This window comes from Clostridium sp. C8, assembly GCF_001010885.1.
Classification (GTDB): domain Bacteria; phylum Bacillota; class Clostridia; order Clostridiales; family Clostridiaceae; genus Clostridium; species Clostridium sartagoforme.
On sequence record NZ_LBMX01000083.1, the window covers coordinates 1 to 44,829 of the forward strand.

Below are 44,829 nucleotides of genomic sequence, written 5' to 3' on the forward strand. Positions count from 1 at the left end.
GTCACTCCCGTTGCTCCTGTTACCCCGGTTGCTCCTGTTGTTCCTGTTGCTCCAGTACTACTTATATTATCTTTTACGATTACCATTGTAGCTTTTACTGGAACTATTGTAGAATAAAATGCTGTCCCATTACTCAAATTTATTAGTGACATTGTTACAGGTTCTGATATAACATCTATTATACCTATTCCTACAACCTCTCCTGTTTTAATTGGAGAATTACCTTCTAAAAGATCTCCCTGTGATGATGATAGTGCAAAAATTGCTCCATTAGTAGAACTTACTGATTGAGTTGCTACCCACCAATTAACAACATATCTTCCAACTTCATTAAATGTTATTGCACCTGTTGCACTATTGTAAGATATATTACCTGATGAATATACAACCGATTCAAATAATACATTTTCTCCATCTATCACACTTCCGGTAGATAATCTTTCTATTTGTAAAATAATATTACCCATCTTAACCTCCTCTGCATAATATTAGATATTTTATAAAGCTACCTCTGTAATTACTATATTTGCTTGTATTGGAGTATTTCCATACATAACAGTAGCGCCAGTATTATTAATTAATCTTACTGTTGATGGAATTGATGAAATAGTTATTAGTGCACTTCCATTTAACTGCCCAGTTACTATTGGAGATACACTTGGTATTACACCACCACCATTGACTTGTAAATCAAATCTAACAAAGGTAGATGGTTCTGCTCCATCTGTAGCAATCCACCAAGTCACATAGTAGTTTCCTGTAGCATTAATAGTAAATTCACCAGTAGCTGAATTATAGCTAATATTAGAGCTTTGATCATTAAAATTATTAAACAATACAGTTGCTCCATTTAAAATTGTGCTTGCACTTCTACCTAGAAGTTGTGCACTTATTCCTCTTAGCTGCATTGCAGCTCCGGTTGCACCTGTTGCTCCTTGTGGGCCTTGTAGCCCTTGTGGACCTTGTAGTCCCTGTACTCCCTGCGGTCCTTGTACTCCTTGTACTCCTTGTGGTCCCTGTGGCCCTTGTGCACCTGTTGCTCCCGTTGCTCCTGTTACTCCTTGTATTCCCTGTGGACCTTGTACCCCAGTTGCTCCTGTTAGCCCTTGAATTCCTTGTGGCCCTTGAATTCCTGTTGCTCCTGTTGCTCCTGTTGCTCCTGTTGGTCCTTGAATTCCTTGTGGACCTTGAATTCCTGTTGCTCCTGTTGGTCCTTGAATTCCTTGTGGGCCCTGTAAACCTTGCACCCCTTGAATTCCTTGTACTCCTTGAGGTCCTTGAATCCCTTGAATTCCTTGTACTCCTTGAGGTCCTTGAATCCCTTGAATTCCTTGTACTCCTTGAGGTCCTTGAATCCCTTGTACTCCTTGTGGTCCTTGTGGGCCTGTTGGTCCTGATATTGGTGTGTAGCTTATACTTAAATATGGCCAATTATTACTCCTACTTGATGCAAAATATACATTCCCTTGTGAACAACTTATTGCTATGGTCAAACCATAGTTTGGGAATATTCCATTAATCCATCCTACTACTAACTCTCTTATATTAATACTAATATAATTTTTAATATCACTATTTCTAATTGTTCTGTTTATTCCAGTATATACAACTCTAGGTGCTGTAGCAGCTGTAACTATATTCACATTATAGTCTTGTAAATTTCTATATATTTTTAAATTTATACTGTTACAATTTATAAAACATGCAGACGTAATAAATAGATTCAAATTACTATCAACGATATAAATTGGTTCGTTAAATTCGTTAAAATTAAATTTTATTAAAGTTCTAAATTCTCCTGATAAATTCATGCATTTATCGCGGTGGTATCCTACTGCTAAAAAAGGTAAAGCAGAAAAATTTCTGTTTTTTAATCCACTAAAAATAAAAGTATCATCTGAGGTATATATATTTCTATAAAGCAATTATAGCACCTCCTAATCATTTGCTTATTACATAATATTCATAAGTCATAATATGTTTACAAATTGTGATACTTTTTAATCTTTATAATTTTATACTTTCATAAATCTTCATTCTTAAACAAAAAATGTCTTATTGATGATAAAGTTTTATACATCAATAAGACATTTTTTATTAATTAATTGATAATTTTATTGCTCCTGTCGGACATTTTTTAGTACATATTTGGCAGTTTATACATTTAGCATAATCTACTTTAGCTAAGTTATTTACTACATGAACCGCATCCTTTGGACAGTTTCTTTCACACAGCTTACATCCTATGCAAGCCGCTGAACAATTTTCTTTAACATGTCTTCCTATCTCAATATTATTACATTCCACTCTTACTTTTTTTGAAATAGGAACTGATTCAATAAGTCCTTTTGGACAAATATTTATACAAGCTCCACAGTTCGTACATTTATCCACATTAACCTTAGCAATACCATTAACTATTTCTAAGGCATCAAATTCACAGACATTAACACAACTACCAAGTCCTAAGCAACCATATGAACAAGATTTAGAACCTCCTCCTATCATAAGAGAAGCTGTTAAACAATCAGTAACCCCTTCTAAATCGTATCTAACCTTGGCGGAGTCACAATTACCATTACACTTTACAAAAGCAGTCATTTTTTCAGTTAAATCTACCTTTATACCTAAAACCTCACCTATATCTTCTGCTGTTTTAACACCACCTACAGAGCACAAATTTGGTTTTGCGCCTTCCATTACAACGGCCTCTGCATAAGCATCACATCCGGCAAAACCACATCCCCCACAGTTTGCGCCTGGAAGACATTCTCTTAATTTTGGTATTTTAGGATCAACCTTTACTTCAAAGGCTTTTGATGCAAAACCTAATAATATTCCAAAAACTAATCCCAGAATTCCTAAGCTTAAAGTTGCATTTAAAATATTCATACTAAATCCTCCCTAGTGAATTAATCCTTGGAATCCTAAAAAGGCAATTGACATTAAAGCTGCTGTGAATAATGTAATTGGCAAGCCTTTTAGAACTACTGGTATATTTTCATTATTATCTACTCGCTCTCTTATAAATGCTAGCAATACTATAGATAACATATATCCTGACGCAGCTCCTACTCCATTAACTATTGATTCTATAAAACTATATCCTTCTTGTATATTTAATGTTGCTACTCCTAACACTGCACAGTTTGTTGTTATAAGTGGCAAGTATATCCCAAGTGCCTTATGAAGAGCTGGAGATAGTTTTTTCATAGCCATTTCAACAAACTGAACTAATGCAGCAATAACTAGTACATTGGCTATTGTCTTAAGATATTCAAGGTCTAAATTTACTAATATAATATTATATACAAGCCATGACATTATAGATGCTAATGCCATAACAAACATTACCGCAAGTCCCATACCTATAGCCGCATCTTTTTTCTTTGAAACCCCAAGGAATGAACATATTCCTAGGAATTTTGAAAGGACAAAGTTATTTACCAGCATTGCTGATATAAAAATTATAAACAATTCCATTAGTTGCACCCCTCTTAGCTTTTAGATTTATTTTTATCTACTATTTCTATTTTGCTTTCATCTCCACATGATCCTGTTCCACATCCTGAACAGCTTCCGCAACTATGCTCTAGAACTTTTACCTTTTCGCCTGTCTTATACGCTTTTCTAATATTATAAGCATTTAAAACTACCATAAGGCCACCTAATGTAAAAAATGCTCCAGGAGCTAATATCATTATTGATGCTGGCTTAAAGCTTTCAGGTAATATTTGCATTCCAAGTATTTGACCTGCTCCCAACATTTCCCTAAAAGTTCCAATTAACAATAATGCGATTGTAAAACCAAGTCCCATTCCAATGGCATCAAAAATAGAAGGTAATATTGAGTTTTTTGATGCATACGCCTCTGCTCTTCCTAATATTATACAATTAACAACTATTAAAGGTATAAAAATTCCAAGAGAAGCATATAGACTAGGTACATATCCTTGCATTAACATGTCAATTATTGTAACAAATGATGCTATAACTACTATATATGCTGGTATTCTAATTTTATCTGGTACTAATTTTCTTATTGCCGAAATCATCATATTTGAAAATATCAATACCACGGTTGATGCTAATCCCATACCTAATGCATTTTTTGCATTTGTTGTAACTGCAAGAGTTGGACACATAGCCAAAACTTGGACAAAAATCGGATTTTCTGTAATTATCCCATTTTTTAATCTTTCAATTAACTTATTCATTGCTTTCCTCCTAATTATTATTGATTTTCACTAGCTGATGTATCTGCATCTGTATTTTTTTGAGGAGCTGTTTCTTCACTACTAGCTGATGTGTTTGCATCTGTATTTTCTTGTGGCGCTATTTCTTCTCCCTTTATATTTTTTAAATAGAAGGTGATAGCTTCATTTACTGCTGTTACTGATGCTCTACTAGAAACTGTAGCTCCAGATATAGCCTCTACTTCATTATCTTTATTAGGAGTTATTTTAACTAATTCTAAGTAACCATTTGCAGGCTTATCCTTAAATCTTGAGGTAAATTTTTCTTCTGAAATTTTAGCTCCAAGTCCAGGTGTTTCACTATGTGAAAGTACCTTAATACCTGAAATCTTACCATCATTTGATATACCTATTACAAAATCCACGGGACCATGAAACCCCTTTGTAGTAACTTTAATAACATGTCCAACAACATTATTTTCATTTAAGGCTTCATATATTTCTTTTACATTGCCCTCAGTATCTAAGTTATTAATATCCTGAATGCTACTAGCTTGTGGTAATATGTAATTTAAATCTTCTTTACTTACTTTTGAATTTTCTATAATAGCTTCTTTAGTTAAATTGTTAGCAACTCCAAGTAATAATCCTGCAATCATTGTTATAATTAGAAGGATTCCTCCTAGCTTAAAATTTTCTTTCATAATTATACTTAAGCCTCCTTCTTAATTTTTATTTTTTTAGTTGTAAGATATTCTATAAGAGGAGTAAATAAATTAGTTATTATAATTGCATAATAAGGTCCTTCCGGATTGTATCCTTTTACAGAAATAATAGATGCACAAATACCGGCTATTAACCCAAATACATATTGTCCTATTTTGGTCATTGGAGTTGTTCCATAATCTGTAGTCATAAATATAGCCGCTACAAAAAATGCTCCAGGAAGTAATATATCTTTTTCAAAGTAATTATACATAAGCATTGCTGACATTATGAATACTATAGGTCCTCTTAAGCTTATTCTGCCTCTTAATACTAAATAAAGTCCACCAATACATAAAGCTAATATTGAAACTTCTCCTATGCTCCCATTTGCTTGTCCAACAATCTTACTTATTAGTGATACCGATTCTTGAGAAACTTCTGATGCTGCAGATGTTGCATCAGCTACTGGCTTAGCCATTACTCCTGCCCAAGATGCAATTAAAAATGCCTTTGATGATGCTGCTGGATTCATAAAGTTCTGGCCAAGTCCTCCAAAAAACTGTTTAACAACTATTGTTGCAAATATCGATGCTATAATTGGTATCCATAATGGAACGTACGTTGGCATAATAAAGGATATAATCATACCTAAAACTATGGGGCTTAAATCTGTAATAAATCGTCTTTTCCTTACAAATTTATTCCAGAGTCCTTCTGATATAATACTAGTTATAATGGTTGCAGCTATTATTTTTAAAGCATCTATTTTATAAAAATAGATTCCTGCACATATTGCTGGGATTAAAGCAATAATAAAGTCAATCATTATTTTATTAATTTTGTTACCATTTTTAATATGTGGTGCTGGTGATATTTTCAATTTTCTGTTTTCCACACTTTTCACTCCTATTCAGATTTTCTATTGCTATTTAAATGTTTTTGCAGTTTTTATACTTTGCGCAATCTCTATTTTAGATGGACATACAAAACTACATAAACCACATTCAATACACTTTTCTCCTCCAAACTTTATAAACTCATCTTTTTCTTTCATTTTATAAAGTTCTACTAGTTTTATAGGATTTAACCCTTCTGGACATGCTCTTAGACATTTTCCACACCTTATACAACTATAAGCTTCCTCTGATGGTGAATCTTTTTCTGTTAGAAATAATATTCCATTTGAATTCTCATTTATAGGTAAATCTAAATCATATATAGGCGTTCCATTTATACTTCCCCCATCAATGACTTTTTTAAGCAAACTATAATTCCCTTTTAAGTTTTCAAATACTTCTCTATATGTAGTCCCATTTTTTATAGAAATAACTTTTCCACCATCTACAGCATTACCATGAATAGTTGTTAGTATTTCTACTTCCTTTTTATTCAAAGCCTGTCCAAGTGTTACGATTTCCATTAAATCGTAAATAGCAACGTCATTTTTTGATTCTCCATATGCCTTAGATATTAATTTATTTTTATATAAATCAGTTACAGAGGAGACTCTTATAACATCGCCATATGTTTTTAACTCTTCTTGGATATATTTATCTTTTCCATCTACTACAAACTTAATTTCTGATTTTAGCTTAATTTTTTCTATTCCTTTTTTTAAATCTTCTTTTCTCTCTTTAATTATTACACCATATCCATTTAAATTAGGTTGAAAACTAAAAGCTTTTATTATTACTTTCTTACTACTTTTCTCAAAAATTGAAAATACTTTTTTTTCACTTTCTTCTAAACTCAAATTTTCTTTATCAATTGATAATTTTAATATTTTAGTATCTGGTATCGTAAATAATTTATTGTAAATATTTACATTATTAAAAAGATTACTTAACACTACACAAACCTCCAATTTTGTCAAGGTATTATATACCATATTATCCGTATATTTTAACAGTTACGATTTTATATTACCATAAATACAGCTATCTCACAACTTTTGTAATTTATTTAACAAAGGTTTTAATGAAAATTTTAAAACTTCTATATAATATACTAAAAACTCTTGATAAATTTATTAAGTTAACTATTAAATATACCTATTGATAGTTACTTTTTTAACATAAAAATAAGAAAGTAAACTACTATAGCTTACTTTCTAAATATTCATTATATTCTTGTAGACTTCTTACTGCTTCTAATTCTTTATCTTCAATCATATATTCAAAAAACATATCATTAAGTTCTATGCTATTTACTAAATCCTTAAAAGATTTATTTAGTTCTCCTATATTAGCATAAAAACAACTTCTATTATAATATAAAAAACTTGAATCTTTATTATTTTCTATTCCTTTTGTAATTATTTCTATAGCTTTATTAAACTCATTATTTTCTCTATATAATATAGATAAGTTTAGATAACTATACGGATAATATGGGTTTTCATCTATAGATTTTTCATAATATCTTTTGGATTCTTCTTGATTTATGTTTTTAAGTAATACTCCCATATTAAATAAAATTCTAAAGTTATTTGAATCTATGTCTAAAGCTTTAGTCATATAATTTAATGCCTTTTGATATTCTCCAAGTTCCTCATAAATACACCCTAAATTAGCATTTGCCCATAAATCATCTGGAACAAGCTCTAATGTTTTATTGTAATAGTTTATAGCATTTTGCTTATCACTTATTTCATCATAAGCATTGGCTAAATAGAAATATGCTCTATTGTATTTATTATCTAACTCAATAGCCTTTTTATAATAATCTATAGCATCTTCTAGGAATCCGTCTTCATCATATAAAACACCTAAACCATAATATGCTCTTGCATCATTTTTCTCTAATTTTATAACCTCATTATATTTTTCTTCTGAAAGCTCCTTGTATCCTAATTTATCAAATAAAATAGCCATATCTAAAATAAGTTCTATATCTCTTTTACCTTCTAAAAAACTATACGCTTTTTTATAAAACTTTAAAGCTTTTACATATTCTTTTTTTGTTACAAAATCTCTGCCTATATTTATATAGTTTTCGAAAAGATATCTATTATCTTTCATTTTAAACCTCATTTATTAAACAAAATTTTTTATACCATTTATTATTACATTAAAGAAAAATACTTCTATAATTATTATAAAGATTATAACAATTATTATACTCATATTAAAAAATATGGACGCAGAAGCTAAAAAAATGTATATAGATCCTTCTAAAGTTACAATTTCTCCAAACCACTTCGAAAACACCTTTATATTATTTATTTTATCCATTCCAAAATCACTATTTAATACTGAGAAACTTTCAACAATAAATTTCAGTAATATTAAATCCTTTTTTATCGCTACAGTTATTCCAAGTATGAACTCCAAAGCTCCCCACAATAATATCAAATATTTAAAAATCATATTATAAACTCCCCTTTTTTATTTACCACAACATTTTTTATACTTTTTATTACTTCCACAAGGGCATATATCATTTCTTCCTATACTATTTTCCTTTTTGATTGTTTTCTTCTTATTTTCTATTTCTCTTTCAGAATGTCCTTTTAATGTCCACCTTTTAACATTCATTGCTAACTTTTTTAACTCTTCTTTAAGTATCTCTTTTTCTTCTTCACTTTCTATTTCATATGCTTCTAAGAAAATTTCAATTGCTTCAAACAATGGTGCTTCATTTTTTATAGCTATAGAAAAACTTTCTATCTCTTCTTTTAATATCTTTTTATCTATTACAAAAAGCTCATTCAATACCTTTTCTAATTTATTTCCTTCTTTATTTTCTTCTATATAATCTGGCTTAGATGCTTTAAACAATGTTTTTTTATCAAAGCTCATGAAATTCACATCTGAATTCTTATTTCTTTCTTCAATTATAAACATAGGATCTTCAACATCTATATGATAAATTATATCTTCTTCAACTTGATAATCAAAGCCTAATTCTTCTCCATCTAAAAGTAATTTTTTAATTTTATCAATACTAATATCATATTTATATACATCTATTATAAATTTACATAAGTCTTGTATAGTTAATACTCCATAAAAATATATAATTCCTGCTGAAATTTCTATAACTTCTGAATTTATTTTTGAATTTAATTTTAGCTTATTATTAAATTTATTTTTTATTATATCACATAACTCTTTAGGGATTACAGCATACAGTTTTCCTTCACTTACTGATGTGAACATTATTCCTCTATTTCTAAAATAATTAGCATTTATAATTTCCGATGAGAAAAATTGTTTTTTACCAGATAATTTTATAACTTCTTCTAAATACACATATGCGTCTAAGTCTAATAAGTCTAGGGCATAATCAATATTTTCTACAATTACACTAACTATCTTCTCAACTAATTGCGACTTTTTTAATGAAGTAATTCCTTTAATTGAATAATTATTTGCAATTTTTATAAGTTCGTCTTTTGTCATTTTATCTAAATGATATTCTAAAGAGTCATTATTATCTATATCCTTCCATATCTTTTCTTCTTTCTTTATATCTTTCTTTATTATGTCTTCTTGCTTTTTAGTTATATCTTTGTCCATTTGTTCCACCTCTTTATTTCATTTAAAAACATATACAATTATATATGTTTTTATTATTTGTGTACATAATATTTTAGATTAATAAAAAATAGCATATGTAAGTTTTCTTATTCCGGCGTTCTACTTCAAGTCAACTTAAACTTACATATTACCTTTTGTCAACTAAAGAAAAAATTACAAATAATTTTTAATGATAAACTTTTTATAATTTCCAACGAATAAAAATAGATGATATGAATTCTATTATTAAATAATCCATACCATCTTATTATATAAATACTATTTAGTTAAATTCTCTATTTCAAATTTATCATTTCTTACTTTTATCTCGCATTGACCTCCATTAGATAATTTTCCAAATAATAGTTCATCCACTAACAATGGCTTTATTTCAGAGTTTATTACTCTTAATATTTCTCTTGCTCCAAATTCTCTTGATAGACCTTTTTCACTTATAAATTCTACACACTCTTTACTGAATTTTAAATTTACATTTTTACTCTCAAGCTTTTCTTTAAATTTATTTAATTCCTTTTTAGTTATTTCTATAGCTATATCTTTATTTATTTGGTTAAATATAACTACTTTATCTAATCTATTCCTGAATTCTGGAGTAAATACTCTTTTTACTTCATCGCTTACCGCTTCCATCTTTATTGTATTTCTTCCAAAACCAACAAGATTTTTACCAATATCTCTTGCTCCCGCATTTGAAGTCATTATTATTATAGCATTCTTAAAATCAGCTTTTCTTCCTTTATTATCTGTAAGGGTTGCATAATCCATAACTTGAAGCAATACCCCTAATATATCCGGATGAGCCTTTTCTATTTCATCTAAAAGCAATATAGAGTTAGGTTTCCTTCTTATTGTATCTGTAAGAAGGCCCCCTTCTTCATATCCTACATACCCTGGTGGAGAACCTATAAGTTTTGAAGCTGCATGCTTTTCTCCATATTCACTCATATCAAATCTTACTAGCTCTATTCCTAAAGTTCTAGATAACACTTTAGCTATTTCTGTTTTTCCTACACCTGTTGGGCCAACAAAAAGCATTGATGCCACTGGCTTGTTATCGTCATTAAGTCCTGCTCTAGACATTTTTATACATCTTGTCACTTCCTTTATAGCTAAATCTTGACCAAAAATATTGCTCTTAAGCTCATCTTCTAATATTTTAAGTGATTCTATCTCAGTATTTTCAACTGTCTTTTTAGGAATATGGCATATTTTTGATATTATTTCCTCAATTATATTTTCGCTTACTACTCCATCTTTATAAATTTCTCTACTTATATTAATATAAGCTCCTGCTTCATCTATAATGTCAATTGCTTTATCTGGTAAAAATCTATCATTAATATATTTTGAGCTTAATTCTACTGCTGCTTTAATAGCTTCCTTAGTATATTTAACATCATGATATTCCTCAAAATTTTCTTTAATTCCTTCTAATATTTTTATTGTTTCTTCTATGCTTGTTTCTTTAACCTCTACAACTTGAAATCTTCTTATAAGTGCTTTATCTTTCTCAAAATATTTCTTGTAATCATCAAATGTAGTTGCTCCTATAAACCTTATCTTTCCTTCTAATAAATATCCTTTTATTAAATTTCCTCCATCTAATGAACTACCATTTAATGCACCTGCTCCAACTATATTATGAATTTCATCTATATATACAATTGGATTTTCATAAGTCTTTATTTCGTCTAGTATTTGTTTTATTCTTTCTTCAAAATCTCCTCTATATTTGGTTCCTGCAAGTATTGAGCCAATATCTAAAGAAAAGATTTGTGAATTTCTAAGCTTTTCAGGAACATTTCCTTCTTTTATTAGCTTTGCAAGCCCTAAAGTTATTGCAGTTTTTCCAACTCCTGGTTCACCTATATGAACAGGATTATTCTTAGTTCTTCTACAAAGAATTTGGATTGTTCTATCTAGTATATCTTGTCTGCCTATTAATGGATCATTTTCCCCAATAGTTATAGCTTCAGTTAAATTTGTGCAATAACTATTTAAAATACTCTTATTGGGTTTATTTTCTAATTTATTTGTAGTTTTTATTATTCTAATAGCATCTTTAGATACATTTTCTTCTTCATTTTTATTATGAGAAAGTTCAAATAATAACTCCTGCTTACTAATTCCTTGTTTTTCCAAGAAGTATATGGCATAACTATCTTTTAACGCATAAGTTGCTGCTATTACATGTTCTAATGTCACAACACTTTTTTCGCTAAATGCCGCTTGCTGAGTCGCAACTATTAGTATATTTCTTATTCCAAAACTTTCTTCCGGATCTCCATCCTCTTGTTTTTCTACATACTCATTTATATAATTCATTAAATCATTTTCTAACTCTTCAACATTTCCATTTAATTTATTAATTATTTCTTTAAAATTTTCTTCTTCTAAGGCACTTAATAATAAATGTTCTGGTGTTACATATTCATCTTTATTTTCTTTTGCTTTATTATATGCTCTAAGCAATATATTTCTGACTATCTTACTAATATCCATTTCATTCCTCCTCTACAGTAAGTTTAAATGGAAATCCTTCTCCCTTTGCAATAGCCATAGCCTTACTAGCTTTTGATATAGCTATATCATAAGGATATATACCTGCTATACCCTTGCCATTTTTATGAACCTCCATCATTATTTTATTAGCTTCTTCTATATTTTTATTAAAAATATCATTTAAAATAGCAACAACAAATTCCATAGTTGTAAAATCATCATTATGCATGAAAACTATAAACTTTTTAGGTCTTTTTATGTTGATATGTATTTTTTCTATTATGTTAGCATTAGTTTCCAATAATTATTCCTCCATGACATAAATTCATTAATAAAATACTGATAAGTTTTAAAATTTAATTATATATAAATTGCTTAAATACTATTAAGTTCTGGAATAATTAAATTAATTATAAAGTACTTATTGCAACTTATATACTATTATATATAAATTATATTATTTGTAACCATAAAATATCAATAATAATAACTTAATAGCTTTTTGTAAAATTATATTTTTAATAAAATATTATATATATTTTTAATTATTATTTCAACTTTTCTATTTTAAGATACCTTTATTAAATACAGAATATTTATTGCAACTTATATATTTAAAATCATATATTATAATGAGGTGATGAATATTGGAAGAACAAAAAACTTTAAATTTAGGAAATACGACATCTCACGTTAAAGAACCTACAGATCTTACCTTACAAGAAACAAATGAAATGCTTAAACAATTGCCTAAAATTTTAAATCAAATGAAAAATATTATCTTAAGTAATAATCATAATTTGGCTTCCTTACAAATTGAAGTTCAGATTATGAAATCTGAGCAAATGAAATTTAAAAATGATATTACTCAGGTATTAAACATTATATCTGAAAAATTTACAACAATTGATAAACTTCAAGAAGATTTATCCATATTAGATCAAGTATTAGGTAAGAAAATTACTGAGCTTGAAGATGAAATAGTATTGACACAGCAAATGGCTACAAAAAGTTTAAATGAAGTTCTTAAATTTAAGGAGCATTGGAAAATCTAATAGGACTGTAGTTTATGGTACAGTCCTATTAGATTTTATAAGTAATAAATAATTCTTACTTTAATAAAAGGATAAATGAAATTACATTTACCCTTAAATTTATATATTATTAGTTTAATCCTGTAAGCAAATATATAAATAATAAAATACTTATTATTGCACAAATATTAGTTATTGCTTTAGATTTTCTTTTTTTAACATCTTCATCATTTTTATTTTCTGTTGAATAACTAAATAAATGTGTAAATTTATAAAGGAAATTTTTCATACTATCAACTCCTAAAATTTGTGCAAAAAGGACAGTTTTTACACTATCCTTTTTACTTTTCATTTTATTTTATTATTATTTATAGGGCGTTATTATAATTTATAATGAGCTTGCTTGTTCACAAGCAATTTCAGCTTGTTCTGTTTCTAAATTTTTCTTATCTGCATAAGCCACGAATGGTAAGTAAATTAATACTGAAACTGCGATATTTATTAATGCTACTGCACCTGCTTGCCATTGGCCAGTTGCTAAAATAGCTGATATAACTGGAGGACAAGTCCATGGAACTACTGCTGATGCTGGTGCAACAAAATTCATTGCACTTAATGTATATGCAATTATTGCTGATACCATTGGAGCTAATATAAATGGTATAATATATATTGGATTTAACACTATTGGTAATCCAAATATAACTGGTTCATTGATATTAAAGAATGCTGGTCCAGTTGCAATATTTCTAATTGATTTATTTATAGCACTCTTTGATTTAAATATCATCGCTATCATTAAAGCTGCTGTTATTCCTGAACCTCCAAGATTAACATAAGAATCTAAGAATTGGCTGTTTATTATATTAATCCCTTGAGTGTTTCCTGCTGCTATAGCTGCCATATTTTCAGCTGTTAATGCAAGGAATATTGCATTTATAACTGGAGCTAATATATTTGATCCATGTAATCCAAAGAACCATAATACTTGTTGTATAAAAATTAGTAATAATAATACTGGTAAAGAATTTGCAAGACCCATTAATGGTTTTTGTATTAATGTGTAAACATGCATATAAACTTCTTTGTATCCTAAAGCTTCTAATATAGCAAATACTACTCCTACTAAAGTTAAAGTAATCATTGTTGGTAATAAAGCTGAAAATGATCTTGATACTGCTGGTGGTACTCCATCAGGCAATTTAATAACTAATTTCTTATTTTGAGCTAATTTAGCAAAAATTGTACCTGTAATTAAAGTAACTATTAAAATAGTAATTAATCCTGAAGGTCCAAGCCACTTTGTAAATAAACCTGGTTCCCATCCAAGTGTTCCTGCATCAAATCCTCCCCAAGTAACTGGAGCTTTGTAATCAAACATATTTGTTAAAATTAAGCTTGATGCTAAAGTAACTAATCCTGTTGCAAAACCATCGACATCATAGGATTTACCTAATGCATATCCTATTGATATTGCAGCGAATAACCCCATTAAGAACATTGATCCACCATAAACATTTAATGCAATTACATCTAACCAATGTAAAGGCATACCTGCTGCAAATAAATCTTTAACTGATTGAATTGGAAAATTGTGAATTAAAAGACCAAAAGAACCAATAATCATAAGTGGCATTATTGTAGCAAAACCATCACGTATAGCTACTAAGTGTCTTTGAGCACCTATTTTAGATGCTATTGGAACAATATAACGTTCCATCCAGTTCATGAATTTTTCCATTTAAAATCCCCCTTAAATTTTGATTTATATTTACTGATTTCCTCTTAAATATTTTTTTACTGATAATTTCATTGTAAAGAGTAATCAGTTAATAGACATTTTAAAATCCTTTACATAAAAGCTTTTTATATTTATGTCTTTTCTTACTTATATATAAAGCAATTTGCATGCCAACTTTTTTAAATTTGTCTTTTTCTCTAAACCATTGATATATCTAGCTTTGAGCCTATTATCTTTTACACACTTATTTTTTAACCTCTGTGTAATTGTATTACACAAATTTGTATTAAATTTTATTTGTGTAATAATATGTTAATAATTTTATGTTTTTTTTATTTTAATTTCAGTATTTACAAAAAAAATTCTGGCATAAGCCAGAATTTTTTAAACACTAGATTAAATACTATCTATTCTTTTAGTTTAAATGAGAATTTACTCCATGGCTTTATATAATCTAATAAGAATAATTCATCTTTACTTATCCTTGCAACAACATTTGTTTTTCCTATATTCTTCATATCCTTTAAAGCTATTTGTAACTCTCCTGCGTATCTAGTGTATAAATCCGTATCGATTAAAATGTCCCCTCTTTTTATATCTACCAAATTGTATGGTGGGAAGCTTTCTCCTTTATACTTAACTCTACTCTGAGTGCTTCTTGCCATATATTCTGAAGAATCACCCCTATTAAAATGGAATTCTTCTAAAACTATTTTTCTATCTAAATCCCTTATATCTTCTATCAATTCAACCGTAAACTCTAACATATTCTTATTTAATTCACTTAATGCTTTAAGTTCTTCTTCACATGCAAATGCATTTGCTATTATTACATCATCAATTAAACCTGTTGCAAATAAGTGCTTAGCTTGAACTTCTATTGGCAAATCTCTATGCATCTCTAATGTGCATAACCCTTCTGAAACTGGCCAAGGTCCATACTTTGCTGAAGGTGAATTAACAAAAGCCGCCGTTCTTATCCCTAATTCTTTAAACTGTTTACTTGAATTTATAAAATTATCATATGATAAACCTGTATATATATGTGGATAAAAATTATGACATCCATATAGATTATTTAAATTTGCCTTATATGAAAGTATATTATCTACATATTTCGTTCCATTACTTATATTCAATTCTATTTTTAGTCCGTATTCATTAAAAGTCATAACCGATTCTTCGTACCCACTAAACCCCATATCAAGTCTTATACCTGATAATCCAATTTCCTTAAATACTTTTAAATCAAATATTGATGCTTTAAGCTTATTAAATACATTTGGATCTATATCTGCTATAACTTCCATATCATATTCATTAGCCACACTTAATATTTCCTTAAATTCTTCTAATACAATATCAAGATCTTTATCACTTGCAGATATTAAACATGTAAAAATTCTTTTAAAATTATATTTTGCAGCAAGTCTTATATAATCCTTTATTTCATTAACAGAAGAATTATTAGGATATACAGAAATTCCTAGCTTATTCATTTTTACACTCCACCTTACTTAACTTTTCATGAAGATCTATAATTTCTTCTGCTAAATCCTTCACTACTATAGAAGTCATTAAATGATCTTGTGCATGTACTAATAATAATGATACTTCGCTCCTATCTCCTGCCGCTTCCTTCTGAATTAAGCTAGTTTGTGTAGCATGGGCATCACCTAAAGTTTCCTTTGACTTTTCTAGTAATTCTCTTGCTTCATCAATTTGTCCAATTTTAGCTAATTGCATAGCTTCCATTGCATAGCTTCTAGCCTCACCACTAAAGATTATTAGATTCATTATAATTTTTTCCATTGGCTCCACCCCTTTTACGTTTATTACTACTTGCTACTCATTAAAAGAGCTTGTTTTAAAACCTTCTCACCATTCATTGTTCCATAATCTACTGTATTGATTACCTCTACCGGAACCCCTAGCGGTTCAAATTTTGCTTTCATCTTACTTAATAAAAATCTAACTTGAGGTCCTAGTAATAATACATCTATTTCATTTTCGTGCTTTTTTAGTTCTGCCTCTCCAACAGCATTTATTGTACAATCAATACCTTTAGCTTTAGCTGCTGTTTGCATCTTACTAACTAATAAGGATGTTGACATTCCAGCTGAACAAACAAGTAATATTCTCTTCATTTAAATTACCTCCCTATATATAATTCCTTACACTATTTTATAAAGCAATTTTAATGCCAAATTTAATTTTATAAAATTATCATTTATTAACATAGTCAAAGGCCCTTATTTAGTCATTTTCAGTTATAAAACAATAAACTTTCAGTGTGTAAATGTTTATTACACACTTTATAAAAAGTGTCTATGAGTTTTTTGATTTTACACAGATGTTTTGTTGTTAATTACCATCTTTACTATGTGAGCCAATTCATTTTCTCCAATATTGATTTTATAATTTTCCTCTAAAATTTTTAAACATTGTTTAATAAGTATAAACTCTTTATTATTTGAATGTCTAAATTCATTTAACATAACAAAAGGAGTTTCTTTACCACCTTTCATTAATTTTTCTATTAAGAAACATGTGTGAATCATTATTCCTATTTTTACTTCATGTATCAATTTAATATTTAAATGTTCTTCTATATTAAGTAATACTTTTCTTATATTTCTTACAAGTTTATAAGAATCTATATTATCTATTTGTTTTTCCATACTTTCAATTATTTTATAATATTCTTCTTCTTGAGATATAAGTTTTTCTAAATCATCTATCCCATCCCCAGATAATATTTCTGCTGCTGATATAAAAGGTATATTTGGTACATAAGTATTCATTACTCCAACTATTGCAAGTATATTATATTTTTCACCTAAAGACTCTATATTACTATAAAAATCATCTTTATCTAGTATATTAAGTGCATGAATTTTAATATTTAATTTATTATTCATATTATTTTCTATTATTTCTTTTAATCTTTGAGCAGAACCATCCCCAGTAAAGCAAGAAGTAATCACAATATTTTCTTTTCTATCAATTTTTGATGCCGCACCTTGAACCCCATATCTTTTTATCTCTAAACAAGATTCATATATTTCTTTTAATCCTCGTCCGTTCAAAGCCTTTCTTCCAGCTTCTATAACTAGTAAAGTTGTAACCATATCAATAGCTTTTACATTGATATCAGTTTCTTCCTTTATCATATCTGCAAAATTAGTTAAAGATCCCATATCTACTAAAAGAAAAACTCCTTTACCTACATGTATTTCTTTTATTTTTTTCATTGCAATTCTATACATATCTTCTGCTTTCATACTCAAAGGCATGTCTAATGCTTCAACATATTCTTCTCCAATTAAAGAATTAGCTACTTCTACCATTGATGATGCTGTAGAATGACCATGCATTATAACTAATACAGATACTTTTTCATCCTTGATTGTATCTTTTTCATAAGGATTAGTTGCTAAAAACATAGTTATATAACCAATTTCATCTAAAGGAACTTCAATTCCAAAGCGCTTATCTATAACACTTGCAACTTCCATGGATACAATAAACTCTTTAGCATACTCACCTCTTATAAAATTTAATTTAGGATGGAATATTTTTATCCCTTGTCTTATTCTCTCTAAACTCCCTTGAATATGAAGAGCTAATCCAAAATAAACCTTTTCATCATATTCTCTATTCAACTTATTAGATGCAAATAAAAGAATCTCCTCTACTAAATCCACAATTTCCAAATCTACTATCTTTGATATTTCTTCTCGTCTAAACTTTTCAGGTAAATCTCTTATATATTTTCTAAAATATTTTTCTATATCTATATTTAAGATTTCATCAATTTCCTTTTCTTCTATTCCATCATTTTTTAGTTCTTCTATCTTTTGTTCAATTCTATCATAAAACATGGTACCTTCCTTAAATTCTTCTAAAGTCTCTCCATCTTCAATTAGTATAATTTTATTCTTATATGAAAATTTAAGAACATCTCCCATATTATTTAAAATTTCTTCTACTTCTTCTCTATATTCTTGTAACTTCATAAGTCCCATTTTTACTCTTTGATGTAAATCTTCTTGCTCAACTAATATATAGTCTTTACTCTTTGCTTTATACTTTAAAAATGCCCTTGCGCAAGAAAGTTGAATATCACTTTTTAATTGACCTATATTATTCGGACAATCATATAGTAAAAACGATATCAAAGCATTCTTATTAAAATAAATACTTTTAGATACTCTTTTTGATTCATTCTCTATAAATTCTCTAAGTAAATAATACCTTTCCTTTATATTTTTCTCTTTTAAAGATGGTAATGTTATAACCATTGGTATCCTTCTTGTAAATGTCTTAAGCAAAAAAGATTGTGGATCTTCAGTTGTAGCTGCTATAATTTGCGCCTCTACATGAACTAACTTTTCAGTATCTCCTAAAACCCTAAAATGGCCTTTATCTATATATGTAAATAGCATCTCTTGCCCCTGCGGTGATAATCTATGAATTTCATCTAAAAATAATATCCCACCATTGGCTTTTTTTAATAATCCATCTCTATCTGTGTCAGCCCCTGTATATGCTCCTTTTTTTACACCAAATATCTGAGCCATAACTAACTGAGGATTATCAGCATAATCGGCACAATTAAATCTTACAAAAGGAGCTTCATTATTTATTACTTTAGATTCCATTGCAAAATTATACATAGCTTCAGCAAACATTGATTTTCCTACTCCGGTTTCTCCTAAAATTAAAGTATGTAACCCATTAGGAGGATATAATATCGCTGCTTTAGCTTGTTGAATTGGCATTTGTAAGCTTAACTTCGAACCTACTAAAGTATCCAAGGTATTTCTTTTAAGTTCTCTATTTCTTTTCTTGGGTTCAGTACTTCCTTTTTCCTCTTTATCAACAGCACAACTATATTTAACTGGATGTCCTTCAATTTTGTTAATAACACCGCTTTTATAAAGCTGATTTAAATATCTGCTTACATTAGCTCTATCTAAGTTCATAAAAGTGCTAAGTTCAGTTGCTGTTATACTATTACTCATTTTTACTTCTAATTCCTTTAAAGCATTATAAACTTCGTTTATTTTACTCATATTTTTTCATCATGCCTCCTAATGTAAACTTTTATATAAGTTACAATAAAATCCTACACTTAACTAAGTTATTCTTAAAATTTACAGAATTTAATTAAATATAGTACTTCATCAATTTATATAAAAAGATAAATAGTGCATATGTTTTCAACTTAACTCTTCCACTTAAATAAGCTTATTAATTATTAACTTTATAAATCAATAATGATGTTAAATATTAGTTGAAACATATATATGCTTTTAATTTTAACATATATTTAATTATTTTACATTATTAATAATATTAATAAAAAAGTTTACCTTCATATGAATTTAAGGTAAACTTTTTAATTATTTATATTATTATTCTTGTTTAATTATATATAGAAATGGTAACAGCAGTTTAATTAATTTTTTTATAAACTAAATATTAGATTTAAATTTTCTAAGTCTTAATGCATTTAATAATACTGATACTGAACTTAAGCTCATAGCTCCAGCAGCTATCATTGGATTTAATAGTGGGCCTCCAAAAATATGAAGAACTCCCATTGCTACTGGTATCCCTAATACGTTGTATGCAAATGCCCAGAAAAGATTTTGTTTTATATTATTTATAGTAGCTTTACTCAATTGTATTGCTTTTATAACATCTAATAAATCACTTTTCATTAATACAATATCTGCTGATTCTATGGCTACATCCGTTCCTGAACCTATTGCTATTCCTACATCTGCTTGAACCAATGCTGGAGCATCATTAATTCCATCTCCAACCATAGCAACCTTTTTATTTTCACTTTGTAATTTTTTAACCTCGTTTGATTTATCCTCTGGTAAAACTTCTGCTAATACAATATCAATGCCAACTTCTTTAGCTATTGCTTTTGCTGTTTTTTCATTATCACCAGTTATCATTGCTACTTTTATTCCCATATTATGAATAGCTTTTATAGCTTTTTTACTATTTTCTTTTACTGTATCTGCAACTGCTATAATTCCTTTTATTTCATTATCTATAGCCAGGAACATAGGTGTTTTTCCTTCTTCTGCTAACTCATTAGATTTAGCTTGCAACTCTCCTAACTCTATACCTCTTTCAAACATTAACTTTTTATTTCCTAATGCGATGCTACTGCCCTCAATTCTTACCTCTATTCCATGTCCAGGTATTGCTTTAAAATCTTCTATGTTTTTTAAGTTAATATTTTTTTCTTCTGCGGCTTTTACTATAGCCTCACCTAGTGGATGCTCTGATCCCTTTTCTGCACTAGCAGCTAATGTTAAAATTTCTACTTCACTTATTCCTTGAGTTATTATATTAGTTACTTTTGGCTTTCCTTCTGTTATAGTTCCTGTTTTATCAAAAACTATAGTTTGAATTTTATATGCAGTTTCTAGCGCTTCTCCACCTTTTATCAGAACTCCATTTTCCGCTCCTTTCCCGGTTCCTACCATGATGGCTGTAGGCGTTGCTAATCCCAATGCACATGGGCATGCTATAACTAAAACTGCTATAAAAATGGTTAATGAAAATATTGCTGATTCGCCTGATATATACCAAGCTAAAGCCGCTATAATTGATAATGCTATTACAGTTGGTACGAAATATGCTGATATTACATCTGCAAGCTTTGCAATTGGTGCCTTTGTTCCTTGGGCATCTTCAACGAGCTTTATTATTTGAGCAAGTGCTGTATCATCTCCAACTTTAGTAGCTCTATATTTTATAAATCCTGTTTTATTAATACTTGCTCCTATTACCTTACTTCCTATACTTTTTTCAACTGGAATGCTTTCTCCTGTAAGCATAGATTCATCTATTGATGTATTACCTTCAACAACTTCTCCATCTACAGGTAACTTTTCTCCAGGCTTTACAATTACTATATCTGAAACTTTCACTTCTTCAATAGGAATGGTAAGTTCATTTCCATCTCTAATAATATTAGCAGTTTTAGGTGCTAATCCCATAAGTTTTTTTATAGCTTCTGAAGTCTTTCCTTTTGATACTGCTTCTAAATATTTTCCTAAAGTTATTAATGCAAGTATTACCGCTGCTGATTCAAAATATAAATGCATTGCATAGTCATGATCTCCCATATTTATTTTATATATAGCAAATATTCCATAAACCACTGCTGCTGATGTTCCTATAGCTATTAAAGAATCCATATTAGGACTTAATTTAAATAAATTTTTAAAACCTATCATATAAAACTTATATCCTACTATTATCACAGGTACAGTTAATACAAGTTGTATTATTGCAAAATTCAAGGGATTCATCATAGGATCAATAATTTCCGGTAAACGCATTCCTGCCATATGTCCCATTGTTATTATTAGTAATGGAACTGTAAATATAATAGATAAAATAAATCTATACCAAAGCTTCTTATGCTCGGGAATCTTTTTTTCCAGACCATCTTTCTTTTCTTCCACTATTAATTTATATCCTGCTTTTTCTACTATATTTTTTAAATCATTAACAGATATTTTATTTTCATCAAAAGTTATATTTAGTTTTTCTGTAGCAAAATTTACTGATGAATTTACAACTCCATCAGCCTTTTTAGTGACTCTTTCAACTCTATTTGCACAAGCTGAACATGTCATTCCTTCAACTTTAAAGCTATAATTCTTAGTGTTCTTTTCTACTCCGTATCCTGCTTTTTCAATAGCCTTTTCAATATCAGAACTATTTACTTTATCATTATCATATTGAACACTCAATGTTTCTGTAGCAAAATTAACATTTGCTTTATCTACACCTTCAAGTTTATTTATTACTCTTTCAACTCTACTGGCACAAGCAGTACATGTCATACCTGATATTTTAACTTTTTCTACTTTCATTTTTACCCTCCTTCACCACCCCCCAGGGGTGTGGTATAATTTTATTATACTATTTATCTTTATAATGTCAATAACAATTCTCATTAATTAATATAATATTATTTTTACCAATAACCAAAAAAAAATTAATTTAGAAAACTTAAATAAGAGTTTCTAAATTAATTTTTTTTATAACTTATATATTCTTAAAGTTAATTTTTTTACCTTTAACACTTTAACTTCCTGCACTTTCATATACACTAATACCCTTTAACCATATTTTATATGATACTATTATTGATAACAAACTTACAACAAACGGCAAAAAAATCCCAGTTAAGATACTTCCCTTTCCAATAAAATATGAACCTGGATAATATCCAGTAAATGCAAAGGGGATAATAAATGTCAAAATAAACTTTATAGCACTTGGATAAATACTTACAGGATATTTTGCAAAAGTACTTATTTGATATGCCATAAACATATATGATTGTGAAAATTTCACCCAAAAGGCTATTGATGCTGTTGCAAGTTTTATTGATGTATATATTAAAGTTGCACAAATAATTACAAAAATAAATTCTAATATTTGTATTGATGTATAAGAAGTATTTAAATTTATTGATGATGTTATTAACAAAATAAAACCTATTATAACCTCTCCAAATCCATCTGGCTGAAAGCTTTCGGATATAACCTGAAATAATGGATTTATTGGTCTTAATAAATATTTATCAAATTCACCTTTAACTATGGTTTTCCAACTAAATATCCATAAATAATCAGTAAATATATGATCTATTCCCCTAGGAATTTGAGCAAACCCATAAATAAATAAAATTTCATAAAAGCTCCATCCATCTAATGTAGGTATAACATTGAAAATTAATTTTATAAATATAACTCCAGCTAATTGAACCAAAATAAATCCAATCAGTCCTAATACAAAATCAATTCTATATTCCATTAATGTTTTTATATATTGTTTAAGAAATTTTGAGTATAACTTTATATATTTAGCCATTTTATCCTCCTAATATACTTAATTCTTTTATTAAAGATTTCCACATTTGTCTACTAATAATTATAAGTATTATTATCCACAAAATTTGAATAGATATTGCTTTAATAATTTCAATATTAGTTAGTTTTCCCAGATATATCATACTTGGTGTATATATCATAGAACTAAAAGGCAGGAAATTGAAAATTCCTTGTATCCAACTTGGAAAGAATACCATTGGTATTAAAGCCCCAGATAATAACTGAGATATAGCATTCATAATTTGAGTTAATCCCCACATATTTGTTATTTTAAAAGATAATAACCCAAACATATAACTATAATAAAAATTAATAATAAACCCAGCCAAAATACTAATAATATATAAAATTGTATTTGCCACAGAAAATTTACCACTATAATTAATTTGTAATATAGTTATTAATATAAATCCTATAAAAAATACAACTATAAAGCTATACATTAAGTTTCCTAGGGATTCAAAAAACATTCTCTTTTCGTAATTTATTGGCCTAATTAGATTTATAGCTACAGAGCCGTCCTTCACTTCTCTACTTATTGAATATCCTATATCGGAATTTATAATTACAGATGTTATAAATGATATAAGAACATACACTATCATCTCATTTAAGCTAAACCCTTTAATAATCATGCTATCAGAACTTCTATATATAGCCTTCCATAAATAAAATGTTACAAATAATAGCATAAGTTCTCCTAAGAAAAAGATTATAGCATTTGCCCTATATGAAAGATTTTTTTGAAATGTATTTTTTGTAAAGGTTAAATATGATTTTATGTCAAAAATAGACTTCAATATTTACACCTCTTTTCTATATATCTTTTTTATAATATCTTCAATACTTGTCTCAAGTATTGAAAAATCTAAAACATTGAATTTAGATATTATTTTAGATATTATTTCTGCTTGGTTAGTAAAGTTTCTATTAAATCTAACAATAATCTTATTATCTAAAGCATTTATTTCCAAGTTTTCTTTACTAATTTTCATTTCATCATTAATATCAAAGTTTTCATATCCATTTAAACTTTTAACTAAAATCTCTATAGTTGTTATATATCCGTAGTTATCTTTAATATCTTTTAAGCTACCATCGTATATCTTAGTTCCATTGTCTATTATAATTATTCTATTACATAATTCTTCTATATCATTTAAATCATGAGTTGTTAGAATAACTGTAGTTCCATATTTCTTATTAATTTCTTTTATTGCGCTTCTAACTTTTTCTTTTACCACTACATCTAATCCTATTGTTGGCTCATCTAAATATACAATTTTAGGATTATGTAACAATGCAGCTGCTAAATCAGCCCTCATTCTTTGACCAAGCGATAATGTTCTTACTGGACTTAAGATAAATTCACTTATTTCTAAAACTTCATTTAAGAACCCCATTCTTTCTTTATAATCGTTATCATTAACGTCATAAATGTCTTTCAATAAAGAGAATGTTTCAGATAGTGGTAAGTCCCACCATAATTGCGTCCTTTGTCCAAATACAACTCCTATATACTTAGCATTTTTTTCTCTATCTTCATATGGAATTAATCCGTTTATTAAAACCTTCCCAGATGATGGAGTTAAAATCCCTGTCATCATTTTAATGGTAGTAGACTTGCCTGCACCATTTGCCCCTATATATCCTACTATTTCTCCATCTTCTATTTCAAAACTAATATCATCAACAGCTTTTTTAATAACATACTCCCTAGAAAAAAATGATTTTATAGCCCCCTTAAATCCCGGATACTTTTTACTACTTTTAAATTCCTTACTTAAATTTTCAACTTTTATCATATACTCACCTATCTTCATTATTAAAGGAAATATTTTCAACTTATTCTACTCTCTTCATACTATCCAGTCAATAAATACATTTATATATACATTTTTTTGTATTTTAGTACAATTTATATATTACCTATGTGTTTTATTATCTAAAATTATCAAATTTATTCTTCTCATAAAATAATAAAGCCACCTATAAATAGGTGGCTAAAATATTACTATTTTACTGAATCTAAAACGTCTTGTACAGCTTTTACATAAGTTCCAACTTTAATTGATACTCCTGATACTGCATCTGTATTTCCATCATCATTAGTTAATTTAACTTTTGAAAGGTCAAAGTTATTTTTAACTATAAACTCTTCTAATAATGCCATTTGTTCATGCCAATGTTTAGCTTCTCCTTCTTTCATTACATACTTACCTTCTTCAGAAGCCTTTTTCTTCATTGAACCGTCTTCTTGCTTAACATCAACATTAACTGCTACTGGTTTTCCATGGTTAAATACAACTTTTGTAACTACCATGTCTTTTTTTGCTCCACTTGGATCATATGGAGTTTCTGCTATTTTAGCTCCTGTAAATCCACTTTCTAATTCTTTACCTTCTTTAACTGCATCTAAAACTTCTTTAACTGTATTTACGTATGCTCCAACCTTAATTGATACTCCTGATACTGCATCTGTATTTCCTTCTGCATTAGTTAATTTAACCTTAGATACATCAACCTTATTTTCATTTAAGAAGGCTTCTAACAACTCCATTTGCTCTCCCCAGTTCTTAGCTTCTCCTTCTTTCATTACGTAATTACCTTTTTTAGCTTCTTCTTTTTTCATTGTTCCATTTTCTTGACGTACATCAATTGAAACCTTTACTGCTTCTCCATCCTTAAACTCAACTTCTGTAACTATAACATCACCTTTTTTACCTGTTGAATCATATAATGCCTCATAAGTTTTTGTTCCTGTGAATTTCTCACTTTGTTGGTTTGAAGTTGAACCGTTATTATTTGAATTTGAAGTTTCCTTACTTCCACAACCAACTAATAACGCCATTGATAATAAACATACAGCTATAATTTTTTTTGATTTCATAAAATTATCCCCCTTAAATGAAATTTACAAGATAATTTTATACTGACTTTGTAATTTTTTCAACAATATTGTTAAATTGTTGTCTTTATTAAATATAATAATTTCATTTATTTGTATATTATAAATTAATACTTTATTACTAATATATGTATTTTTTTGATTATTTTTTGCATATGCAATCGTTTTATTGATATATTACTATATTTCATTAATTTTAATCTTATATTTTATAATATATATTTCATATTATAAAATTAAGTGTAAACGTATTTCGAATTTAATTTTTTGTTGTTTTTTTAACAGTATACCTTTATTTTAGATAAATTGCGTATAAATAAATTAGAATTCTAGCAATTATTACAATTTATTTTCATAAAATTCTTCTATATTATTACGAATTGCATATATTGTAGCTTGAACTCTATCATCAACCTCTATTTTTTTAAATATACTTGTAATATAATTTTTTACTGTTTTTTCGGATAGAAACAATTTATCTGCTATTTCTTTATTCTTTAACCCCTTAGAAATTTCATATAATATACTCAATTCTCTATTGGTTAATGATTCTAAGTTTTCTGTTTCCTTGTTCTTTATCATATTATTATTACTCTTTTTTATATCTAAAAATATAGCTTTTATTAAGGAATTATCTATATATTTTTCTCCTATATACACACTTCTTATTGCTCTTACAATTTCAGTTCCTGCTGATTCCTTTAAAATATATGCGTCAGCCCCTATATCTATAGCTTCCATTATAGTTTTTCTATCATTTTCTACAGTAAGCATTACTACTTTTATATTTAAATATATTTTTTTTAATATCTTCAATGTATCTAATCCATTTTTTATTGGCATATTTATATCTAATAAAACTACATCAGGAATGTTTTCTTTTAAGGAATTCAACATTTCTTCCCCATTTTTAAATTGTCCAACTATTAAAAGATCCTCTTCAAAGCTTATTATTCTATTTAACCCTTCTCTTATTAAATCATGATCATCCACTACCATAACACTAATTTTATTATCAATCATTACTTTTTACCTTTCTACTTATTGGAAGTTTTATTTTATATATTGTTCCTTGTCCCTCAGAAGATTTCAATTCTATTTTACCTCTTAATTGTTTCACTCTCTCAAATATACCTATTAAACCATAGCGATTTCCTTTTTGTTTTGTACTCAGTAAGGTTTCTTTAACATCAAAACCTCTTCCATCATCTTGAATATAAATAAATATATACTCTTTTGTATAATTAATTCTTATTTCGGCATTCTTAGAATTAGAGTGTTTCTTAATATTATGCAATATTTCCTGAATAATTCTGTACACAGCAATTTGTATTATATTTTCTACTTTAAATTCAGATTCCTCAATAAAAAGATTTATTTTTATATCATTTTCTGATGAAATAATATTTTTCATTTCTTTTATAGAATTATTTAATCCATGCTCTTCAAGTGATAATGGTCTTAAATCGTATATTATTCCTCTGACTTCTTTTAAAGCCGTTCTTACATTTGATTTTAAGTCATCTAATTCCCTTATTCCTTTTTCTAAATCTTTTCTTAGAACTACTTTACAAAAATCTATTCTCATCATGGCATTTGCAATATATTGTGCTGGGCCATCATGTATCTCTCTTGCAATTCTTTTTCTTTCTAATTCCTGATTTTCTAATATTTTTATTCCAGTTATCATTTCATTTTTTTCATCTTCATCATTTATACTATCTAATACTTTTCCATCTAAATATCCTAAGGCAATATTTATCTGATTAACAGCACTTTGAGCTTCTTCTATACTTAAATTATAAACTTTTAAAGTTCTTTCTAGAGAATCCCTTTTAGATATAAGATCCTTTTCTTCATTTTGCTTAGTTATATATTTTACTCGTATATCTAAGGCTTCTTCGTATATCTGTTTAAACATATCTGAGTTTGTTTGATGTGTTTTTTTAGACTCTTCTACTAATTTATTCCTCATCAACTTGTCTATTTTTTCTAAATAATCTACATCCTCAATAACTTTTTCTAGTCTTTTTTTTATATCAATAAGTTCTCTTTTTTTCACATCCACTTCATCTCTCATGCGATCTGCAATATGGAATATCTTGCCCTTACCTGAGTTTATTTCTTCTATAACTTCATCTACTATTTCCCTTACAGTATAATTACAATACTTATCTTTTATCATAATACCTCCAGCTATATTTATTGGTTAAAACATCAAATATAACATTAAAATACCATAAAATTATTGATTAGTAAAATGTTTGAATAAAAGTTTAAACTCTATAAAAATATATTTAAAATATAAAACAAAAAAAATTAATAATTAAAAATAATATTATTTTTAATTATTAATTCTACTGTCTTAGCTATAGCAAATATTATATAGCCCATTTTCTATTTTCGGTAAAGGATACATTCATCCACTTTTTCAAATCAAAATGATTAGTGTTTTTATCTATTATTTCTCTTACCTTATCCATATCTTCTATTGATTTTATCTTTGAATCTTTTGATACAATAAAATCTATTTCTATTCTAAGTTCTCTCCCTACCTTAGCTACTCTTGCTATAGAATCTTCTAATTCATATTCTTTTTGTATCTCTTTTACTAAAGCATTTATATCATAATTAATTTGTTCATCAGCTGTAGAATTGCTTATTTCTCTAAAAGCATCAATTATGGAGGTTATAGGCATCCTTAAAAATATTGCAGAACTTAAAATAACCATTCCTGGATCTACATAACTTGATAATGTTGCTAGTCCAATACTCTTTAGAAGTATTGATAATAAAAATCCTACTAAAACTCCTACACTTAACATAGCATCCATAAACCACTGACTACTTTCAACTTTAACTATTTCAGAATTAAGATTTTTTGATGATTTTCTCATATATAAATATACTAAAGTACATCCAATAGATGAAATTAATGCATATCCTAATGCAAAACCTGCTTCTACATCATTACCTCCATTTAAAATTTCTTTTATAGAAGATATCATGTTTATAGAACAAGTTATTAGTAATACTAACGACTTAATTATTACTAATAGCGGTTCTAGTGTTGCCTTTCCAAAAGGGTAATTATTAAAATCATTTTTATTTATAAAATTAGTAGTAATAATTGCAAATAATGCTAATCCTAGACTTACTAATGAGTATAATCCATCAAAAGTTATCATTTCTGAATGTATAGCTCATCCCCATGCAATACCTAAGATAGCGAAGAACAATCCACCTATTGCTGAAAACTTAAGAATTTTGTTTTCCGCTTTCATAATATCACTCCTTCGACCTGAAATTCTTATGATATCATTTTACTCTTTTAAGGAGCTTTGTTCTATTCATATAGATGTTCTATATATTCTATTAATATGACTATTTATAATTTAATGATTTTAATGAGAAAGCATAAAAGTACATTATATATCTTGTATTTATACCTTAAAAGATATTATTTTATTCTAAATTTGTTTATTTCCATATTTTTTTCATTTGTACTTGCATTTAATTCTTCACCAACTTCAGCAACTCCTTGAGCCATAGAACTAAGTTCCTCTGAAAAACTTTTAATTTCTTCTGAAGAATGAGATATCTCTTCTAATAATACTATTGATTTTTCTATAGAATCTATTATCATATTTTTTTCTGATGATACCATATCCATTTTATTATTAACATCAGTCATTTTAGGAATTATCTCAATTATTTGATCTACTATCTCTTTAAATGATAGTATTGATTTATCTATAACACCATATTGGTTAGATAACTTTTCATTCATAATTTCCGATGTATTTTTCACATCATTTCCTTCTTTTATTACAGTAGTTAAAAGATTATCTATGTTAAGGGAAGAGTTTTTAACTTCTTCTGCTAGTTTTCTTATTTCATTAGCTACTACTGCAAACCCTCTTCCTGCTTCACCTACTCTAGCAGCTTCAATAGATGCATTTAATGCTAAAAGATTAGTTTGATCTGCTATAGAATCAATAAAAATAGCTATATCTTTTATCTTTTCTAATGAGTAATATAATTCTCCTAACTCATTATTCATATAAGATGAATAATTTTGTATATCGGTCTTTGAATCTTTAAGCATTACTAAATCTTCTTTATTAGTACTTAGTTGCCTATTTACATTATTTAAAAGATGATTTGTTTCATTAATCAATGACTTTACCTCTTGAATTGATATTTCAAATCCATTAAGTAAATTACTAATTTCCTTTGCTCCTTCATTTTGAATATATATATTCGAATCGACTTCTTGAATTGTTGCTGTTACTTCTTGTGATGATGCTGCCATTTCTTTACTTGATTGAGAAAGTTTTTCTATATCTGTTAATTCTTTGTTTGATAAATATAGAATTTTATCTATCATTGCTGAAATTTTCAATTGTAAATCATTAATATAGTTTCCGATTAACTTAATTTCATCATTACTTTTAACTTCTACAACTTTTGTTAAATCCCCATCAGAAATTGTAATAAGTCCATTTATAACTGTCCTTACATTTTTATTAATATTTGTTGATAAAATAAATGATACTATTCCATAAACAATAATTAAAATAATTGATAATACTCCAAGCTGAACTAGTATAACATCTCTAGCACTTATAATATTAGTGATATCTTCTGATATTTCCAATAAAGCAGTAATTTTGCCATTCATGTCTTTAATCGGATAATACGCTTTTATTAAGGTTTTATCTTTATCCTTAAACTGTGTAGATATTATTTCACCATTAAAAGAGTCTTTTATTGCAGTAGTTGACTCTACTTTTTTGCTGAAGTTTAATAAGTTATTTGCTGTATCTACTATTATTTCTACTTTTTCTTCATTTCCTTTTGTTAATATTGATGCATATATAATATTTTCATTACTTCTTGCATTTGATAAATCACTCTTTAATTTTTTATAATCATAACTTCCAGTTGCCCTGTCCTTTATCACTGTATCTATATCAGCTGTTGATATACTTCCTTTTATATTTTTCCCCTTAGATAGTACATCTTTTTCTATAGAGTTTAATAAGTTTCTAAATATAAGTACATTTATACTTAATAATATAAGCATAGCAATAATAGTAACACTGACTGTTATGCTAAATATTTTTTTCCCAATTGTATTCATTTTTTTACTTTTCTTTATTTTTTTCTCTTTTATCTTTGTGTTTTCTTTTGCTATCTTATGTTTTTTTCTTTTTTTATTTATCCTTATCTTTTTCATTTTACGCTGCCCCCTATTTGTAAATATTTATTACCAGTATGTTATAATTTTAATCATTTAGCAACTTTTTGTAAATATTTATACTTGTATAAATGATTAAAAAATAATTTAGTTATGTTAATAATATTCTTTTTTAATCGCCATATAAAAATTAAATTCCTTGCATTTAATTTTTTATTCGTATCTTATAATCAAATCTTTAATTTTTTTTCTTTTATACATAAAATAAAATATGTATATTTTTAGTAATTTTTCCCATAAATTCTTGAATTTATTGACTATACGAGTTAAACTATATATGTACAATAAAGATACAAATTAATTTATAGAAAGTTGGTATTTATGAGCAATAATAATCTTAATACTGAAACACCAAAGGAAGTGGTACAATCTACCCCAAAAAGTATAATTTCATTTTTAAAATCTTGGAAAACTATACTTATAGTATTTTTAATACTAATTTCAATCTTAGGTTATTGGTTAATTAAAAATACTAATTTAATTAATAGTTATTCTAATAAGGTTTATCCAGGCGCTTATATACTAAATAAAGATTTAGGTGGATTAAATAATGATGATTTACACAAAGCACTAGTATCTTTAATTGAAAATATAAGTGATAAAAAAGTAGCTGTAGAAGCTAATAACCAAAACTTTGAAATTGCCTACAAGGATTTAGATGCCACCATTAACTATGAGGACCTTGAAAATGAAATTTTAAGTTTCGGCAAAAATGAAGGTTTCTTCCAAAAAATTAATTTATTAAAGAAACCGAAAAATAGGGAATATAATTTTGAAGTTCTTTTTAATGATGAGAAATTAACTTCATTTGTATCTAGTATATCTAATACTATAGATGTTTCCCCTACAAATGCCTCTATAGACATTTCTGGTGGGGCTATAAATATATCAAGTGACTCTACAGGCCTTAAATTAGATTCAGATGATTTATTGGAAAATATTAGGTCTAATATTAAAGATATGAATGCCCCAAACATTTTAAATGTGATTGGGAAAGTTGATGTTGTAAATGCTAGCATTACAGCTAGTGCATTAAATAATGTTACTAGTAGAATTTCTTCTTTTTCTACTAGCTATAAAGCTGGTCCTAGTGGTACAAACCTTCAAATCGCTGCAAGAAATATAGATAATTCAATAGTAATGCCTGGAGAAACTTTTTCTACTGAAAAGGCAATAGGCCCAACAACTATTGAAAATGGATTTGTATCTGCTAATACTTACGTCAATGGAGAAGTTGTTCCTGGTGTTGGTGGAGGAGTTTGTCAGGTTGCCTCTACTCTTTATAACACAATATTAAGAGCTGGAATTATACCTACTGAAAGACTTAATCATATGATGAAGGTTTCTTATGTTCCTATAGGACTTGATGCTACTTTAGCTGATAATCTTATTGATTTAAAGTTTGTAAATAACTTTGATGTTCCTATTGTAGTTAATAGTTATGCTGGGAATGGGAATTTAACCATTGAATTTTGGGCAAATGAAGCTGTAAAAGGCGGCATAACATATGAACCTGTTTCTGTTCCGTTAAGTTCATTAAGTGCCGATACTTATTTGTATGGATATAACTCTAATGGTGAATTAGTTGTTAATGAATATCTAAATAGGAGTACTTATCAACCACTTCCAAACTAAAAAGCTGAGTTTCCTCAGCTTTTTTTAGTGTTATTATTACTAATTAACAATATATATCTGCTAAATTTAAAATTACTTTCCCGAATTAATTCCTGCTAAATATCCTGTTGAAAATGCCATTTGAAGATTATATCCTCCAGTTTCAGCATCTATATCAATAACTTCACCTGCAAAAAATAATTTTTTTATTTTTTTAGATTCCATTGTAGATGAATTTATTTCTTTTACACTAACTCCGCCACTTGTTACCATAGCTGCTTTAATTGTAATTGTGTCTTCTACTGTTAATTTCATTTCTTTAATATATTCTATTAACTTAGCTTCATCTTCCTTTTTCAATTCTGAAATTTTAATTTCATTTAAGTTTAAAATATTTAATAGTTCTTTTATAAAATTTTGTGGTAAATACCCTTTTAAATTATTTACTAGACCTTTATTTGCATTAGTTCTTATTATTTTAGATAACTCATCTTTAGATATCTGCGGTAAAAAATCTAATTTTATCTCTACTTCTTTTTCCTTTAAAATTTTACTTATATATGACGAAATTTTCAAAACCCCAGGTCCAGATATTCCAAAATGTGTAAATATAATATCTCCTTGACGTTGTATTTTTTTCTTTTTAATAGTTGTGCTTACTATTACCTCTTTCATTGATATTCCTTGCATATTTTTAATAAATCCTTCTTTAATAACAAGAGGAATCAATGCTGGATATAAAGGATTTATAGTATGCCCATACTTTTGTATTATATCATACATACTTCCATCTGATCCTGTTGTAGGATAACTTTTTCCTCCTGTTGTAACTATAACACTATCAGCATATATCTCTCTGTTATCTTCAGTTACTATTCCCTTAATACATTCATTATCAACAATTAAATCATTTACCTTTGTATTATATAATATTTCAACTCCATTTTTTATCAAATTATTTTTAAATATATCTATCACTTCATCTGCTTTATCACTTTTGGTAAATACCTTTTCATCATATTCAATTTTGTATTCTAATCCGTTATTAGAAAGATACTCAAGTAAATTAATATTTGAAAAAGTATAAAATGCACTATATAAAAACTTTTTATTTGTTACTATTTTTTCAAAGAATTCTTCTATATCTCTATTATTAGTTATATTACATCGCCCTCCACCAGTAAGCTTTAACTTTTTCCCTATCTCATTATTTCTCTCAATTAAAGTAACTTTATTACTTTTAGACGCTGATAACGCTGCCATTATCCCAGCTGGTCCAGCTCCTATAACTATAACTTTTGCCATAATCAATCTCCTATAATTTTATTTAATATTTAAAATATATTATATACTAAATATTAAATAAAATCACTTAGCTATAACTTGTTCTCTTATTTAAAAAGTTTTATTATTTTAACTTTATAATAATAAAGAGAACTATCATAAACTAAGTGATTTTAATATTGTAAAACATATTACGTTAATTTATTCTTAGGAATATTAAAGGCTGTGTTCCATAATATGACGTCTATAATCAATAACACTAATCCATATATATATATTCCTATATTAAAGAAATTTGATAAAATATGAAGCATTAATGCTACTAATATAAATACTATAGATAATATAGCAATTCCAACGCTTGAACCATTATTAGTTCCTTCAAATTTCTCTGAAAATGGATATGACTTACTGCTGATTAAAAAATTTAATATTGTTATCAATATAATTGATAACAATACTATTATAAGATGTTTTATAACTCCTTCTGAATATATAATTATAAATAATATTGATATAAGTATATATGGTGGTATTACAAGTTTAAAAAACATACCTTTTATAACACCTTTGTATATTGATGATATATTTTTAATTGGAGCTACCTCATAAATCCATGCGCCGCTATACTTTTCAGAGTATTTAAGCATTACTACTATATTAGGAATTATCAAAGTGAAAGCATAAATTGAAAGATATAAGCTTGAATTAACTAAATTATTTCTTATACTACTAATACTTCCTCCTCTAAATCCAACTAACATAAATATAAATGGTAAAATTATTCCCAAGGCAATATTAGGGTACACCTTAAGCTTAAATTCTCTCTCTGAATTAATTATTTGCACTGAAAACTTAAAGAAAGCCCTTTCTATTTTATCTTTACAAACTAATTTGCTAATCTTAAGTATAAGCTTATTTTTTTCTTTTGACTTTTCGTTATTATTATTTAATTTTTGTAAATACTTTTCAAATGTAGGTGTTAATTTCAAATATACAATTAAAGAAATTATAGGGATTATCAGGGATAGAATACTCATTATTATTTTATATACCGTTATTCCTTCTCCATCTATAATAGATAATGGTGCTGCAAACCACATAGGCGGCACCAGTATATGCCAAGATTTATAAGTATAAACAATCTTATCTAAATCAATAAATTGAAATATTCTGGGTAAAATTTGATATATTATAACCATAAATATACTAAGTATAGTTTGTACATAATTTATCATATCTTTTAACTTTTCTCCATCAAAGAATTTAAGCACTAAAAGATATAGTAATGCTGTTATCATAATCATAAATATATCTATAAGTATTATTTCTATTAAAAATATTAAGAAGAATGCTATTCCATATTTAAATGATAATAAAAAGGAAAATCCTACTAATGATAATGTTAAATAAATTATATAAATACAAACATGCGTAATTTTAGCTGCATTTATAGTTTTACTATCTATACCCTTGGTATAGATAATGCTTTTGTCCTTCACATCCAATATAACATAAGAAAAATCTGATATAAATACAGTTAATATCATAAACATTATTGCTGCAAAATATATAGACATCTGATACATCATATTAATCCTAAATATAAGTGTTAATCCAAAAAATATTCCTATAAATGCATATAATATTAATGATTTATAAAATTCATTTGATTCGCCTTTTTTCTTTTTTCTTTCATTATTAAAAACTGTTGCTTTTCGTCTTCCATCCATAGTTAATTTAGTATTAATAATTAGTCTTAATATATCATAATCTACTCCTGATTTTTCATAAAAGAATCGTAACTTATCCAATATTTTTAAAACCTTAAAATCCTTCATAATCTTATACCTCTTTAATTACAGATATAAAATTTTCAGCAAGTTCTTTATATTGGTTAAATCCTGTAATTTCATTAAAAATATTTTCAAGAGAACTGCCTTTATGACTATTCTTTAATTCCTCGAAATTTCCATCTGCAACAATCTCTCCATTATTTATTAAAATTATTCTATCACTTATTTTTTCAACTACTTCCATTATATGAGATGAATAAAATATTGTTTTTCCTTCCTTTGCAAGGTGAGATAGAATTTCTTTTATAATAATTACACTATTTGCATCAAGTCCACTTAAAGGCTCATCTAAAAATAACATTTCTGGATCATGTATTAGACTTGAAATAAGTATAAGTTTTTGTTTCATCCCTTTCGAATATGATGAAATTCTTTGTTCATAAACCTCCTCAATTCCCATTATATTCATTAACTTTCTTGCCTTACTATCTGCTTTTTCATAATCTATTCCATATAATTGAGCTATAAATGTAAGGTATTCTTTTCCTGTTAAACTATCATATATTTCTGGAACCTCAGGAACGTATCCTATTTTTCTTTTATAATTATCATCTATTTTTGAAATATCTTCACCAAAAATTTTAATTTCTCCAGTATATCCTGTAAGTAATCCCATAATTAACTTTACAGTAGTACTTTTTCCTGCACCATTTGGCCCTATATATCCTATTATGCTACCTTTATTTATTTTAAGATTTATTTCTTTTAAAACATCTTTTTCTCCAAAACTCTTTTTTAAATTTATTAATTCTAATACTATATCATCATACATAAAATCATCCCCCTTAGATAATTTTACAATATATTTAATCTTTTGTAAATTTTTTCTAAAGGTTGGCTTTTATTTTTGATTATTATATTTTCTATAATTTAATATAAAACTTCTCTTCATATTCAATAAATCTTCCATATCATTTAAAAATTGTAAAAGTTGTGCTCTATTTTCAAACTCTTCTCTTGTTTTAGGTAGAGACATCTTTTTAAAGTCATTTTTTAATATTTCTAATTCATCAAGCAATTCTTCACAATCATTTGCCTCTTCTATTTGATTGGCTACTTTTTGTGTAAAACTAGATATCATATATGTTTGTTCAAATGACATATAAAACTTTTCAAAGTGAGTTCTAAGCTTTTTTATGATATCAAATTGGTTTTTTCTCATATTCATATAATCAGTATAATAAGATTCACTTTTAAAAAAGCTATTATTCACTATTTTATAAGCTCTTTCACAACTTTCATTTATCCTTTTTTCCAAAGCATTCATTATTATTTCTTCATCGATATCCACCGTATAAGTAACAAGGGATTTCGCCATCTTAGATAAAATAACTTTATAACTATCTTCTATATATTCCTTATCTACATTAAATTTATGTTGAAGAGAAGGCATAAATAAATTAGCTATAGATGCTATACCAATTCCAATTATCATTAGTAAAGTTTCATTTATTATCCAATATAGGTTTATTGGATTTGCAATAAGCAAATGTGTGGATAATACAACTGCCGGTACCATTCCTTCTGATATATTTAATTTTGATGTTAATGGTATAAAAATTAGAAGGAATATTGCAAAAGTAATAGCATTTTGCCCAATAATCTTATATATTAAAAAAGATAATATAATAGCTAAAATACAAGCAGCCACTCTATTTTTACCTACTATTAATGCTTTTCTTCTAGTATCTTGAATACTCAAAATCGCTATAACTGCTGCTACTGTTGAAAACTGTAAATTTAACATATTCGCAAATATTAAAGTTACTGCTGCTGATATAGACATCTTCACTGCCAGATTATTTATATATTTCATTTTTACCTCCTACCTACATTTACTTAAAACTTCTTTTTGCATAACCACATCTTTTACATAAGTCTTCTACAGCACGTCTTCTTGAAAATCCATTATATATTTTTTGGGCTCTTTCTGAATTAATTATATCTTCTAAGTTATCTTTTAATATATTTCCTAAAGGTATATTTCCTTCACTATCTAAACAACAAGGAACTACAGTTCCATCAACTAATATACCAATTTGGTCTCTTAATCCATAGCAAAATACTTCTTCACTTATTAAAGATAAATTTGCATCTGGCCACATAAATTTTTCTGCCATATTTAAATACACTTTATCTTTTAATTTTAAATTTCTTTTTTCTTTTAATGCTGAAAATAAGTCGAAATTTAGATTAAGCTTATCTTCAATTAATCTTACTATCTGTAAGTTTAAATCATTATTTGCTTTTAGTTCTTCTGTATCTATATTCCAAAGCCTAAGTGAGCATATAGTATCACTTTCTACTGTAGATACATTAATAAAATCCAATATATCATTAATATATTTATAAAATTCTCCATTATTATTGGCTTCAAAACTATGTAATGAAAAATTTACTTGTCTTACTGCATTTGATGATATTAATATATCCTTAACTTTTCTTATTAATGTTCCATTTGTTGTTATATTTATATTTAAATTTTCTTCTTTTGCAATATTAAGAAATATTTCTAAATTATTATTTAGAAATGGCTCACCCATTAAATGAAAATAAATATGATTAGTATATCCCTTTATTTTATCTACTATTATTTTAAAATCTTCTATACTCATAAATCCTAATTTTCTACTTGTTTTTGGACAAAAATTGCAACTTAAATTACAAATGTTAGTTGTTTCTATATATATTTTCTTGAATCTTGTCATTTACTTTCCCCTTTTCTATATACTATAAAAATAATTTATCATATTATTGTCTTCTTTCCAAACATATTTAAATTTTATGACGAACTTAAATTGTAACATAATTAAATGATTTCCTATATATTTATAATAGGTATATAAATATGAAGGATGTGAAATTATTTTGGACCCATATAAAATTTTAGGAGTTACGCCTACTTCCTCCACTGAAGAAATTAAAAGAGCTTATAAGAACATATTAGATGAGTACAGTTCTAATAATTCAGATTTTGATTCTCGTCCCCTTGCTGAAGAAGTGCTTTTTGAAGCTAATATGGCCTATGATGTATTAGTTAATGGAGCTATATATCAAGAGATTCGTACACTTATAGATAATAATAATATTCCTATTGCTGAAAGCAAATTAAATGTTTTGGATCTAAAAAATTCTGCTGAATGGAATTATTTAAAGGGGTTTGTATATTTTAAAAAAGGATGGTTTGATATGGGGGTTCAGCACATAGTAACTGCAAATGAACTTGACCCTAGTAATGATGAATATGCTAAAACTTTAAATACATTAAAAACTCGTTCTCATGAGATAATAAATTATTATAAGCAAAATAATCCTCAAGGTGCTCCTCAAAATAATATGAATGCCTGTAGTGGTGGCAATATGGGTGGCGCTGGAGGCGGAATGTGCTAATATTATAAAAAACGGGATGATAATTTGAATTATTTACCATCCCTTGTTTTTATAAACTATTTTAAGACTATTCTTGATAAATATTAAATTTATCAAGAAGCTCATTCATATTAGCTGTCTTATTAGCTAAATTATTAGAACTCGAAGCTACTAATTTAGTATGCTTTTTAAGATCTTCAGAAGATGCTGATATTTCTTCTGCTGATGCTGCTATTTCTTCTGATAACGCTGAAACTTCTTGGACAGTTTCTAAAAGAATAGCTTTATCCTCTTCTATCTTAGTAAAAGAATTATTAATATCTTTTATTTTAGGACTAATACTCTTAACAGAATTAGATATATTATTAAAAGATGTAATTGTTGATTCAACAACATTTTTTTGGTTATCTAATCCCTTTCCCATCTCTTCTGTTTCAGCTGATATTATTTTTACACTATTAAATATATTATTTAATATATTATAGATATTATTTGATGCTTCCTTAGATGTTTCTGCTAATGATTTCACCTCTTCCGCCACAACTGCAAACCCTTTTCCTGCTTCTCCAACTCTTGCTGCTTCGATTGCTGCATTTAATGCTAAAAGATTGGTCTGGTCTGCTATTTCATCTATTAATACAGATATATTTCTAACTGTCTCTATGTCATTATTCATATTTTTTATACTTTCAATAAATGCTGTAAATTTCTTATCAAAAGAATTAATAGACTCAATTAAGTTTTTCATATCTGTGTTACTTTTTTCTGAATCTTTATCTATTCCTTTAGAAACAATTTTTATATTTTTAATATTACCTTCTGTTTCCTTAATACTCTCTCCAAGTTTATTAACAATGCTAACTATATGTAACAATTCGTTAGACTGCTTATTTGTTCCATTTGCCACCTCATTTATTGATAAATATATGTTTTCTGCTGATTGACTAAGCTCCTCTGAAACATAAGCTAAGGTAGCAGAATCTTCTAAAGTATCATTAGATAAATTTATTACACCACCTATCATATTATTTACTTCAGTTTTAGTATTTTCAATAGCTTTACATATATCTCCTATTTCATCATTTCTATTTAAATGCTTTTCATGAAAACTCATTTTCAAATTACCCTTTGAAAAATCATTCATGCTAGTTGTTATCAACTTAAGTATTTTGCTAATAGCTTTTGTAACTAGTAATATTATTATAATACTTACTATAAGTATTAACACTGAAGATATTGTCAAGGAAAAAGCTAATCCTTTTAATTCTTTTAATAAATCCTTATTTCCAACTGTTATACCTATTTCCGCTAATGATCTATTGACAAAATAATATACTGTTAACGATATCATAGTTAGTTGTAAAATGACTATTCCTATAAAATACATAACTAGTTTGCTAGTAAATTTTTTTACTCCCATAACCTCATCCCCTTATTTAATTAAATTTCTATATAGCGATTTAATTATACCATATTATGTTAATCTTTTTTACTACTTTAATTAAAATTATAGTATATTTATTTAATTATACTAATATTATTAATCATATAATATTATGGGTAAGTAAAATAATAATAAAATTCTTCTGTTTTTTCAAAATCATAGCTTAAACTAAAAAGTCACCATAGTCTAAATATGGTGACTTACCTATAAGGTTAATATCATTTTTATTTTACTCTAATTGAGTTATTAGCCTTCTCATTACATCCTTTAGCTTTCCTTCTCCAATCTCTTCGTGAGTTATAGCAATTACAAGTTTTATATCATTATCTGATATATCCCATTTATATGCCTTTATATCCATTATTGATTCATCTGGCAGGATATCTTCCATATCAGTAGCTAATTCTTCTGATAAACTTATATATTCATCAAAAAGTTCATCCCCACTTAAATTGTCTATACTATAATCATCTTCTATAATTCCATTTAAAATATCTATACCTATGCTTAGATTAAATGCTAGCATATCTTCTCTTTTAGTTCCCTTACTCATGTCTTTAATAACTTTAAATTCTGTGTTATTTTCAATTTCATTTTTTACTTCTTCTGTATCAACTACTTTTCTTCCAAATGCAATATACATAATTACACCTCCATAGTATTAAATCTTTGCATGTTTTCGAAAATTATTCATGCTTATTTTTTTGTCTTAAATCTTTAAGTAACTCTTTAAATCTTTTAAGCTCAGCCATATATTTTTTATGCTCTAATTGAGGAAAGGCTTCAATAAATCTTCTCTGTTTATTTAACTTAAACTCCTTCTTAATATCCTTGAAAATATTCATATTTCTAAGGATATTATTTAAGTTAATTATGCCTTTAACTGATATAATTATATCCATTAATAAGATAACAATACATAAAATTGCTATGATTACTATAGTAATCATATTTAATCTATTTATAATATTTTTTACAATTGGATGTATTAATTTAATTAACATAACTGATAATGTTGCAAATAGTGTTGAATTAAATAAACAAACTCTTCCTTTTATATTAAATTTTCTATTAGAATAATTCCAGAGCCTTGTATGAAAAACATATTCTAACAATATATCTGCAATAAATTCAATGATTGAAGCAATTACACCTCCAAGAATAAATATTAAAATTGCTGAATTAACATTGGTCCAATTCATTATATATAATACAAATAATGCCCCAAAACCATAAACTGGACAAACTGGCCCTTTTAAAAAACCTCGATTTATAAATTTTTTAACTGGTACTGAACAATAAAAAACTTCACATATCCATCCTAAGAAACTGTATATACTAAAATATAGTGCAATATTTAAAAAACCCATAAAGATCCTCCTCGGAAATTATTACTATATTATACTACTATTTATAAATCTTTAGTTTCTTATATCTAAATATCCTTTGTTATTTTTTTATATTTATAGTTTCTATTACTTCATTAAATAATTTATTATAAAAATTATCAAAACCATCATCTTCTAATTGTATTTCTTCATTATCATTTATATAGAACTTGTCCATAGTAGCTACTATTAGATCAAACTTTTTTAAATCATTTTCCTCTAGTAAAACATTGTAAAGATATGATAAATGATTTTGCATATATTTTTGCATTTCCTTAACATCTGAATCTTTTAATTTTCCTTCTTCATAAAGTCTTTTAATTGGTCCATTTCTAAAAATGAAATAAGTTGATGCTTTAGTTATTCTTATAATATAATCTTTTGGTATTCTATTTTTCATTATTACTCACCTCATACTTTATTCATATGTATATATTACATTTATAGTATTAAAATACAACATAATTATCTGTTAATAATTTGTTACATTTAGTATATAGATTGATTATATCAATTCTTTATATTATAATATATTTTAAATATATTTAACAGAGGTGTTGAAATGAGATTTCTTCAAGGTACATATGGAATTGATTTATTATCATTACTACTACTATTTTTAAGTTCTTTATTTAACCTTTCTCGTTATACAAGAATAGTAGGGTTGGCAATATTTTTAATAGCTATATTTAGAGTGTTTTCAAGAAATATATATAAAAGACGAAGTGAACTTAATTCGTTTATTTCTTTTATAAATAAACCATTATCTAAGTTTGGGGTTTCAATTCCTATTAATCTTCCACCTTTTGATTTAAATAATCTATCTTATGTTTTTAGAATATTTGAGAATAAAATTAAAGAAAAGAAGAATTTTAAAATAACAAAATGTCCAACCTGTGGGCAAAAATTAAGGCTTCCTAGGAAAAAAGGAAAGATAGTAGTAACTTGTAAAAGATGTTCAAACAAATTTGATTTTAAAACTTAAAATACTTAAAAATAGGATAGGGATTATAAAATTTTAATCCCTATCCTATTTTATTTTTATCTTATGGAATATCTATACCTCTTCCTGCAACATATATTTCAAACCATTGATCTTTTGTAAGTTTTAATTCTGTTGCTCTAACTGCACCTTTAATTCTTTCTATATTTCCAGATCCAACTATAGGCATTATTTTACTTGGATGCATTAGTATCCATGCATATACTACTTCATCAATATCTGTAGCTCCAACCTCTTCTTTTACATTATTTAAAGCTTTTCTAACTCTAAGTGAAGCTTCATCTTCTCCCTTAAATATCTTTCCTCCTGCCAAAGGTGACCATGCCATTGGTTTAACTCTTTTCTCAAGCATTAAATCTAAAGTTCCATTTTCAAAATGCTCTAAATTTAAAGGTGATACTTCTATTTGATTAGTTACTAATTCATTATCTAAATAAGAATTTAGCATATTAAATTGAGCTGGTAAGAAATTGGATACTCCAAAATTTCTTACTTTCCCTTGACTTTTTAACTTTTTAAAAGCCTCTGCCACTTCTTCTGGATTTAGTAATGGATCTACTCTATGAATTAATACAAGATCTAGATAATCTGTTTTAAAGTTTTTTAAAGATCTCTCTACTGATTTTATTATATGTTCTGAACTTGTATCATAGCAATGAGACTTATTTTCTGGCCTGTTTATTGAAGGAAACTTAATTCCACACTTTGTAACTATTTGCAGCTTTTCTCTTAATCCCTTCTTTAAGTTTAGTGATTCACCGAACTTTTCTTCACAACAGAAATTACCGTATATATCTGCATGATCTATTGTTGTTATCCCCAACTCATAAACTTCTTCTACTAACTTTAGTAATTCTTCATTACTTAACTTCCAATCCATTAATCTCCAATGTCCATGAATTATTCTAGACATTTCTAAATTATTACTTAATCTAATCTTTTCCATTTTCTTTCATCCTCCCAGTAAAATAATAATTTGTTAGTGCACAGATCACAGTTGTAAAATTTTGCGAATCATTTTTCAGTTCACAGTTCA

41 protein-coding genes and 1 pseudogene are annotated in these 44,829 nt (G+C 27.0%); 4 read left to right on the forward strand and 38 right to left on the reverse strand.

The genetic code is table 11. The features are described from left to right. The 13 genes and pseudogenes from AAT22_RS12945 to AAT22_RS13005 all read right to left on the reverse strand — a co-directional run. Nucleotides 1-467: pseudogene (locus tag AAT22_RS12945) on the reverse strand (hypothetical protein); the annotation flags it as partial. Nucleotides 468-497: 30 nt separating this feature from the next. Beyond that, nucleotides 498-1,925: a DNRLRE domain-containing protein gene (locus AAT22_RS18600; RefSeq protein ID WP_052953962.1), complete on the reverse strand. Its 1,428-nt coding sequence runs from the start codon at nucleotides 1,923-1,925 to the stop codon at nucleotides 498-500. 172 nt (nucleotides 1,926-2,097) lie between these two features. Continuing rightward, complete coding sequence (locus AAT22_RS12955; protein ID WP_047001537.1) at nucleotides 2,098-2,892, reverse strand: RnfABCDGE type electron transport complex subunit B; 795 nt, start codon at nucleotides 2,890-2,892, stop codon at nucleotides 2,098-2,100. A gap of 12 nt (nucleotides 2,893-2,904) precedes the next feature. Then, nucleotides 2,905-3,483: an electron transport complex subunit RsxA gene (rsxA, locus tag AAT22_RS12960; protein WP_016206483.1), complete on the reverse strand. Its 579-nt coding sequence runs from the start codon at nucleotides 3,481-3,483 to the stop codon at nucleotides 2,905-2,907. Between the two features lie 14 nt (nucleotides 3,484-3,497). Then, complete coding sequence (locus AAT22_RS12965; RefSeq protein WP_016206484.1) at nucleotides 3,498-4,217, reverse strand: electron transport complex subunit E; 720 nt, start codon at nucleotides 4,215-4,217, stop codon at nucleotides 3,498-3,500. A 17-nt stretch (nucleotides 4,218-4,234) separates the two neighbouring features. Then, nucleotides 4,235-4,900, reverse strand: coding sequence for an RnfABCDGE type electron transport complex subunit G (locus AAT22_RS12970; protein WP_016206485.1), 666 nt, complete (start codon nucleotides 4,898-4,900; stop codon nucleotides 4,235-4,237). Between the two features lie 8 nt (nucleotides 4,901-4,908). After that, nucleotides 4,909-5,799, reverse strand: a complete 891-nt coding sequence (locus AAT22_RS12975) for an RnfABCDGE type electron transport complex subunit D (protein ID WP_016206486.1) — start codon at nucleotides 5,797-5,799, stop codon at nucleotides 4,909-4,911. A gap of 30 nt (nucleotides 5,800-5,829) precedes the next feature. Further along, nucleotides 5,830-6,753, reverse strand: coding sequence for a 4Fe-4S dicluster domain-containing protein (locus AAT22_RS12980; protein ID WP_016206487.1), 924 nt, complete (start codon nucleotides 6,751-6,753; stop codon nucleotides 5,830-5,832). Between the two features lie 247 nt (nucleotides 6,754-7,000). Further along, nucleotides 7,001-7,924 (reverse strand): tetratricopeptide repeat protein, encoded by a 924-nt coding sequence (locus tag AAT22_RS12985; RefSeq protein ID WP_016206488.1) that lies wholly within the window; start codon nucleotides 7,922-7,924, stop codon nucleotides 7,001-7,003. A gap of 15 nt (nucleotides 7,925-7,939) precedes the next feature. After that, complete coding sequence (locus AAT22_RS12990) at nucleotides 7,940-8,272, reverse strand: hypothetical protein (RefSeq protein WP_047001538.1); 333 nt, start codon at nucleotides 8,270-8,272, stop codon at nucleotides 7,940-7,942. An 18-nt stretch (nucleotides 8,273-8,290) separates the two neighbouring features. Continuing rightward, nucleotides 8,291-9,424, reverse strand: coding sequence for a Rho termination factor N-terminal domain-containing protein (locus AAT22_RS12995; RefSeq protein ID WP_052953963.1), 1,134 nt, complete (start codon nucleotides 9,422-9,424; stop codon nucleotides 8,291-8,293). 279 nt (nucleotides 9,425-9,703) lie between these two features. Beyond that, nucleotides 9,704-11,947, reverse strand: coding sequence for an AAA family ATPase (locus tag AAT22_RS13000; protein ID WP_016206492.1), 2,244 nt, complete (start codon nucleotides 11,945-11,947; stop codon nucleotides 9,704-9,706). A gap of 1 nt (nucleotide 11,948) precedes the next feature. Further along, the gene (locus AAT22_RS13005; protein WP_047001540.1) at nucleotides 11,949-12,248 is read right to left on the reverse strand and encodes an ATP-dependent Clp protease adaptor ClpS; all 300 of its coding nucleotides are present in this window, start codon (nucleotides 12,246-12,248) and stop codon (nucleotides 11,949-11,951) included. Nucleotides 12,249-12,594: 346 nt separating this feature from the next. On the opposite strand from AAT22_RS13005, the gene AAT22_RS13010 reads away from it, so the two are divergent. Beyond that, on the forward strand, nucleotides 12,595-13,002 hold the full coding sequence (locus AAT22_RS13010) for a hypothetical protein (protein ID WP_016206494.1): 408 nt from the start codon (nucleotides 12,595-12,597) through the stop codon (nucleotides 13,000-13,002). A 109-nt stretch (nucleotides 13,003-13,111) separates the two neighbouring features. Here the strand turns inward: AAT22_RS13010 and AAT22_RS19155 are convergent, their stop codons facing one another. The 15 genes from AAT22_RS19155 to AAT22_RS13080 all read right to left on the reverse strand — a co-directional run bounded on the left by AAT22_RS19155 (nucleotide 13,112) and on the right by AAT22_RS13080 (nucleotide 31,814). After that, entirely contained in the window at nucleotides 13,112-13,270 is a 159-nt protein-coding gene (locus AAT22_RS19155; RefSeq protein WP_156174330.1) for a hypothetical protein, read from the reverse strand. A gap of 99 nt (nucleotides 13,271-13,369) precedes the next feature. After that, complete coding sequence (locus AAT22_RS13015; RefSeq protein WP_047001541.1) at nucleotides 13,370-14,722, reverse strand: PTS sugar transporter subunit IIC; 1,353 nt, start codon at nucleotides 14,720-14,722, stop codon at nucleotides 13,370-13,372. Nucleotides 14,723-15,129: 407 nt separating this feature from the next. Next, nucleotides 15,130-16,221 carry a MupG family TIM beta-alpha barrel fold protein gene (locus tag AAT22_RS13020; RefSeq protein WP_047001542.1) on the reverse strand — a complete coding sequence of 364 codons (1,092 nt, stop codon included), beginning with the start codon at nucleotides 16,219-16,221 and terminating at the stop codon, nucleotides 15,130-15,132. Next, nucleotides 16,214-16,534 (reverse strand): PTS lactose/cellobiose transporter subunit IIA, encoded by a 321-nt coding sequence (locus AAT22_RS13025; RefSeq protein WP_016206497.1) that lies wholly within the window; start codon nucleotides 16,532-16,534, stop codon nucleotides 16,214-16,216. Before AAT22_RS13025 ends, AAT22_RS13020 begins: the two co-directional genes overlap by 8 nt. 26 nt (nucleotides 16,535-16,560) lie before the next feature. Further along, nucleotides 16,561-16,869 (reverse strand): PTS sugar transporter subunit IIB, encoded by a 309-nt coding sequence (locus tag AAT22_RS13030; protein ID WP_016206498.1) that lies wholly within the window; start codon nucleotides 16,867-16,869, stop codon nucleotides 16,561-16,563. Between the two features lie 198 nt (nucleotides 16,870-17,067). Next, nucleotides 17,068-19,800 (reverse strand): sigma-54-dependent transcriptional regulator, encoded by a 2,733-nt coding sequence (locus tag AAT22_RS13035; protein WP_047001543.1) that lies wholly within the window; start codon nucleotides 19,798-19,800, stop codon nucleotides 17,068-17,070. A 402-nt stretch (nucleotides 19,801-20,202) separates the two neighbouring features. Beyond that, nucleotides 20,203-22,638, reverse strand: coding sequence for a heavy metal translocating P-type ATPase (locus tag AAT22_RS13040; RefSeq protein WP_047001544.1), 2,436 nt, complete (start codon nucleotides 22,636-22,638; stop codon nucleotides 20,203-20,205). Between the two features lie 214 nt (nucleotides 22,639-22,852). Beyond that, nucleotides 22,853-23,644, reverse strand: coding sequence for an ABC-2 family transporter protein (locus AAT22_RS13045; protein ID WP_016206500.1), 792 nt, complete (start codon nucleotides 23,642-23,644; stop codon nucleotides 22,853-22,855). 1 nt (nucleotide 23,645) lies between these two features. Beyond that, a complete protein-coding gene (locus tag AAT22_RS13050; RefSeq protein ID WP_047001545.1) occupies nucleotides 23,646-24,464 on the reverse strand; it encodes an ABC-2 family transporter protein in 819 nt (272 codons plus the stop codon). Nucleotides 24,465-24,467: 3 nt separating this feature from the next. After that, nucleotides 24,468-25,469 carry an ATP-binding cassette domain-containing protein gene (locus AAT22_RS13055; RefSeq protein ID WP_047001557.1) on the reverse strand — a complete coding sequence of 334 codons (1,002 nt, stop codon included), beginning with the start codon at nucleotides 25,467-25,469 and terminating at the stop codon, nucleotides 24,468-24,470. A gap of 209 nt (nucleotides 25,470-25,678) precedes the next feature. Then, nucleotides 25,679-26,554, reverse strand: coding sequence for a hypothetical protein (locus tag AAT22_RS13060; RefSeq protein ID WP_016206504.1), 876 nt, complete (start codon nucleotides 26,552-26,554; stop codon nucleotides 25,679-25,681). A gap of 357 nt (nucleotides 26,555-26,911) precedes the next feature. Beyond that, nucleotides 26,912-27,595: a response regulator transcription factor gene (locus tag AAT22_RS13065; protein ID WP_047001546.1), complete on the reverse strand. Its 684-nt coding sequence runs from the start codon at nucleotides 27,593-27,595 to the stop codon at nucleotides 26,912-26,914. Next, complete coding sequence (locus AAT22_RS13070) at nucleotides 27,588-28,757, reverse strand: sensor histidine kinase (RefSeq protein WP_016206506.1); 1,170 nt, start codon at nucleotides 28,755-28,757, stop codon at nucleotides 27,588-27,590. Before AAT22_RS13070 ends, AAT22_RS13065 begins: the two co-directional genes overlap by 8 nt. 196 nt (nucleotides 28,758-28,953) lie before the next feature. After that, nucleotides 28,954-29,760: a cation transporter gene (locus AAT22_RS13075; protein ID WP_016206507.1), complete on the reverse strand. Its 807-nt coding sequence runs from the start codon at nucleotides 29,758-29,760 to the stop codon at nucleotides 28,954-28,956. A 272-nt stretch (nucleotides 29,761-30,032) separates the two neighbouring features. Next, nucleotides 30,033-31,814: a methyl-accepting chemotaxis protein gene (locus AAT22_RS13080; RefSeq protein ID WP_047001547.1), complete on the reverse strand. Its 1,782-nt coding sequence runs from the start codon at nucleotides 31,812-31,814 to the stop codon at nucleotides 30,033-30,035. 342 nt (nucleotides 31,815-32,156) lie between these two features. Here AAT22_RS13080 and AAT22_RS13085 point away from each other — a divergent pair, with 342 nt between their 5' ends. Beyond that, nucleotides 32,157-33,470, forward strand: coding sequence for a VanW family protein (locus tag AAT22_RS13085; protein WP_047001548.1), 1,314 nt, complete (start codon nucleotides 32,157-32,159; stop codon nucleotides 33,468-33,470). Nucleotides 33,471-33,542: 72 nt separating this feature from the next. On the opposite strand, the gene AAT22_RS13090 is transcribed toward AAT22_RS13085, so the two are convergent. From AAT22_RS13090 to AAT22_RS13110, 5 genes are all read right to left on the reverse strand, one after another. Then, on the reverse strand, nucleotides 33,543-34,754 hold the full coding sequence (locus AAT22_RS13090) for an NAD(P)/FAD-dependent oxidoreductase (protein WP_047001549.1): 1,212 nt from the start codon (nucleotides 34,752-34,754) through the stop codon (nucleotides 33,543-33,545). A gap of 170 nt (nucleotides 34,755-34,924) precedes the next feature. Further along, the gene (locus AAT22_RS13095) at nucleotides 34,925-36,574 is read right to left on the reverse strand and encodes a hypothetical protein (RefSeq protein ID WP_047001550.1); all 1,650 of its coding nucleotides are present in this window, start codon (nucleotides 36,572-36,574) and stop codon (nucleotides 34,925-34,927) included. A gap of 4 nt (nucleotides 36,575-36,578) precedes the next feature. Further along, on the reverse strand, nucleotides 36,579-37,361 hold the full coding sequence (locus AAT22_RS13100) for an ABC transporter ATP-binding protein (protein WP_016206515.1): 783 nt from the start codon (nucleotides 37,359-37,361) through the stop codon (nucleotides 36,579-36,581). Nucleotides 37,362-37,430: 69 nt separating this feature from the next. Then, nucleotides 37,431-38,405 carry an aromatic acid exporter family protein gene (locus AAT22_RS13105; RefSeq protein ID WP_016206516.1) on the reverse strand — a complete coding sequence of 325 codons (975 nt, stop codon included), beginning with the start codon at nucleotides 38,403-38,405 and terminating at the stop codon, nucleotides 37,431-37,433. 19 nt (nucleotides 38,406-38,424) lie between these two features. Next, entirely contained in the window at nucleotides 38,425-39,297 is an 873-nt protein-coding gene (locus AAT22_RS13110; RefSeq protein WP_016206517.1) for an SPASM domain-containing protein, read from the reverse strand. 160 nt (nucleotides 39,298-39,457) lie between these two features. On the opposite strand from AAT22_RS13110, the gene AAT22_RS13115 reads away from it, so the two are divergent. Then, nucleotides 39,458-39,979, forward strand: a complete 522-nt coding sequence (locus tag AAT22_RS13115) for a DnaJ domain-containing protein (RefSeq protein WP_047001551.1) — start codon at nucleotides 39,458-39,460, stop codon at nucleotides 39,977-39,979. 67 nt (nucleotides 39,980-40,046) lie between these two features. Here AAT22_RS13115 and AAT22_RS13120 read toward each other — a convergent pair whose 3' ends face one another. From AAT22_RS13120 to AAT22_RS13135, 4 genes are all read right to left on the reverse strand, one after another. After that, nucleotides 40,047-41,378, reverse strand: a complete 1,332-nt coding sequence (locus AAT22_RS13120; RefSeq protein WP_047001552.1) for a methyl-accepting chemotaxis protein — start codon at nucleotides 41,376-41,378, stop codon at nucleotides 40,047-40,049. A gap of 253 nt (nucleotides 41,379-41,631) precedes the next feature. Next, nucleotides 41,632-42,045, reverse strand: coding sequence for a hypothetical protein (locus tag AAT22_RS13125; RefSeq protein WP_047001553.1), 414 nt, complete (start codon nucleotides 42,043-42,045; stop codon nucleotides 41,632-41,634). A gap of 43 nt (nucleotides 42,046-42,088) precedes the next feature. Continuing rightward, nucleotides 42,089-42,772 carry a putative ABC transporter permease gene (locus AAT22_RS13130; RefSeq protein ID WP_016206521.1) on the reverse strand — a complete coding sequence of 228 codons (684 nt, stop codon included), beginning with the start codon at nucleotides 42,770-42,772 and terminating at the stop codon, nucleotides 42,089-42,091. Between the two features lie 79 nt (nucleotides 42,773-42,851). Continuing rightward, nucleotides 42,852-43,190, reverse strand: a complete 339-nt coding sequence (locus AAT22_RS13135; protein ID WP_047001554.1) for a hypothetical protein — start codon at nucleotides 43,188-43,190, stop codon at nucleotides 42,852-42,854. Nucleotides 43,191-43,352: 162 nt separating this feature from the next. Between AAT22_RS13135 and AAT22_RS13140 the strand changes: the two genes are divergently transcribed. Beyond that, nucleotides 43,353-43,775: a hypothetical protein gene (locus tag AAT22_RS13140; RefSeq protein WP_016206523.1), complete on the forward strand. Its 423-nt coding sequence runs from the start codon at nucleotides 43,353-43,355 to the stop codon at nucleotides 43,773-43,775. A 61-nt stretch (nucleotides 43,776-43,836) separates the two neighbouring features. Here the strand turns inward: AAT22_RS13140 and AAT22_RS13145 are convergent, their stop codons facing one another. Next, on the reverse strand, nucleotides 43,837-44,739 hold the full coding sequence (locus AAT22_RS13145) for an aldo/keto reductase family oxidoreductase (protein WP_047001555.1): 903 nt from the start codon (nucleotides 44,737-44,739) through the stop codon (nucleotides 43,837-43,839). Nucleotides 44,740-44,829: the final 90 nt, after the last annotated feature.

Excerpts from the sequence above, each read along its gene's own strand:
- AAT22_RS13140 (WP_016206523.1), top strand. The coding sequence starts at position 43,353 with ATGAGATTTCTTCAAGGTACATATGGAATTGATTTATTATCATTACTA.
- AAT22_RS13085 (WP_047001548.1), top strand. The coding sequence starts at position 32,157 with ATGAGCAATAATAATCTTAATACTGAAACACCAAAGGAAGTGGTACAA.
- AAT22_RS12970 (WP_016206485.1), bottom strand. The coding sequence starts at position 4,900 with ATGAAAGAAAATTTTAAGCTAGGAGGAATCCTTCTAATTATAACAATG.
- AAT22_RS12995 (WP_052953963.1), bottom strand. The coding sequence starts at position 9,424 with ATGGACAAAGATATAACTAAAAAGCAAGAAGACATAATAAAGAAAGAT.
- AAT22_RS13035 (WP_047001543.1), bottom strand. The coding sequence starts at position 19,800 with ATGAGTAAAATAAACGAAGTTTATAATGCTTTAAAGGAATTAGAAGTA.
- AAT22_RS13090 (WP_047001549.1), bottom strand. The coding sequence starts at position 34,754 with ATGGCAAAAGTTATAGTTATAGGAGCTGGACCAGCTGGGATAATGGCA.
- rsxA (WP_016206483.1), bottom strand. The coding sequence starts at position 3,483 with ATGGAATTGTTTATAATTTTTATATCAGCAATGCTGGTAAATAACTTT.
- AAT22_RS13000 (WP_016206492.1), bottom strand. The coding sequence starts at position 11,947 with ATGGATATTAGTAAGATAGTCAGAAATATATTGCTTAGAGCATATAAT.
- AAT22_RS13095 (WP_047001550.1), bottom strand. The coding sequence starts at position 36,574 with ATGAAGGATTTTAAGGTTTTAAAAATATTGGATAAGTTACGATTCTTT.
- AAT22_RS12985 (WP_016206488.1), bottom strand. The coding sequence starts at position 7,924 with ATGAAAGATAATAGATATCTTTTCGAAAACTATATAAATATAGGCAGA.
- AAT22_RS13070 (WP_016206506.1), bottom strand. The coding sequence starts at position 28,757 with ATGATAAAAGATAAGTATTGTAATTATACTGTAAGGGAAATAGTAGAT.
- AAT22_RS19155 (WP_156174330.1), bottom strand. The coding sequence starts at position 13,270 with ATGAAAAATTTCCTTTATAAATTTACACATTTATTTAGTTATTCAACA.
- AAT22_RS12955 (WP_047001537.1), bottom strand. The coding sequence starts at position 2,892 with ATGAATATTTTAAATGCAACTTTAAGCTTAGGAATTCTGGGATTAGTT.
- AAT22_RS12990 (WP_047001538.1), bottom strand. The coding sequence starts at position 8,272 with ATGATTTTTAAATATTTGATATTATTGTGGGGAGCTTTGGAGTTCATA.
- AAT22_RS13110 (WP_016206517.1), bottom strand. The coding sequence starts at position 39,297 with ATGACAAGATTCAAGAAAATATATATAGAAACAACTAACATTTGTAAT.
- AAT22_RS13075 (WP_016206507.1), bottom strand. The coding sequence starts at position 29,760 with ATGATAACTTTTGATGGATTATACTCATTAGTAAGTCTAGGATTAGCA.
- AAT22_RS13145 (WP_047001555.1), bottom strand. The coding sequence starts at position 44,739 with ATGGAAAAGATTAGATTAAGTAATAATTTAGAAATGTCTAGAATAATT.
- AAT22_RS13120 (WP_047001552.1), bottom strand. The coding sequence starts at position 41,378 with ATGGGAGTAAAAAAATTTACTAGCAAACTAGTTATGTATTTTATAGGA.
- AAT22_RS13060 (WP_016206504.1), bottom strand. The coding sequence starts at position 26,554 with ATGAAATCAAAAAAAATTATAGCTGTATGTTTATTATCAATGGCGTTA.
- AAT22_RS13080 (WP_047001547.1), bottom strand. The coding sequence starts at position 31,814 with ATGAAAAAGATAAGGATAAATAAAAAAAGAAAAAAACATAAGATAGCA.
- AAT22_RS13045 (WP_016206500.1), bottom strand. The coding sequence starts at position 23,644 with ATGGCTAAATATATAAAGTTATACTCAAAATTTCTTAAACAATATATA.
- AAT22_RS13135 (WP_047001554.1), bottom strand. The coding sequence starts at position 43,190 with ATGAAAAATAGAATACCAAAAGATTATATTATAAGAATAACTAAAGCA.
- AAT22_RS13025 (WP_016206497.1), bottom strand. The coding sequence starts at position 16,534 with ATGGAAAAAATTATAATGAATCTAATAATCTTTAGTGGTGAGGCTAGA.
- AAT22_RS13030 (WP_016206498.1), bottom strand. The coding sequence starts at position 16,869 with ATGAAGAGAATATTACTTGTTTGTTCAGCTGGAATGTCAACATCCTTA.
- AAT22_RS13015 (WP_047001541.1), bottom strand. The coding sequence starts at position 14,722 with ATGGAAAAATTCATGAACTGGATGGAACGTTATATTGTTCCAATAGCA.
- AAT22_RS13105 (WP_016206516.1), bottom strand. The coding sequence starts at position 38,405 with ATGAAATATATAAATAATCTGGCAGTGAAGATGTCTATATCAGCAGCA.
- AAT22_RS13040 (WP_047001544.1), bottom strand. The coding sequence starts at position 22,638 with ATGAAAGTAGAAAAAGTTAAAATATCAGGTATGACATGTACTGCTTGT.
- AAT22_RS13100 (WP_016206515.1), bottom strand. The coding sequence starts at position 37,361 with ATGTATGATGATATAGTATTAGAATTAATAAATTTAAAAAAGAGTTTT.
- AAT22_RS12965 (WP_016206484.1), bottom strand. The coding sequence starts at position 4,217 with ATGAATAAGTTAATTGAAAGATTAAAAAATGGGATAATTACAGAAAAT.
- AAT22_RS13125 (WP_047001553.1), bottom strand. The coding sequence starts at position 42,045 with ATGTATATTGCATTTGGAAGAAAAGTAGTTGATACAGAAGAAGTAAAA.
- AAT22_RS13020 (WP_047001542.1), bottom strand. The coding sequence starts at position 16,221 with ATGAATAAGCTAGGAATTTCTGTATATCCTAATAATTCTTCTGTTAAT.
- AAT22_RS13065 (WP_047001546.1), bottom strand. The coding sequence starts at position 27,595 with ATGATTGATAATAAAATTAGTGTTATGGTAGTGGATGATCATGATTTA.
- AAT22_RS13055 (WP_047001557.1), bottom strand. The coding sequence starts at position 25,469 with ATGATAAAAGTTGAAAATTTAAGTAAGGAATTTAAAAGTAGTAAAAAG.
- AAT22_RS13130 (WP_016206521.1), bottom strand. The coding sequence starts at position 42,772 with ATGGGTTTTTTAAATATTGCACTATATTTTAGTATATACAGTTTCTTA.